This is a genomic window from Azospirillum humicireducens (assembly GCF_001639105.2).
Classification (GTDB): Bacteria; Pseudomonadota; Alphaproteobacteria; order Azospirillales; family Azospirillaceae; genus Azospirillum; species Azospirillum humicireducens.
In genome coordinates this window covers 268,408-326,078 of sequence record NZ_CP028902.1, presented here as the reverse complement: position 1 = coordinate 326,078, position 57,671 = coordinate 268,408, and the positions used below count along the sequence as shown (strand labels likewise).

General features: G+C 65.5%; 47 protein-coding genes and 3 pseudogenes (2 of these 50 only partly in view). 20 read left to right on the top strand and 30 right to left on the bottom strand.

The window, feature by feature from the left end; genetic code table 11:
* From A6A40_RS16030 to A6A40_RS16005, 6 genes are all read left to right on the top strand, one after another.
* Positions 1-952, top strand: the 3' portion of a protein-coding gene (locus tag A6A40_RS16030; protein WP_108547259.1) for an ABC transporter substrate-binding protein. Its footprint begins 245 nt before the window's first position; 952 of the gene's 1,197 nt are visible here — the last part of the coding sequence; its start codon lies beyond the left edge, outside the window; it ends in the stop codon at positions 950-952.
* Between the two features lie 33 nt (positions 953-985).
* Complete coding sequence (locus A6A40_RS16025; RefSeq protein WP_108546917.1) at positions 986-1,918, top strand: branched-chain amino acid ABC transporter permease; 933 nt, start codon at positions 986-988, stop codon at positions 1,916-1,918.
* Complete coding sequence (locus tag A6A40_RS16020; protein WP_108546916.1) at positions 1,915-2,892, top strand: branched-chain amino acid ABC transporter permease; 978 nt, start codon at positions 1,915-1,917, stop codon at positions 2,890-2,892. The genes A6A40_RS16025 and A6A40_RS16020 overlap by 4 nt, the downstream gene beginning before the upstream one ends.
* Positions 2,885-3,640: an ABC transporter ATP-binding protein gene (locus tag A6A40_RS16015; RefSeq protein WP_108546915.1), complete on the top strand. Its 756-nt coding sequence runs from the start codon at positions 2,885-2,887 to the stop codon at positions 3,638-3,640. Before A6A40_RS16020 ends, A6A40_RS16015 begins: the two co-directional genes overlap by 8 nt.
* Positions 3,640-4,341: an ABC transporter ATP-binding protein gene (locus A6A40_RS16010; RefSeq protein WP_108546914.1), complete on the top strand. Its 702-nt coding sequence runs from the start codon at positions 3,640-3,642 to the stop codon at positions 4,339-4,341. The genes A6A40_RS16015 and A6A40_RS16010 overlap by 1 nt, the downstream gene beginning before the upstream one ends.
* A gap of 199 nt (positions 4,342-4,540) precedes the next feature.
* On the top strand, positions 4,541-5,485 hold the full coding sequence (locus A6A40_RS16005; protein ID WP_236783835.1) for an alpha/beta hydrolase: 945 nt from the start codon (positions 4,541-4,543) through the stop codon (positions 5,483-5,485).
* Between the two features lie 13 nt (positions 5,486-5,498).
* On the opposite strand, the gene A6A40_RS16000 is transcribed toward A6A40_RS16005, so the two are convergent.
* From A6A40_RS16000 to A6A40_RS15985, 4 genes are all read right to left on the bottom strand, one after another.
* The gene (locus A6A40_RS16000) at positions 5,499-6,509 is read right to left on the bottom strand and encodes an AraC family transcriptional regulator (RefSeq protein ID WP_108546913.1); all 1,011 of its coding nucleotides are present in this window, start codon (positions 6,507-6,509) and stop codon (positions 5,499-5,501) included.
* Between the two features lie 549 nt (positions 6,510-7,058).
* On the bottom strand, positions 7,059-8,480 hold the full coding sequence (locus A6A40_RS15995; RefSeq protein WP_108546912.1) for an alginate export family protein: 1,422 nt from the start codon (positions 8,478-8,480) through the stop codon (positions 7,059-7,061).
* A gap of 240 nt (positions 8,481-8,720) precedes the next feature.
* Positions 8,721-9,848, bottom strand: coding sequence for an MFS transporter (locus tag A6A40_RS15990; protein ID WP_108546911.1), 1,128 nt, complete (start codon positions 9,846-9,848; stop codon positions 8,721-8,723).
* A gap of 289 nt (positions 9,849-10,137) precedes the next feature.
* Positions 10,138-11,625, bottom strand: coding sequence for a carboxylesterase/lipase family protein (locus A6A40_RS15985; protein WP_108546910.1), 1,488 nt, complete (start codon positions 11,623-11,625; stop codon positions 10,138-10,140).
* A 105-nt stretch (positions 11,626-11,730) separates the two neighbouring features.
* On the opposite strand from A6A40_RS15985, the gene A6A40_RS15980 reads away from it, so the two are divergent.
* On the top strand, positions 11,731-12,657 hold the full coding sequence (locus A6A40_RS15980) for a LysR substrate-binding domain-containing protein (protein ID WP_108546909.1): 927 nt from the start codon (positions 11,731-11,733) through the stop codon (positions 12,655-12,657).
* 271 nt (positions 12,658-12,928) lie between these two features.
* Here the strand turns inward: A6A40_RS15980 and A6A40_RS15975 are convergent.
* The 4 genes and pseudogenes from A6A40_RS15975 to A6A40_RS15960 form a co-directional block, all read right to left on the bottom strand.
* A pseudogene (locus tag A6A40_RS15975) lies at positions 12,929-13,291 on the bottom strand (transposase); the annotation flags it as partial.
* A gap of 198 nt (positions 13,292-13,489) precedes the next feature.
* Positions 13,490-16,558 (bottom strand): efflux RND transporter permease subunit, encoded by a 3,069-nt coding sequence (locus A6A40_RS15970; RefSeq protein WP_108546908.1) that lies wholly within the window; start codon positions 16,556-16,558, stop codon positions 13,490-13,492.
* Positions 16,559-16,560: 2 nt separating this feature from the next.
* On the bottom strand, positions 16,561-17,757 hold the full coding sequence (locus A6A40_RS15965; protein WP_236783834.1) for an efflux RND transporter periplasmic adaptor subunit: 1,197 nt from the start codon (positions 17,755-17,757) through the stop codon (positions 16,561-16,563).
* A complete protein-coding gene (locus A6A40_RS15960; protein WP_236783833.1) occupies positions 17,754-19,187 on the bottom strand; it encodes an efflux transporter outer membrane subunit in 1,434 nt (477 codons plus the stop codon). The genes A6A40_RS15965 and A6A40_RS15960 overlap by 4 nt, the downstream gene beginning before the upstream one ends.
* A 191-nt stretch (positions 19,188-19,378) precedes the next feature.
* Between A6A40_RS15960 and A6A40_RS15955 the strand changes: the two genes are divergently transcribed.
* Both A6A40_RS15955 and A6A40_RS15950 read left to right on the top strand, forming a co-directional pair.
* The gene (locus A6A40_RS15955) at positions 19,379-20,077 is read left to right on the top strand and encodes a response regulator transcription factor (RefSeq protein WP_108546906.1); all 699 of its coding nucleotides are present in this window, start codon (positions 19,379-19,381) and stop codon (positions 20,075-20,077) included.
* Positions 20,078-20,079: 2 nt separating this feature from the next.
* Positions 20,080-21,420, top strand: coding sequence for an ATP-binding protein (locus tag A6A40_RS15950; RefSeq protein ID WP_236783832.1), 1,341 nt, complete (start codon positions 20,080-20,082; stop codon positions 21,418-21,420).
* A 428-nt stretch (positions 21,421-21,848) separates the two neighbouring features.
* On the opposite strand, the pseudogene A6A40_RS15945 reads toward A6A40_RS15950, so the two are convergent.
* The 8 genes and pseudogenes from A6A40_RS15945 to A6A40_RS15915 all read right to left on the bottom strand — a co-directional run.
* A pseudogene (locus tag A6A40_RS15945) lies at positions 21,849-21,968 on the bottom strand (transposase); the annotation flags it as partial.
* Between the two features lie 201 nt (positions 21,969-22,169).
* Positions 22,170-22,304 (bottom strand): response regulator, encoded by a 135-nt coding sequence (locus tag A6A40_RS32430; protein ID WP_418208615.1) that lies wholly within the window; start codon positions 22,302-22,304, stop codon positions 22,170-22,172.
* A complete protein-coding gene (locus A6A40_RS15930; RefSeq protein WP_108546905.1) occupies positions 22,301-25,456 on the bottom strand; it encodes a chemotaxis protein CheB in 3,156 nt (1,051 codons plus the stop codon). Before A6A40_RS15930 ends, A6A40_RS32430 begins: the two co-directional genes overlap by 4 nt.
* A 186-nt stretch (positions 25,457-25,642) precedes the next feature.
* Positions 25,643-25,840: a hypothetical protein gene (locus tag A6A40_RS30405; RefSeq protein ID WP_146191569.1), complete on the bottom strand. Its 198-nt coding sequence runs from the start codon at positions 25,838-25,840 to the stop codon at positions 25,643-25,645.
* Between the two features lie 88 nt (positions 25,841-25,928).
* On the bottom strand, positions 25,929-26,213 hold the full coding sequence (locus tag A6A40_RS15925; RefSeq protein WP_108546904.1) for a hypothetical protein: 285 nt from the start codon (positions 26,211-26,213) through the stop codon (positions 25,929-25,931).
* A gap of 49 nt (positions 26,214-26,262) precedes the next feature.
* Positions 26,263-26,418: a hypothetical protein gene (locus A6A40_RS30710; protein WP_158279295.1), complete on the bottom strand. Its 156-nt coding sequence runs from the start codon at positions 26,416-26,418 to the stop codon at positions 26,263-26,265.
* A gap of 342 nt (positions 26,419-26,760) precedes the next feature.
* A complete protein-coding gene (locus A6A40_RS15920; protein WP_236783831.1) occupies positions 26,761-27,318 on the bottom strand; it encodes an exopolysaccharide biosynthesis protein in 558 nt (185 codons plus the stop codon).
* Positions 27,319-27,403: 85 nt separating this feature from the next.
* On the bottom strand, positions 27,404-28,498 hold the full coding sequence (locus tag A6A40_RS15915; RefSeq protein WP_236783830.1) for a sensor histidine kinase: 1,095 nt from the start codon (positions 28,496-28,498) through the stop codon (positions 27,404-27,406).
* Positions 28,499-28,945: 447 nt separating this feature from the next.
* Between A6A40_RS15915 and A6A40_RS15910 the strand changes: the two genes are divergently transcribed.
* From A6A40_RS15910 to A6A40_RS15875, 8 genes are all read left to right on the top strand, one after another.
* Entirely contained in the window at positions 28,946-29,506 is a 561-nt protein-coding gene (locus tag A6A40_RS15910; RefSeq protein ID WP_108546901.1) for a hypothetical protein, read from the top strand.
* Positions 29,507-29,557: 51 nt separating this feature from the next.
* Positions 29,558-29,956: a YsnF/AvaK domain-containing protein gene (locus tag A6A40_RS15905; protein WP_108546900.1), complete on the top strand. Its 399-nt coding sequence runs from the start codon at positions 29,558-29,560 to the stop codon at positions 29,954-29,956.
* A 118-nt stretch (positions 29,957-30,074) separates the two neighbouring features.
* Positions 30,075-30,740: a YsnF/AvaK domain-containing protein gene (locus A6A40_RS15900; RefSeq protein WP_236783829.1), complete on the top strand. Its 666-nt coding sequence runs from the start codon at positions 30,075-30,077 to the stop codon at positions 30,738-30,740.
* Positions 30,741-31,103: 363 nt separating this feature from the next.
* Complete coding sequence (locus A6A40_RS31385) at positions 31,104-31,427, top strand: hypothetical protein (RefSeq protein ID WP_236783828.1); 324 nt, start codon at positions 31,104-31,106, stop codon at positions 31,425-31,427.
* Positions 31,424-31,675 carry a hypothetical protein gene (locus tag A6A40_RS15890; protein ID WP_108546897.1) on the top strand — a complete coding sequence of 84 codons (252 nt, stop codon included), beginning with the start codon at positions 31,424-31,426 and terminating at the stop codon, positions 31,673-31,675. Before A6A40_RS31385 ends, A6A40_RS15890 begins: the two co-directional genes overlap by 4 nt.
* Positions 31,672-32,028 (top strand): hypothetical protein, encoded by a 357-nt coding sequence (locus tag A6A40_RS15885; RefSeq protein WP_108546896.1) that lies wholly within the window; start codon positions 31,672-31,674, stop codon positions 32,026-32,028. Before A6A40_RS15890 ends, A6A40_RS15885 begins: the two co-directional genes overlap by 4 nt.
* 228 nt (positions 32,029-32,256) lie before the next feature.
* Positions 32,257-32,430, top strand: coding sequence for a response regulator transcription factor (locus tag A6A40_RS32305; protein WP_335645188.1), 174 nt, complete (start codon positions 32,257-32,259; stop codon positions 32,428-32,430).
* Positions 32,431-33,017: 587 nt separating this feature from the next.
* Positions 33,018-37,652: a chemotaxis protein CheB gene (locus A6A40_RS15875; RefSeq protein ID WP_108546895.1), complete on the top strand. Its 4,635-nt coding sequence runs from the start codon at positions 33,018-33,020 to the stop codon at positions 37,650-37,652.
* Between the two features lie 39 nt (positions 37,653-37,691).
* Here A6A40_RS15875 and A6A40_RS15870 read toward each other — a convergent pair whose 3' ends face one another.
* The 13 genes and pseudogenes from A6A40_RS15870 to creD form a co-directional block, all read right to left on the bottom strand.
* Positions 37,692-38,501: a transglutaminase-like domain-containing protein gene (locus A6A40_RS15870; protein ID WP_108546894.1), complete on the bottom strand. Its 810-nt coding sequence runs from the start codon at positions 38,499-38,501 to the stop codon at positions 37,692-37,694.
* A gap of 193 nt (positions 38,502-38,694) precedes the next feature.
* A pseudogene (locus A6A40_RS15865) lies at positions 38,695-38,871 on the bottom strand (IS3 family transposase); the annotation flags it as partial.
* 238 nt (positions 38,872-39,109) lie between these two features.
* Positions 39,110-40,654 carry a hypothetical protein gene (locus A6A40_RS15860; RefSeq protein ID WP_236783827.1) on the bottom strand — a complete coding sequence of 515 codons (1,545 nt, stop codon included), beginning with the start codon at positions 40,652-40,654 and terminating at the stop codon, positions 39,110-39,112.
* A 300-nt stretch (positions 40,655-40,954) separates the two neighbouring features.
* Positions 40,955-42,052, bottom strand: a complete 1,098-nt coding sequence (locus A6A40_RS15855) for a protein-glutamate methylesterase/protein-glutamine glutaminase (RefSeq protein WP_108546892.1) — start codon at positions 42,050-42,052, stop codon at positions 40,955-40,957.
* Positions 42,053-42,055: 3 nt separating this feature from the next.
* Positions 42,056-42,949: a CheR family methyltransferase gene (locus A6A40_RS15850; protein ID WP_236783826.1), complete on the bottom strand. Its 894-nt coding sequence runs from the start codon at positions 42,947-42,949 to the stop codon at positions 42,056-42,058.
* The gene (locus tag A6A40_RS15845) at positions 42,946-43,443 is read right to left on the bottom strand and encodes a chemotaxis protein CheW (RefSeq protein ID WP_108546891.1); all 498 of its coding nucleotides are present in this window, start codon (positions 43,441-43,443) and stop codon (positions 42,946-42,948) included. The genes A6A40_RS15850 and A6A40_RS15845 overlap by 4 nt, the downstream gene beginning before the upstream one ends.
* 100 nt (positions 43,444-43,543) lie before the next feature.
* The gene (locus A6A40_RS15840) at positions 43,544-45,757 is read right to left on the bottom strand and encodes a methyl-accepting chemotaxis protein (RefSeq protein WP_108546890.1); all 2,214 of its coding nucleotides are present in this window, start codon (positions 45,755-45,757) and stop codon (positions 43,544-43,546) included.
* Between the two features lie 92 nt (positions 45,758-45,849).
* Positions 45,850-46,302 carry a chemotaxis protein CheW gene (locus A6A40_RS15835; RefSeq protein WP_108546889.1) on the bottom strand — a complete coding sequence of 151 codons (453 nt, stop codon included), beginning with the start codon at positions 46,300-46,302 and terminating at the stop codon, positions 45,850-45,852.
* 51 nt (positions 46,303-46,353) lie between these two features.
* Entirely contained in the window at positions 46,354-48,366 is a 2,013-nt protein-coding gene (locus tag A6A40_RS15830; RefSeq protein ID WP_108546888.1) for a chemotaxis protein CheA, read from the bottom strand.
* Positions 48,363-48,731: a response regulator gene (locus A6A40_RS15825; protein ID WP_108546887.1), complete on the bottom strand. Its 369-nt coding sequence runs from the start codon at positions 48,729-48,731 to the stop codon at positions 48,363-48,365. Before A6A40_RS15825 ends, A6A40_RS15830 begins: the two co-directional genes overlap by 4 nt.
* A 4-nt stretch (positions 48,732-48,735) precedes the next feature.
* Positions 48,736-49,059 carry an STAS domain-containing protein gene (locus A6A40_RS15820; RefSeq protein ID WP_108546886.1) on the bottom strand — a complete coding sequence of 108 codons (324 nt, stop codon included), beginning with the start codon at positions 49,057-49,059 and terminating at the stop codon, positions 48,736-48,738.
* A 321-nt stretch (positions 49,060-49,380) separates the two neighbouring features.
* The gene (locus A6A40_RS15815; protein ID WP_211112037.1) at positions 49,381-50,799 is read right to left on the bottom strand and encodes a glycoside hydrolase family 3 N-terminal domain-containing protein; all 1,419 of its coding nucleotides are present in this window, start codon (positions 50,797-50,799) and stop codon (positions 49,381-49,383) included.
* Positions 50,796-52,100 (bottom strand): cell envelope integrity protein CreD, encoded by a 1,305-nt coding sequence (gene creD / locus A6A40_RS15810; protein ID WP_236783825.1) that lies wholly within the window; start codon positions 52,098-52,100, stop codon positions 50,796-50,798. Before creD ends, A6A40_RS15815 begins: the two co-directional genes overlap by 4 nt.
* Positions 52,101-52,309: 209 nt before the next feature.
* On the opposite strand from creD, the gene A6A40_RS15805 reads away from it, so the two are divergent.
* From A6A40_RS15805 to A6A40_RS15795, 3 genes are all read left to right on the top strand, one after another.
* Complete coding sequence (locus tag A6A40_RS15805) at positions 52,310-52,993, top strand: response regulator transcription factor (protein ID WP_108546883.1); 684 nt, start codon at positions 52,310-52,312, stop codon at positions 52,991-52,993.
* Positions 52,990-54,615, top strand: a complete 1,626-nt coding sequence (locus tag A6A40_RS15800; protein ID WP_108546882.1) for a sensor histidine kinase — start codon at positions 52,990-52,992, stop codon at positions 54,613-54,615. The genes A6A40_RS15805 and A6A40_RS15800 overlap by 4 nt, the downstream gene beginning before the upstream one ends.
* Positions 54,616-54,908: 293 nt before the next feature.
* Complete coding sequence (locus A6A40_RS15795; protein WP_236783824.1) at positions 54,909-57,098, top strand: putative bifunctional diguanylate cyclase/phosphodiesterase; 2,190 nt, start codon at positions 54,909-54,911, stop codon at positions 57,096-57,098.
* A 26-nt stretch (positions 57,099-57,124) separates the two neighbouring features.
* Here A6A40_RS15795 and A6A40_RS15790 read toward each other — a convergent pair whose 3' ends face one another.
* Positions 57,125-57,671, bottom strand: partial view of a sensor histidine kinase gene (locus A6A40_RS15790; RefSeq protein ID WP_236783823.1) — the final stretch only. Its footprint extends 1,043 nt past the window's final position; 547 of the gene's 1,590 nt are visible here — the last part of the coding sequence; its start codon lies beyond the right edge, outside the window — the gene reads right to left on this strand; it ends in the stop codon at positions 57,125-57,127.

Sequence of the window (57,671 nt, the reverse complement as noted above, 5' to 3'; positions counted from 1 at the left end):
CGAGTTGAAGCCCGACGTGGCGGTGTCCAAGGTCCGCGCCGCGCTGGAGCGCGACAAGGTCGATTTCGTCGTCGGCGTCGTGTTCAGCAACATGCTGCAGGCCATCGTCCGCCCGGTGACGGAGAGCAACACCTTCCTGATCACCGCCAACGCCGGCCCTTCCACCCTCGCCGGCAAGGGATGCAGCCCCTTCCTGTTCAGCAGCGCCTATCAGAACGACCAGCCGCATGCGACGATGGGGCAGGCGGCGCAGGATATGGGCTACAAGCGCGTGTTCATCCTGGTGCCGAACTATCAGGCCGGCAAGGACGCGGTGGCTGGATTCCGCAGCCGCTACAAGGGCGAGGTGGTGGACGAGATCTATGTGCCGCTGAGCCAGCTCGACTTCTCGACCGAAGTCACCAAGATCGCCGCCGCCAAGCCGGACGCCGTCTTCACCTTCATGCCCGGCGCGCTCGGCGTCAATCTGGTGCGGCAGTACCGGCAGGCCGGTCTGGCCAACATCCCCTTCCTGTCCACCTTCACCGTCGATGAATCGACCCTGCCGGCGCAGGGCGACGCGGCGCTCGACTTCTACACCGCCGCCACCTGGGCGCCCAACTTCGACAACCCGCAGAGCCGCCGCTTCGTGCAGGAGTTCGAGGCCGCCTACGGCTATGTCCCGTCCAACTTCGCCGCCCACGCCTATGACGCCGCCCATATGCTGGACGCGGCGATCCGCCGGGCCAACGGCGACGTCGCCAACAAGGCGGCTCTGCGCACGGCGCTGGAGGCCGGCGATTTCCCGTCGGTGCGCGGCGCGCTGCGCCTGGGTCCCAACCATTTCCCGATCCAGGATTTCTGGCTGTGCAAGGTGGCCAAGCGCCCCGACGGCAAGTTCCAGACGGAAACCGTGCGCAAGGTGCTGACCGCCGACGCCGACAGCTATGCCGCCTCCTGCAAGATGGGCTGACGGGCGGGACGGGCTGACGGAGGGGCTTTCGCGATGTCCATGCTTCTGGTGCAGGCGTTGAACGGCCTGCAATTCGGGGTGCTGTTGTTCCTGGTGGCAGCCGGACTCAGTCTGGTGTTCGGCGTCATGGATCTGATCAATCTGGCCCATGGCGTCCAGTACATGCTGGGCGCCTATGTCGCCGCCACGCTGGGGGTGTGGACCGGCAGCTTCTGGCTGGGGGCGCTGCTGTCGCTGCCGGTGGCGCTGCTGGTCGGGCTGGCTTTGGAATGGCTGGTGTTCCGCCATCTCTACCGCCGCGACCATCTGAGCCAGGTGCTCGCCACCTTCGGGGTGATCCTGACGGTGGATGAGGCGACGCGGGCACTGTGGGGCAGCGCCCCGCAGACCGTGCTGGAGCCGTCGGGGCTGACCGGCGGCCCGATGGGCGGGGTGGAGATCGTCGCCGGGCTGATCTATCCGACCTACCGGCTGGTCATCATCGGCATCGGCATCGTGGTTCCGCTGCTGTTGTGGTTCCTGGTGGAGCGGACGCGGGCCGGCATGCTGGTGCGGGCGGGGGCGACCCATCCCGCCATGGTGTCGGCGCTTGGGGTGGACATCCGCCGCCTGTTCACCGTCGTGTTCGCCTTCGGCGCGATGCTGGCGGGCTTCGCCGGGGCGCTGGCCAGTCCGATCTTTCCGGTGGCGCCGGGCATGGGCGACACAGTGCTGATCCTGTGCTTCGTCGTGATTGTCATCGGCGGCGTCGGTTCGATCCGCGGTGCTTTCATCGCCGCCCTGCTGGTCGGGCTGCTCGACAGCGTCGGGCGGGCGATGCTGCCGGACCTGCTGCGGCTGGTTCTCGACCCGTCGTCGGCCCGGCAGACCGGGGCGGCGCTGGCCTCCATGCTGGTCTACATCGTCATGGCCGCCATCCTGTTCTTCCGGCCGGCCGGGCTGTTTCCGGGAGGGCGCGCGGCATGACGGCACCACTTCGCAAACACGCGCTGGCGCTGGTCACGCTGCTGGCGCTGGCGGCGGCCCCCTTCCTGGGCTTCGGCGACGGCTTCGCGCTCGGCCTGCTGGCCCGCGCGATGATCCTGGGCATGGCGGCGGTCAGCCTGTCGCTGCTGGTCGGCGGCGCCGGGCTGGTCAGCCTGGGCCACGCCGCGACGATGGGGATCGGCGCCTACGCGGTGGTCGCCTTCGATGCCGCCGGGGTCAGCGAGGGGCTGATCGTCTTTCCCGCCGCCATCGCCGCTGCCGCCGCCTACGCGCTCGTGACGGGAGCGGTGTCGCTGCGCACCAGCGGCGTGCATTTCATCATGATCACGCTGGCGTTCGGCCAGATGGCCTTCTTCACCACCTCCTCCTTCTCCAGCCTGGGCGGCGATGACGGTTATACGCTGTATGCCCGCACCGAATGGCTGGGGATGCGGATCATGGACAACCGGCTGGCCTTCCATTTCCTCTGCCTGGGCCTGCTGGCCCTGGTGTGGGTGGGGGGAACCCTGCTGCTGGGCAGCCGGTTCGGCCGGGTGCTGCGGGCGGCACGGGAGAATCCACAGCGGGCGCTGGCGGTGGGGTTCCAGCCCTACCCCTACCGTCTGGTCGCCTATGTGATGGCGGGGGCGGTCGGCGGTCTGGCCGGCGCCCTGCTGGCCAACGCGTCGGAGTTCGTGTCGCCCGCCCTGCTGTCCTGGACACGGTCCGGCGAGCTGCTGTTCATGGTCATCCTGGGCGGCGTCGGCCAGATCGGCGGGGCGATCCTGGGGGCGCTGGCCATCGTGCTGCTGGAGGAATCGCTGTCGCACCTGCTGGTCTATTGGCGGCTGGTGTTCGGGCCGCTGCTGGTGCTGTCGGTGCTGTTCCTGCCGGACGGGCTGATCGGCGCTCCGCCACGCCTGCGTGCCGCCTTCCGGTTCGCCTCGCCCAAACGGAGGAATGCCGATGCCTGATCCGTTGCTGGAGCTGCGCGGCCTGAGCAAGAATTTCGGCGCGCTAACCGTGACCTCCGACGTGTCGCTGACCGTCCTGCCGGGCGAGATCCATGCGGTCATCGGCCCGAACGGTGCGGGCAAGACCACCCTCATCCACCAGATCAGCGGCACCCTGCGCCCGGACCGCGGGACGATCCGCTTCGCCGGGCGGGATGTGACCGCCCTGCCGTTCGAGCGCCGCGCCCGGCTGGGGCTGGCCCGCAGCTTCCAGATCACCAGCGTCGTGCCGGGATTCACCGCGCTGGAGAATGTGGCGCTGGCGGTGCAGGCGCGCAGCGGTTCCTCCTTCCGCTTCCTGCGCCCGGTCGCCGGCGAAGCCGCGCTGAACGAGGAGGCTCGGGCGGCGCTGGACACCGTCGGGCTGGGGCGGGTCGCCGACCGCAGCGCCGCCGCCCTGTCGCATGGCGAGAAGCGCCAGCTCGAACTCGCCATCGCCATCGCGATGAACCCTCGCCTGCTGCTGCTCGACGAGCCGCTGGCCGGGGCCGGGCCGGAGGAGACCGAACGGCTGATCGGCATCCTGCGCGACCTGCGCAGCCGCTACGGCATCCTGCTGGTCGAGCACGACATGCAGGCGGTGTTCGCCCTGGCCGACCGCATTTCCGTCCTGGTCTATGGCCGGATCATCGTCACCGGCACGGTGGACGAGATCCGCGGCCATCCGGAAGTCCGCACGGCCTATCTTGGAGAGGACGCGTTGGCGTGATGCTGAAGATCGACAATCTCACGGCGGGCTACGGCCAGAGCCAGGTGCTGTTCGACGTGTCGCTCTCCATCGAGGCCGGGCAGGTGCTGGCGCTGATGGGCCGCAACGGCATGGGCAAGACAACGACCATCTCCGCCGTCATGGGGCTGGTTCCGCGCTGGGGCGGCGGGATCAGCTTCGACGGACAGGGCATCGACCGCATGCCGCCGCACCGGGTGGCGCGGCTCGGCGTCGGGCTGGTGCCGGAAGGCCGCCAGATCTTCCCGACCCTGACGGTCGAGGAGAACCTCGTCGCCACCGCCGCAACCCGCGACGGTGAGCCGGCGCGCTGGACGCTCCAAGCGGTGTGGGAGCTGTTCCCCCGCCTGCGCGAACGCCGCCGCAACCTGGGCAACCGCCTGTCCGGCGGCGAGCAGCAGATGCTGGCGATCGGCCGGGCGTTGATGACCAACCCGCGCCTGCTGATCCTGGACGAGGCCACCGAAGGACTCGCCCCGGTAATCCGCGCCGAGATCTGGGCGGTGCTGGAAACGCTGAAGCGCGAGGGCCAGTCCATCCTTCTGGTGGACAAGAACCTGTCGGCGGTGCTGCGCCTCGCCGACGCCTGCGCGGTGATCGAGAAGGGCCGCACGGTGTGGAGCGGCACCAGCGCGGAGTTGGGCCGCGCAACAGACATTCACGAAACCTACCTGCACATCTGATACCTGCGGCTTTCGATCCTGACCTGTCGGGATCGAGAGCTTCATCGGCACGGGCCGCCCAAGGGCCGGCCAAGGGCGGTTGCGGGGTCCTCCCCAGACGGGTGCCTGCGGAGGCAAGCGGCCGGATGGCCACGCCCGCCGCCCGAGAGAATGAGACGCTCCTACTTCCCTTCCCGCGACTTCGCACAGAGGATTCAACATGAACAGACGCGGCTTTCTGAGAGCCGGCGCCACGACGCTGGCTGTCGGCGCCCTGCCGGTCACGGCCTGGGCCGCCGACGCCCCCACCGTCTTTCTCGATTACACGCAGGAGCAGCTGGACGCCGCCTATACCCAGACCGTCTGGGCGCCCAATGCCAAGGAGGTGATCGACGGCTACGAGACCGGCAGCGCCGCCGTCCGGCGCGCGCATCCGCCGGAAACCTTCAGCTATGGCGACCGCCCGTCTGAAACGCTGGACGTCTTCGCCCCGGCGAACGCCGACCGGCTGCCAGTGATGGTGTTCATCCATGGCGGCGCCTGGCGTGCCCTGTCCAAGCTGTCGGTTTCGGCCCCGGCGATGACCTTCGTCGGCAACGGCGCGATCTATGTCGCCATCGATTTCGACAATCTGCCGATCAACACCCTGCCCGGCATGGCCGATCAATGCCGCCGCGCATTGCTTTGGGTGTGGCGCAACGCGGCACGGTTCGGCGGCGACCCGGACCGCATCCATGTCGCCGGCCATTCCTCTGGCGGGCATCTGGCCGCCGTGATGCTGACGACGGACTGGGCGGCGTTCGGCGCCCCGCCGACGCTGTTGAAGGGCGGGATGGTGCTGAGCGGCATGTGCGACCTTTACCCGGTCCTGCTGTCGGTCCGCAGCTCCTACGTCAAGGTGAGCGGGCGCGAACGCGACGATCTCAGCCCGATCAGGGCGATGGACCGCGTCGCCTGCCCGGTCGTCGTCGCCTGGGGCGAGAAGGAAAGCCCCGAATTCAAACGCCAGTCGATCCAGTTCGCCGACGCACTGGATGCGTCCGGCCACCTCGCCGGGCGCTTCCTTCTGGAGGGCCGTAACCATTTCGAGGTGCCGAATCTGCTGAACGACCCGAACTCTTCCCTGTCGAAGGCGGCGCTCCGGCTGATGTCCGGCAAGGGCTGACGGGCGCCCGCCGTCAGGCACAGCCCCGGCGCAGGGTGTCGGACGGCCGCTCGCCGAAACGCTCGGCATAGTCCTGGGCGAAGCGGCTCAGATGGGTGAAGCCGGCATTCAGCGCGATCACCGTCACGCTGGCGTCCTCGCCTCCTCCGCTGCGCAGCTGCGCATGGACATCGTCCAGGCGCAGGTTGCGCAGATAGCGCAGCGGACTGACGCCTTCGAAGCGCTTGAAGGCGTCGTGCAGCGTGCGTTCCGGCACGCCGGCCGCTTGGGCGATGTCGGCCAGCGTGATCGCGGCGGTGGAATTTTCCCGCAGATAGGCGATGGCGCGATGAACCGAGACCGGCCGCGGTCCTTGCGGCCGGTCGTCGGTCTCCGCACAGTCCTGACCGGCAAGCAGCAATCGCAGGAACAGCTGTTCATATTCGGCAGCGACCACCGGATCGTTGCGGATCAGCCGCACGGTGGCCGGGTCGCCGATCACGCCGCGCAGCGCCACCAGCAGCGGCGTCAGCCGGGGGCTGCGCAGATCCAGCCTTGCCGCCAGCCGCACCGGCCGCGGCCCGTTGAAGGCAGCCAGACGGGTGCGCGCGATCTTGAGCACCAGCTGCTCGCAATCGGGCGAAAATTGCCCAGCGATTGGGCTTCCCGGTGAACAGAGCACGCCGTTGAAACGGTCCACGGTGAAGGTATCGCGCTCAATGCGGATTTCGGCACCCCCGCTGACGCAGAGAATGGCAAGATAGTAATCATCCAGCGGCGGCACCGCGATGGATGCTTGGCCGAACTTGATCGTGCCGATCCCCATGCCCTTCATCGCCATGAAATCCATGTGCGAGGTCTGGTGGCCCTGCGGTCGGCCACAGGCCATCAGGCTGTGCGGCTGCATCACCTTGGAAATCCGTTCGCGGGCGTCGTCCAGATCCGACGTTTCGAAGATGCGGCACAGCCGAAGCGCAGAGGCATTGAAGGACGGCGCATTGAAGGACGATGGGGCGGCAGGCATGTCGGCGGCAATCATGTCCATGGCGGCGCATCCTTCTGGCTTTGGACAATCTTCGTAACGATACGGACCCCAAGCAAATCCCATACCGGCTGTCCCCCTATCGGATGCCGGCGTCTTAAACGAGGACGCCCCCGCCAGGACAGGCGGGGGTCGTTCCTCGACCGGATGGAAGTCGAAGGCGAAATCGTCGTCGATCGGCGGATCGACCTTGATGTCGATCTGCATCGTCGGCTTGCGAGAACCGGGGGCGCTGACGAAGACGTGGATGTGGGCGGAACGGGTGCCGGGTGGCCGTGTCCTGCAACGCGGTTTCGGTCCGCTCGATTCCCGTCACGCGAACATCCCCAAATCGGTGCGCCCAGATGGGTGGGCTCGTGCAGTTTGAGAGTTTTTATTGCTGATTATCGTTTGAAACGATGGTCGGGATCCAAAACCGATTGAGTCCTGTTTCCATACCCAGGAGGTATGCGCAGGGCGGTGGGGGGGCCGGTCTCGCATCGGTCGACCCAACGATCTACGGCGGAGAGTCCGCCCGCCGGGCCGACCGAAGGCGATCGGGGATGGCGGCGGCTAGAAATGGAGCAGCAGCCCGGCACGGGTGTAGTCGAAATTCTTTCCGCCTGCCTCCTTCAGGGCATCTCCCGCCTTGAAATGCGTATAGGCGGCATTGACCGTGACAAAGTGGTTCACGTTCCAAAGTGCCGCGAACTCGGCCGTCGCCCCGACATAGCTGCTGGAGGACGCCGACCCTCTGGCCACCAGCACGGTGGGCACCGTATAGACGCCGTCTCCCTTGGATTGGCGCCACATCGCATTGACACCGGCCGAGATCGACAGCCCGTCCAGCGGCCTGACCGTGACCTTCGGATAGACGCTGATCAGGTTCATCGGAACGAAGCTGTTCGATTCCGAAAGCAGCGGGGACAGTGAGAACATCGGGTTGAAGGTGTTGAGCGTCCGCTTCGCCGGATCCCGGTCGCCCGATGCCGCGATTGCCGTGACCGACAGCCGCGGAGCCATGGGTGTACCGGAGAAGCTGTAGCCGCCGGACAGCATCGATCCCCAGGCGCTGATGGTTCCGCTGCCGAAGGAGCCGAACTGATAGGCGAAGTCGCCACTGTAATCCCAGGGACCTGACCGGCCCCACAGGCGGGTACCCACGGTGCGCCGCTCCTCGTCGGCGGTTCCCTGGTTGAAGCGGTTGCCCTTGCGGTCGTATCCGAAGAAATAACCGTCGACATTCAGGCCGGGCAGCACCGATTTGACCGTCGTATACAGGCCGTAATGGTCTAGATCGAGATTTGGCGCATCCTCGAACGCGTAGGTGGATTGGCGGAGCGGATGGCCATAGAAAGCCCTGCCTTCGACATTGCCGTATTTGAACAGGACATGGGCGGCGTCGAAGGCGTTGCGGATGTTGGCGCCCTCTGCCAGGCTCTGGAACAGGCCCGATCCCAGGAAGAACTCCTGCCGCCCAATGCGCGCCGTCACCGTTCCGCCGCCGACCGCAACCGGCAGGTCGATGAACCCCTGCTGAAGATCGAGGTTGCTTTCGTCGTTCGGGGTAAAGGGCCCCTTCTTGCCCGCGATCTCCTCACGGCCAAACTCGATATAGGCCCGCGGCCCGAAGCCGCTCTTGATGTCGACGTGGAACAGGGCGCGGGTCGCCAGCCATTCGTTGCGGCCGAGATTGCGCATCCCGAAGTTCGGCGGTGTGTAGTTCTCGTATTGGGTGCGGAGATCGCCACCGAAACTGATATAGCCGCTGTCGGAAATCGGTATGTATTTGAGCTTGTCGATGAACAGTTCGCGGTTCTTCGGATCGGCGTACCAGGACAGGTCGTCTTCATAGCGAATGAACTGGATCGGGGCCGGGCCCTTCGGGGCGGCGGCGGGATCCGCGGCAAAGGCTGCCTTGCCACAGAAGAGAAGGCTGGAAGACAACAGAAGCAATGTGAAAAACTTGGAACGGCTCTCGTTCTTTCTGGTCATGTCTCTGATTTCCCTGTTCAGGATAGGAAGATTTTTCTTTGACGAATGAATTTTTCATTCGCTGGGCTCCGGGTATTTTTTGAGGACCCCCGGTACTTCCCGGACAAAAGGCAAGGTGGAGCCGTGCGCCGCCCGGCTTGCGCCATTGCGTCGATCACGAAAAATCGCGACTGCGATGGAGGTTTCGGAGGCGGTATCCTGCCCGCCGCCCCTTTGATGGGACAGCGGCGGCGGACAGGATCAGGCCCTCCGGCGCTCCCGTCCCGCCAGCACGACCAGGACAAGGAAGGCGCAGAAGACGGGCACCGTGGCGGCCAGGATGATCTGCTGCGGGGCCAGTTGAAGGGAAAGCGCCGCTCCGCCGACCGCCGGACCGAGGATCGAGCCGATCCGTCCGACCGCCGCCGCCCAGCCGATTCCGGCCGCCCGCAGACGGTCGGGATAGAAGGCGACCGCCAGGGCGCTCTGGCCGACGCAACACGGGATCGAGCCGGCACCGATGCCGAAGACGAGCGGCATCATCAGATCGAGCGGTGCGTGCAACAGCCCGAAGGCAGCCATGCTGACGAGACCGACGATCGTCGCAACCATCAGCGTAAGCGGTGCACCGAGCCGGGAGATCAGCAGGGTCAATGCGATGTTGCCGACCAACCCACCCATCGAGAAGACTGCGGTGCTGGTGGGCGCCAGTTCGCTGGGCATCCCCATGCCGCTCAGCAGCGACGGGATCCAGTACAGCAGGGCGTAGGCGTCGATGAAGACGAGGAAGGAGAACAGCCACAGCAGGATGGTCCGGGCGGCCAATCCGTGGCGGAACAGTTCGCGGACCAGCTTGCCGCCCTCGCCTTTGGGGGTGGATTCGGCATTCCTGAGGACCAGCAGAATGGCGGGCACCAGCAACAGGGGAAGGAGCCCGCCGACGATGAAGATCGCGGTCCATCCGAAATGCGCCATCAACGGAGCGCCGAGAACGCCCCCGACGACACCGCCGGCCGATAGGCCGGTGGCCACCAGGATGGCCGCCGTGCCGCGGTGACGCTCCGGCATGACGCCGGCCGCCGTGGCAACCGCCACCGGCAGCGCCCCGCCCAGTCCGATGGAAGTGACGAAGCGTAGCAGGCTCATCGTGAATACGTCGGTGGCGGTGATGGTGGCCAGCGTGCCCAGCGAGAACAGCAGCACGCTTGTCGCCGCCACCACCCGCTGTCCCCAGCGCGCGACCAGCGCACCGCAGGCGATATAGCCGAGAACGGCCCCGGCGCTGGTGGCAAGGAACACCGGCGCCATCTGGGCCGGTGCGATTCCCCATTCACGGGCCAGAACGGGAGCAGTAAAGGTGATCGCGTTGATGTCGAAACCATCGAACATCGCAATCAGGAAACAGGTGATTACAATAGTATATAGGCTTCTCGTCCTGCCGGACGAAATTGCGTCATTCCCTTCCGCAAATTGGCTGGAAGTCATCTCGTAAGCCTCCTGTTCTGTTCGGAACCCCGTCGATCCGACAAGGACACGCGAGGCCCTTTGATTTTGTTTGGTACTGCTTCTTTGTGCTTGGTTTTTTATCGTGCAAAGGGCGGGGAGGCCGCTCAAACCTCCCGGCAGCCGGGGCATTCGTTCGGGACGGGGAGCGGATGGAACCGCTCCCGGCGATGTGCTAACCGATCAGCCCGGCGGCGTAGATCCGCCGGTCGACATGCAGAACCGCGCGGCCCCGATCATGCGACGGCCAGGCCGGCGTGTCCGGGCCGTTGGGATCCCCCTGCGCCGCGAAGCGCAGAAGAGCACCCTGGAACAGCCGGCAGAGGTCCTCCAGTTCCGCCCGGTTCGCACCGTGCAGCATCGGGGCGGCCTCCTGCCAGACGGCAAGATTCCCGAACAGGAAGGGCAGGTCCAGGCAATGGCAGGCGCCGAGCGCCGCATTGGGCGATTGCCAGTCGAAGCGGTAGACGAAGGTGCGGGCGCCCGTCGGGGCGCAATGGCGAAGTTGGGCTTCGGCGAAATCCATGTTCGGTTGGATGAAGGTATCGTCGCTGCGCAAGTCGCTGAGCAGCGTCTGCGGCGTCGTCGGCACGCGTCCCGTCCGCGCCGCCGACACCACCGCGCCCGCCCGGTCGCCATACAGGCCGGCGATCGCCGCCAGCAGTTGCTCCTCGGTCAGGCCGGCCAGCATCGGGTTGCCGGCATGGAAGGCGGCGTATTCCTCACGGGTCACGCCAACGACGGTGCTGCACCATCCGGCGCTGCCATCCCGGAGCGACGCCAGGGGATCGCGGGGAATCAGCACGCCGTCATAGGCAGGCATGAAGGGCGGTGTGATGTCGCCCGGAGTCGTCGGCGGGCGCCGCAGCAGCTTGCCCTGGGCCTCGATCAGGGTATCGATGGGAATGTCGCGCAACGCCGCGGTCTGGCCCGGCTCCAGCCCGAGCAGTTCGAGCAGGCCCTGGACGATGGGCTTGCACTCCTCCGGTGTCCGCAGCTTGATTCCGGTCGGCGCGCTCATCAGGATCGCCTGGTTGAACAGTGAACGTCCAACAGGCAAGCCCAGCAGGCTGGCGATGCTGTAGGCGCCCGCCGACTGGCCGGCGACGGTGATGCGGTCCGGGTCGCCGCCGAACGCGCCGATCGCCTGCCGGATCCAGCGAAGGGCGGTGATCTGGTCATGCAGCCCCAGATTCGGCGCGGCCAGCCCTTCGATGGGCAGGAACCCCAGCGTGCCGAGACGGTAGGTTATGGTGACGACGACCAGGCCGCTGCGCTCGGCGATGAGCTGACCGTCGTAGCATGGCAGCGATCCACCGCCGGTCATGAAGCCGCCGCCATGGATGAAGACCAGGACCGGTGCCTTGTCGTCGAGCGACCGCGGCGTCCAAATGTCGAGATGCAAGCAGTCTTCGTTCTGGGCCGCCGGGTAGGCGCCCATGACGTCGTCGAGACGGGACGGCAGCTGCGGCGGAATCGGGCCGGGCGCTGTGGCCGGGCGGATGCCCGTCCAACTGATCGGCTCGCCCGGCAATGCGAAGCGGCGGGCGCCCACAGGCGGCGCCGCATAGGGAACGCGCTTGAACGACGAAACGCCGCCGATTCGCTTGCCGGTCAGCCGGCCAAAGGGAGTCGTAGCCACGACATCTTCGATCGCGGTCATCTCGTTTCACCTGACGATGTTTGGATGATTTGAAAAGTATATCGTTTTGTTTACAGTTTGCTCGAGCTAATATTTGAGAACTAACGTCCCAAAAATGGAACGGACATGCACGGTCTGGACGACATGTATCTGTTCAAATGCGTGGTCGAAGCCGGCGGGCTTTCCCCGGCGGGAAGGCGCCTGGGCATGCCGAAATCGACGCTTGCCCGCCGCATCGGCGAGTTGGAGGAGCGGCTCGGCCTGAAATTGTTCCACCGTGGGACGCGGCAGTTCACGCTGACCAATTTCGGCGTCGAATGCTTCGATCACTGCAAGACCATCGCGTCGGAAGCGGACAAGCTGTTGGTTATGGCGGAACGGGCACGCCACAGCCCGACCGGTTTCCTGCATGTGGTCTGTCCACCCGTCCTCGGCTCCGTTCTGGTCGAAACGCTGGCGGCCGAGTTCCTGGCGACCGCGCCCGGCGTCCGTCTGCATCTGGAGGAATCCTTCGGGATCTTCGATCCGCGTGGGGTGCAGGCGGATCTGGTGATCTTTCCCTCCTTCACGCCTCTGCCCGATGCCGCCCTGGTCGCCCGGAAGATCCTGACCTCGCCGTATGTTCTGGTCGCCCATCGGGAGTTTGTTGCCGAAAACGGTCATCCCGGCGACCCTGCCGATCTGAAGAGCATGAGTTGTCTTGGACTTGGCAGCCGCTCGTCGGACTGGGTCTGGACATTGACGCGCGGCGACCGGACAACGGCGGTCCGCTTCGAACCGCGCTTCAGCACGACGCTTCCGACAGCGCTGCTGCAGGCCGTGCACCGGCGGCTCGGCATTGCCTCCCTGCCGGAGGCACTGTGCCTGAAGGACATCGGGACGGGCGATCTCGTCCGGGTCCTGGGGGACTGGTTTCCGCAGCCCGTGACCATCTATGCGATCTATCCGAACAATCGCACTCTGACGGTTGCGGCGCGTCAGTTCATCGATCTCCTCATGCTCCGTTCCCCCGATATTCTTTCTCCTTCCCCCTTGTCTGGCGCGAAGTCGTGAGGTGATGTGGTGGACGGCCCTTCCGGTGCAAGAGTGAAATCCGTAGTGACGGCCGATAGGATGCATCTATGTGTCCGGCCTGTTTTCGCAGCCGTGGCTGCTGGCCTTGATGAATTCCGCGGATCGAAGCCCAAATCACCTCAACGCGCTCGAAGGCGCTTGGTCCCCGTGAGTTTGATCGATCCCCGGCCCAGCCGGTTCGTCATCACGTCTCACCACCCTGGCACATCCACCCGCCGAGCAATCTCTCGCTTTGCCGGGTGAACAACGACTACGCGGCGACCGGCGCCTCGTAGGTTTTTCCGCGTGTCATCACCGCCCAGGCGATGCGGGCAGTTTTGTTGGCCAAGGCTACGGCGGCCAGCTTCGCCGGCTTGCGCTCCAACAGCTTCGTCGCCCAGCTTCGGCTAGCGTTGTCTTTGCGGGCCAACCGAATGACCGCTGTGGCGCCGACGACGAGCAGGCGCCGGAGGTAACCGTCGCCCTGCTTGCTGATGCCAACCTGCCGCTCCTTGCCGCCGCTGCTGTGCGCTTTCGGCGTCAGGCCAAGCCACGCGGCGAACTGGCGGCCGGATCGGAACAAGGTTCCGTCCGGCACAGCCGCCGCGATCGCACTGGCGGTGATCGGACTGAGATGGTCCCCGTTTCCCGGACAGCTTGGCGGCTGGAATAAGCTTGGTTCAGATTCGTATCACGCCGCCAATCTGATCTGGTCCCTTGTGCCCTCGTAGGCTGAACCGCCCCAGGTTTGCTGGAGGCCCAATTTTCTGAGTATCTGTTTGTAGAGTTCATGCGCTGACTTCCAAGGACTCGAGCCGCTGCAAACAAGTTCTCAGGTCGTCGTTGTTGCCCCCTGCGGCGCGAACCAGCTGGCCATCCACCGCGAGAAGTCGTCGACCAGAAGGAACAGGGCGGGGATGACCAGCAGGCTGAGCATGGTCGAGGTCAGCAGCCCGCCGATCACCACCACGGCCATCGGTTGGCGGAAGCTGGGGTCGGCGCCCAGCCCCAGCGCGATCGGCATCATGCCGGCGCCCATCGCGATGGTGGTCATCAGGATCGGGCGGGCCCGCTTGTGGCAGGCGTCGATCAGCGCATCCACCCGCCCCAGCCCGTGATCCCGCCGCGCCATCACCGCGTACTCCACCAGCAGGATCGAGTTCTTGGTGACGATGCCCATCAGCATCAGCAGCCCGATGACGGTCGGCATGGAGAAGCTCATCCCCGCCACCAGCAGCGCGAACAAGGCACCGCCCACCGACAGGGGCAGGGCAGCCAGGATGGTCGCCGGTTGGAGGAACTCGTGGAACAGCAGCACCAGCACCGAATAGATGCAGAATACGCCGACCGCCATCGCGGTGCCGAAGCCGCCGAACAGCTCGTTCATCCGCTCCAGTTCCCCCTGTTCGACGAGGTGGACCGAGGCAGGAAGCGCCTTCATCGACGGCAGTGCCTTGGCCTCCCGCATCACCTCGCCCAAGGCGCGGCCGGCCAACTCCACCGACAGGGTAACGTTGCGCGAGCGGTCGATGCGGTCAATCTGCGACGGACCGCTGCCGAAGCCGATTTCCGCAATCGAGGCGAGCGCCACCGTTCCGTTGGCGCCCTTCACCCGCAGCTGGTCCAGCGCCGACAGGTCGGTGCGCACCGCCGGGTCGAGCCGCACGCGAACGGCGATCTGGCGCTGGGGCAGGTTGAGCTTGGAGATGGAGGACGAATAGTCGCCGTAAGTCGCCATCCGCACCGCATCCGCCATGTCCTGCGACGTGACGCCCAGCGCCGCCGCACGGGCGAAGTCCGGCCGGATTTGAATCTCCGGCCGTTGGAGCGCCGCCCCGGAGGTGACGTTGCCGATGCCGGTCAGCCGGCGCAGATCGGCCTCCACCGCGTCGGCGGCCTGCTGCAAGGCGGTCGGGTCGTCGCTGGCCAGCGTGATCTGCAACTGCTCGCCGTTGTTGCCGCGCCCGACCTCGACCCGCGCGCCGGGAAGGCGCCGCAACAGGGTGCGCATCTCCGCCTCCACTGCCGCCTGACTACGGTGGCGTTCCGACCGTGGCGCCAGTTCCACCGTCAAGGATGCGGTGCGTGGGCTGGTCGTCGTGGTGGCGTCCATGCCGCCGCCCATTGTCGCCGTCCCGACCGCAGTGAACACCCCCGTCACCTCCGGCACGCCGCGCAGCAGCGCCTCCGCCTGCAAGGCGAGATTGGTGGTGTCGTCCAGCGCGGCGTCGGGCGGCAGGGTCAGTGTCACCTGGCTCTGCGCGTCGTCCTGCGCCGGCAGGAAGCCGGTGGGCAGCAGCGGGATGATCGTCAGCGACAGGGTGAAGAAGGCGACCGCCGCGAAGGCCGTCCACCAGGGATGGCGAAGGCAGGCCCGCACGGTGGCGAGATAGGTCAGCATCAGCCGGCCGTCGCGCTCTTCCGTGGGCTGCGCCTTCATGAACTGTGCTGCCATCATCGGGGTCAGCAGACGCGCCACCAGCAGCGACGCCAGCACCGCCACCGCCGCCGTCAAGCCGAACTGGCGGAAGATGCGACCCGGAATCCCGCTCATGAAGGCGGTCGGCAGGAACACCGCCACCAGGGTGAAGGTGGTGGCGATCACCGCCAGCCCGATCTCGTCGGCCGCCTCCATCGCGGCGTCGCGGGCGGATTTGCCCTGGCGCAGGTGGCGGGCGATGTTCTCCACCTCGACGATGGCGTCGTCGACCAGGATGCCGACCACCAGGGCCAGCGCCAGCAGCGAGACCGTGTTCAGGCTGAAGCCCAGCAGATGCATGGCGGCGAAGGCCGGCAGGATCGACAGCGGCAGGGCCACCGCCGCGATCAGCGTCGCCCGCCAGTCGCGCAGGAACCACCAGACCACCACCACCGCCAGCAAGGCGCCTTCCAGCAGCAGATGCATCGAGCCGCGGTAATTCTCCAGGATCGGGGTGACCGTGGTGCTGGCCTCGGTGATCGTCACCTCCGGGTGGGCGGCCGCGAAGCTGGATACCGCCTTGCGCGCCGCCTCGGCCACGCCGGCGTCGGAGAAGCCCTTGCTGCGGGTGACCTGGAAGGCGATCACCGGCTTGCCATCGAGGAAGGCGCGGGTGCTGCGGTCGGCATGGGCGTCGCTCACCCGCGCCACCTGATCGAGCCGGACATGTCGGCCGTCCGACAGCGGGACGGCGATGGCGGCCACCTCCTCCACCGTGCCGACGGCACCCAGCGTGCGCAACGACTGCCGTTTGCCGCCGATCTCGCCCTGGCCGCCGGAATTGTCGGCCTGCACCGATTTCAGCGCGGTCGACACGTCGGACGGGGTCACCCCCAGCCCGGCCATCAGCGCCGGATCGAGGTCGACATGGACCTCGCGGTCGATGCCGCCGATCCGGTTCACGCCGGCCACGCCCTTGGCCGACAGCACCGCCTTGGTCACGTCGTTGTCTATGAACCAGGACAGGTCCGTCTCGTCGAGCCGGTCGGAACGGACGCTGTAGGTCAGCAGCGCGCGGGTTTCCGCCGTCACCTTCGACACGCTGGGCGTGGTCATGCTCGCCGGCAGGTCGGCCTTGGCGCCGTCCACCGCGTTGCGCACCTCGTTCAGCGCCTCCTCGCCGTTCTTGTCGATGTCGAAGGTGACGCTGATGGACACGGCGCCGTCGGTGATGGTGGTGGTGATGTGCTCGATCCGGCTCAGCGAGGCCAGCTTGTCCTCGATCTTGCGGGCGACCTGCGTCTCCAACTGCGCCGGGGCGGCGCCTTCCAGCGATGCGCTGATGGTGACGGTGGGCAGATCCATGTCGGGGAACTGCTGGATGCCGAGCCGGTCGAAGCCGATCAGGCCGAGCAGGGTCAGCAACATGAACAGCAGCAGCGACGGAACCGGGTTGCGGATCGACCAGGTGGACAGATTCATGATCAACGCCCTCCGGTCACGGCTGCGGGCAGGGTGGCGACATCCGTCGGTCCGTGACCGACAGCGGCGGACGGCGGAGGCCCGACGGTGACCGTCGCGCCGTCGGACAGGAAGGCGCCGCCCGTCTCCACCACCTGCGCATCGGCGGACAGGCCGGACAGGATCTCCACCCGGTCGCCCTGCCGCCGTCCGGTGGCGACGATCCGCCGGGTTACCCGGCCGTTCTCGCCGATGGTGAAGACCTGCGACCGCCCGTCGCGCAGAACCACGGCGGATTGCGGCAGGGTCAGCGCCGGGCTGTTGCCCAACTCGATGCTGCCGCTGGCATAGCCGCCGGCCAGCGCGCCGCTTCCGGCCGGCAGTGACACATAGACGATGCCGCGACCGGTGCCGCTGTTGAGCGCCGGGGCCGCCTGCCGCACCGTTCCCTCCACCGTCTGCCCATCGGGCAGGGTCACCCGTGCGGTCTGGCCGGACCGGACCTGCGGCACCTGACGGGCGTCCAACTCCGCCTGCCATTCCACCCGGCTTTGCCGTTGCAGCCGGAACAGCTCGGTCCCTGCCGACACCACCGTGCCAAGCGTGGCGGAGCGGGAGGTCACCACCCCGTCATCCACCGCCCGGATGCTGGTCCGCGCCAGCGTGATCCGGCTGCTGTCCAGGTCGGCCTCGGCCGATGCCAGGCTGGCCCTCGCGGTCTCTTCGGTGATCAGGTATTCGGTCACCTGCTGGTCCGACAGCGCGCCGCTGCCCTTGACCAGACGGGCGCGCTTGGCGTTGGCCTGTGCCTGCGCCAGCGATGCCCTGGCCTGCGCCACCAGCGCCTCCTGCTTGCGGACATCGGCCTGCACGCTGTCCTGAGCCAGCCGCGCCAGTTCCTGTCCACGGGTGACCTGGGTTCCGACATCGGCGAACAGCTGGGTGATGCGCAGGTTTCCGGTCTCGGCGCCGATCACCGCTTCCTGCCACGCCGCCAAGGCGCCACTGGCCGGCAGGGTCTGCGCCCAGTCCTCACGGTGAGGAACTGTCGCTGTGACGGTCAGCACGCTGTTGCGCGTGGTGGATACGGCGGGCCGGGTGACGGTGCCGTCCTGCGGTCCGGTCTCTGTTTCGCCTAGGGCCGCGGCAAGGCCGGCAGCGGCGGCCAGCCCAAGTCCGGCCGCAAATCCGATGATCTGCTTGCGGGTGAGGAGGCTCACGATGCGTCTCCGCTCTTCCGGGTGTCCGGTGTGGTGGCTTGGGCGGCGGTTTGCGCGAGTGCCCTGGCGGGCGTTCCCGCCTGCCAGCCGCCGCCCAGCGCCTTGTAGAGGGCGATCCAGTATTCGATCTGGTCGCGCTGTACGGTGATCAGGGAAATCTCGGCGTTCAGCGCGTTGCGCAGGGCTTCCTCGCGGTCAAGCAGGCTGGCCCCGCCGGCCCGCCAGTTGCGGTCGATCGCCTCGAAATAGGTGCGATAGCCCTCTGCGGCGTTGCGGGCGTCGCTGGTACGCCGGGTGGCGGCATCCAGCCGGACCAGCGCCTGCTCCACCTCGCGGATGGCGGTGCGCACCCCGCTGCGATAGGCGGCCAGCTGGTACTCATAGGCGGCCTGCGCGCTGTCCACCGCCGCGGCCCGCTTGCCGGCATCGAACAGCGGTGCGGTCAGCGACGACCCCAGCAGCCACGTCGTCATCAGGCTGCCCAACGCCGTGCCGGACCGCGCGATCTCGCCGCTGAAGGACAGGCTGGGATAGCGGTCGGCTTCCGCCACGCCGATTTCCGCGCTGGCCGCCGCCAGTTCCCGCTCCAGCGAGGCGAGGTCTGGCCGTTGCGCCAGCACCGCCGCCGGCACGCTGTCGACCGCGAAACCCTCCGGAGCGGGCAAGGGCGGGGGTGCGTCCGCCGGCTCCCGCATCCGCTGGCGCAGGTCGGCTTCCTCCAACCCGGTCAGCGAAACCAGCGCTTTCACCAGCACGTCGCATTCGGCCTGCTGTTCGACGGCGCTGGCGCGCAGGCTGGCGGCGCTCGCCTCGGCCAGCGACCCGTTGACCGGCGAGGTGAAGCCGGCCCGCATGCTGGTGGCGGTGGCCCGCGCAGTGTCGGCCTGCGACGCCGCCTCGTCGGCATAGGCGCGGGCCAGCAGCCGGCAGGCACGGTATTGCACATAATCGTCGGCGACCTCGGCGGCCAGCGAGACGCGGGCGTCGTGCCAGTCGTCGGTGCGCGCCTCCAGCCGCGCCTCGGCGGCTTCCTGGGTGCGGCGCAGCTTGCCGAACAGGTCGAGTTCCCACGAGGCGTCGAGCGTCCCGGACAGCGTGTTCGCGGTGGCGACCCCGCCCAGCGCCGACTGCTTCGCCCGCTGGGCCGTGCCGCCGGCCGTCACGGTGGGAAGCCGGTCGGCACGGTCCTGCGCCACCGTGGCGCGCGCCTTGGCGATGGACGCCCAGGCCTCGGCCAGCGACGGGCTGCCCGCCTCCGCCGCCTGGAGCAGGCCGGTCAGCGCCGGATCATGGAAGCGGTCCCACCATCCAACCAGGGATGCGGTGCCCACCCGGGCCGGCAGCGGCGCCGACCATGCGGTCGCCGCCGCTGCCGGTGCGCGGTAATCGGGTCCGACCGCGCAGGCTCCCAGCACCAGGGCCGCGGTCATTGCCGCGGCGTTTCGAAACAGACTGCGCATGCCACACAAAGATCCATCAGCATATCGGTTGGCCCGATATAGCGTGGCGCTGTGTCAAGCAGGGTTAAGTGAGCGTAAAGTTAGGTAAAGGTTGGCGGGTATCGCTTTCCCGGGAGTTCATTGCCGTTGACAGCCCCGCATTCCTGGATCGACTGTGTGGCATGATCAAGGTCTTGCTTGTCGACGACGATGTCGACCTGACGGCGATGCTCGTCGAATATCTGGCGCAGGAGAACTTCGAGGGCCACGCCGTCCACAACGGCGAGGATGGTGTTGCCGCGGCGCTGGGCGGCGGCTATGCCATCGTCGTGCTGGACGTGATGATGCCACGCCTCAGCGGGATCGAGACGCTGCGCCGCATCCGCCAATCCAGCCGCGTTCCCGTGCTGATGCTGACGGCGCGTGGCGACAACATCGACCGCATCACCGGTCTCGACCTCGGCGCCGACGACTATGTTCCGAAGCCTTGCTCACCGGGCGAACTGGTGGCGCGCCTGCGCGCCATCCTGCGCCGCACCGAACCGCAGCCGACACCGGCTGCGTCGGCGTCGGCTGCCGCCACCGTCAAGGCCGGGCCGCTGCTGCTGTGCCCCGGCAGCCGCACGGCGACGCTGGAGGGCCGGACGCTCGATCTGACCGGCACCGAATTCAACCTGCTGGAGGTTTTGGCTCGCGGCGCCGGCCATCTGATCAGCAAGCAGGAGCTGTCGCAGCGGGCGTTCGGCCGGCCGCTCAGCCCGTTCGACCGGCGCATCGACGTCCATGTCAGCAGCATCCGGCAGAAGCTGGGCACCCGCGGCGACGGCCGGTCCTGGATCCAGACGGTGCGCGGCATGGGCTATCAACTGGTGACCGACTGACCATGCCCAATCCCGTCTCGCGCCTGTTCCGCCCTGGCAGGGGGGGCCTGTTCTGGAAGCTGTTTCTATCGCTGTGGCTGGCGATGGTGCTGTCCTTCGTCGTCGGCGTCTTCTACCTGCATCTGGCCGGCTATCGCGATGCGATGGACAATCTGGACTCGGTGCGGACTGGGGTTCTGCTGTCGACAGCGGAAGGCCTGCTCAAGCGGTCGGGCACGGACGCCGCGGTGGCCGCCATCGCCGATTGGAACGCCGATCCGGCCTCCCCCCCGGTGGCGCTGCTCACCGATGACGGCCGCCGTCTGGTCGGTTCCCCCGCCGCGCTGACCGGCTACCGCCGCAGCGTGCAGGCCGATGACGGCCGTCGTTTCATGCTCGTCACCGCCCTGGACTCGGTCTGGACGCTCAAACCCCAGCCGTCCATCCTGATTCCGCTGGTGTCGGGCGGCTTGGTGGCGTTGCTGTTCAGCAGCCTGCTCGCCTGGTATCTGTCGCGTCCGCTGCGCACGCTGAGCTGGGCCCTGCATGCCGTGTCGCGCGGCGACTTCGCCACCCGCGTCCGTCACCGCATGGGCGGACGGCGCGACGAGATCGCCGCACTCGGCAGCGATTTCGATCGCATGGCCGACCGTCTCCAGCAGTTGGTGGAGGGTCGCCAGCGCCTGCTCCACGACATCTCGCATGAGCTGCGCTCGCCGCTCACCCGCATGCAGGCGGCCATCGGCCTGCTGCGCCAGAATCCGGGCAAGACCGCCGCAATGGTCGAGCGCATCGACCGCGAGGCGGACCGGCTCGACACCATGGTGGGAGAGCTGCTGACCCTGGCGCGGCTGGAGGTCGGCTCCGAAGTGATTTCCCGCGAACGCGTCGATCTGATCGAGTTGTTGGCCGCCATCGTCGACGATGCCGCCTTCGAGGCGGAAGCCTGCGGCCGTGGCGTGCGGCTGGCGGCCGACGGTCCGTTCGTCTGCACCGTTGCGGCCGAGGTGCTGTGCCGGGCTTTCGAGAACATCATCCGCAACGCAGTCAAATTCACCGCCGAAGGCACGGTTGTCGAGGTCACGGCCGCCACCGGCCGGGGAGGGCTTCGGGTTACCGTGGTCGATTATGGTCCCGGCGTGCCAGAGGATATGCGCGACAAGATATTCGAGCCTTTCCTGCGCCTGGATGCCACGGCCCCGGCGACGGCGGGCTTCGGTCTCGGCCTCGCCATCGCCCGCCGCGCCGTCGAATCGCACGGCGGAACGGTCTTGGCCACCGGCGCCCCGCAAGGGGGGTTGGCCATCGAGATCACGCTGCCGGCTGTTGATCAGCTCAGAAGCAGGACGCCCTGTCAGAGTTGAGTCCGAACCTGTTTGTGGATATCACGCGCTGACCTATTGGGGAACTGGCCGCTTCAAGCACCTGGCGAGCGAACGGCGGTTCAGTCCACGCAACGTGCGCAAGAACCGCCGAACCAGGGCAAGATCACCCTTCCCGTTTTGCGGCATCTGCGATGCAGTGGGGCGCGATGCGCATTTCCCCGGTAGGCGCCGATCGATTCCTCGACGCACCATCGCGTTCGAGATCCGCAACGATGAGAGCCGCGGCGGATTTAAGTTCCGTTGCGAAGCGCGCCGCGCCTTCCTCCAGCGTCAAGGCGGACGCGATCATCAACTCGGCCCCAGCCCCTGCAGCTGGTGGGAGACGATGAAAGGAGGCACCGATCCAAGCTGAGGGCGTCGGCTTGATCCTGGTGCGGCTGAACGAGAAGTCGGGAACGGTTCCCAGTGCCGTCACGGTCCTGGATGTCGGCAATATGCACAGCGGCGTTCAGGAGCAGGCCGAGCGTGTCGACGAGGATATGGGACTTGATACCCTTGATCCTCTCGCCTGCGTTATAGCCGACCGGGTTCCGGATCGCATGACGATCTGGCTGTTCCGCGAGGCCCTGGTGACGGCGGGGGCGATGGAGGGGCTGTTCGCCCGCTTCGACGCGGAGCTGAAGGAACGCGGCTGCTTCGCGCTGGGCGGCCAGATCGTCGATGCCTCCATCGTGGAAGCGCCCAGGCAGCGGCTGAGCAAGGAGGAGAACCGGCAAATTGATGTCCGCTCAGGCCATGGCAGTGCACAACATGCGAACGATGGTGGCTCCCGCATCCTGTAGGATTTCCTCCGACACCATGGCGATCAGCAACTCGTCCTCGACGATCATGATCCGGCAGCCTTCCAGATGCTGTCCGGTCATCGGGCATTCTCAAGGGAGGCAGGGCTTTCGTCGTCGCTCCTCGTCTGGGCGACCGGTACGGTGAACGTCGCCTGGAGGCCGGTCGGATCGTAATCCACCACGACATCGCCACGCAGTTCGTAGCGGATTTTCTGGGTGATCAGTTTGGAGCCGAAGCCATGATGGGTGGGAGGCGACACCGGGGGACCGTCCGTCTCGCGCCAATGGACGAGCAGCACCGCATCGGCATCCCTCTGCCCGAACTCCCAGGTCAAGGCGACGCGCCCTTCCGCCACGGACAACGCGCCGTATTTCAGCGCGTTGGTCACCAACTCGTGGATCACCATGCCGAGCGCCAACGCAGCCTTGGGCCGGAGTTGAACGGCAGGCCCATCAACGGCAAAGCGTCCTTCGCTGGTGGCATAAGGCTTCACCTCGTTGAGCACGACGTCGCTGAGGGGAATGTTCCCCCAACGGTCACGGGTCAGCAGATCGTAGGTGCTGGCAACCGCCTGCAGGCGCCCGAGAAACGCCGTGCATTCCGGTGCCTCGGCAATCGCCTTCAGAGTCTGCTGGGCCAGGGCGGTGACGACGGCGAGCATGTTCTTGACGCGGTGGTCGAGTTCACCGATGAGTTGGCGCTGCTGCTCCTCGGCCTCCTTGAGCGACGTCACGTCCACGAAGGTCAACAACAGGCCTTCCAGATCGTTGCGGGCTTTCCGGTAAGGCAGGATGCGCATCATGTAGTGCCTGGTCCCGTCCCTGGACCGAACCGCCTTTTCCACGGTCGCCGGGTCGGTAAGCGCATGTCTCAGATCCGAATCCAGATCGACCTGATCGAGATGGCTGACGATATCGGTCAGCGGACGACCGCGGTCGGTCGCGATCAGATTGAAAATCTGGGTGATCGCCGGCGTGAAACTCCGGATCAGCAGGGACCGGTCCAGGAAGATGATCCCGATCTGGGTGCTGTCGAACAGATTCTGTAGATCGCTGTTGGATTGATCCAGCTCCTCGACCTTGCCGTTGAGTTCGATATTGACAGCGTGAAGCTCCTCATTGACGGATTGCGTTTCCTCCTTGGCCGTTTCCAGCTCCTCATTGGTTGCTTGCAGCTCCTCGTTGACCGAGATGAGTTCCTCGTTGGCGGACTTGAGTTCCTCCAATGAGGTTTCATACTCTTCGATCGTGCTCTGGAGACGCTCCTTGGTATCGCGAAGTTCCCGTTCCAGCTGCTCCACCGCAACGGGATCCTGACTCCAGTGACGTTCCTTGCCGTAGATCTCCTCCGCAGGACTTGGACCTCCGACATCGGAAAACAGGACCAGGAAGAAGGCTTCCCCGTCGCGGTCGAACGGCTCGATCGTCAGATCGAGCACTTGGACACGATCGTCCACCTCCACCGCCAGGTGTTTGCGGGTTACCGGCTTGTGGGTCTGCACAGCCTCGTGCAGGGCGCCGCGAAGATCGAGCCGCAGTCCCTTGCGGGCCATCGCCAGAAGCTGGCGGTTCGGGGCGCCGGGAGGCGCCTGAAGGTACTTGCCGGTGTTGGCGGAATAATAGACCACCTCACCGTTCTGGTTGACGACGACATGGGCCGGAGCGAAGCGCTCCAGCACGCGCGCCTCCACATGTCCACGCAGATTGGCGGCATTGGACTGGATCGTGCGGGGGGTCTCGGCCGATCCGCGAGGCGTGCGGCCGCCATGCTCCGCCATGGCGAAGGGAATGGTCACGGAAACCGCATCCTGCCGGCGGAACAGGCGATGCTTTTTGTCGATGGGCACGAACAGCGTCTGATGCTGCCCGATCGTCTCGGCCACGCCGAGGAAAAGATAGCCGCTGGGGCGCAATGCATAGTGGAACATCGGGATCACCCGGTCCTGAAGTCCCATCCCCAGGTAAATGAGCAGATTGCGGCACGAAATCAGGTCGATGCGTGAAAAGGGCGGGTCACGGACGACGCTGTGCGCCGAGAAGATGCACAGGTCGCGCACCTCCTTGCGAACGAGATAGCTGGTGCCGTCTTCAGTGAAATGGCGTTTGAGCCGGTCCGCCCGCACATCCCGCACCAGATTGGCGGGATAGCGCCCGGTGCGTGCCACTTCCAGGGCATGCTCGTCGATGTCGGTGGCGAAGACCTGGATCTTCGGCACGCTGTGGAGGGTTGCCGCATATTCGGACAGCAGCATGGCGATGGAGTATACCTCCTCGCCGGTGGCGCAGCCCGGCACCCAGACGCGCACCGCATCGCCGGCGCTTTTCCCGGCGAACAGATGCGGGATGACGAGGTCCTCCAGCGCCTGGAAGGTCTCGCCGTCGCGGAAGAAGGTGGTGACGCCGATCAGCAGATCGCGAAACAGTGCCGCGGCTTCCGTACGGTCCTCACGCAGGTGTTCGACATAGCTGTCGATGTCCGTCAGCCGCAGGGCCTGCATCCTGCGTTGGACACGGCGGAGGAACGTGTTGTGCTTGTAGCCCTGGAAATCGTGTCCGATCTGATTGCGCAGAATGGTGGTGATGCTTCTGCGTGCCGCTTCCAGCCGCGCATCCTCTTGAACATCCTTCTCACCCATCAGATCGCCCAGCGACGTGGCGGTTCGCGCGAAGTCCACCAGCGTCGCCGCCATCGTTTCGACCGGCGCGACAAGGTCGACGACGCCGGTGGCGATGGCGCTGCTCGGCATGCCGTCATGGCGGGGAATTCCGTCATGCCCCTGGGCGATGGTGAAGCCGCCCCGTTCCTTGATCGCCTTGATGCCCAGGGTGCCGTCGCTGCCGCCGCCCGACAGGATGACACCCACCGCTCTTTCACCGCAGTCGCTGGCGAGTGAACTGAGGAAGAGGTCGATCGGGTTGCGCTCGCGGTGAGAGGCGCTGTCCGGCCGGACATGCAGCCGACCGTTGTCGATGGTCAGCAGGGTTCCTGGCTGCAGGGTGTAGATGCGGTTTGGCTCGACCAAATCCCCATCGCAGGCCTGATGCGCCGGCGTGGGCGTGCATCGGCCGATGATGTCGGCCAGCAGGCTTTCGTGTTCCGGCGACAGATGCGTCACGACCACGAAGGCCATGCCGCTGTCGGCAGGAACGGCGCCGAACAGCCCCTCCAAGGCCTCCACCCCGCCAGCGGATGCGCCGATCCCGACGATCGGGAAGGATGCCTTGTCGCTCATGCTGCTGCCCTTCCACAGATCCTGACGATGCGGATCGATGTCGTTTGAGGATGCCGGGGATGGCGCCCTTGTCGGCGATGAGCTTTTCTACATTTCAACTGGAGCACCCCCTCGGGACGATGGCCGGCCGTCCCTGGTGGCGTTCTTCCTCACAGTCGATGCCAAACTTTGACGTGGACGGTCAACTCACTCTTTAGCACCCTCTTTCGGTTGCGCACCACCGTCATCGTCCCAGTTGCGCAGCGGGGTGCCGCCCTCCCGCTGGCGTAGACGCTCATCGCCGATCCTTACGGTCATCGGTGGCAGGGACGCGGTTTGAATGAACATTTTCCCGTTCAGGAAATGGACTTCCGCCGAACGATGTTTCAGTTGCACGGTTTGCATGACGCGATCTCCTCTGCGGTACAGTTCGGTGCGGAGCGGCTATCCGCGATGGGCGGAGCATTGCTCCACCCGGTCCTCGCAACGCTGTTCATCCGGGCGGGAGAGTTCCGTTTCCCGCCGATTCCAGGAGCCGGCCCAGCTCATCGGGGTCGATGAGCACCGTCTGCTCCATCGCCATTCCGCGATTGGACTGCGGAAGACGGATCCAGGTCGCGCTGCGCCGATACACAGGGAAGGAGAGCGAGCCGATCAACTCCTCGTCGGTCTCCACGACGTAGCTTCCCGCCGGTTGCACACCGTCGACGCCGCTCAAGGCAAAAGGATGGGCGAACGTCACGGTCCTGCTGGTGGTGCGGGTGAATGCGGTGCTCATCGAAGGGTGCTCCCATTCTTGTCCGGCGGATGTCCTTGAAAGCCGCTGCCTATCCGCCCGAACTGGAGAACAGCAACCCGGCAAGAAAGCCGACCGAGACGCCAAGTGTCAGATAAGCCATGTTCTTCCATTTCGGTGCGGACAAAGCCCAGGCGGCACGCTCTGAAACCATCCACTCCGACAACGTCCCGTGCGTGAGCGACATGACGATCTCCTCCCGGATATTTGTTTCGAAATATGGGGCTGCCAAATTTTATTGCAATGGTGATGGCCAAATAATAATATTGACGCTTATTTTATTCCTGCTGCTGCCTGCCTCCGCCGGACAGGATCCTCTACCTCAATGATTCTTGAGCGTCCCTTCTGCTGCCTTCTCTCGATTTGGCGCGATTGAGCAACGGCTTGCATGCCAAAGCACGCAGCAAGAACCTGCCATACGCCGCTTTGTCGGATGGGATGCCGGTCCAACAGCATTGGTGATCATGTCCGGACGGATGATCTTCCATCCCGCAGATCCATAGACGGCCCTAACCGATATGAGCGACGGCTAAAAAAACATGGACCGGACCGCCTCGACCGACTGCCAGACGGTGATCGTCGTGGCGATGAGAACGGCGGCGGCCATCGCCAACGACACTGCCAACAACACCCCGTCCTCTTCCAGATAGGCCAAGGCGATCAGCATGATCGTCACCGCCGGGACGACATTGCTCAGCGGAATGGGAACGAAGAAGACGCCTGCCAGCACAAGGACGACCAATCCGACCACGCGCGTCGTCGTCTCGAACGGCATCTTCCAGCGTGGGCGTATGACCGTCTCCATGCGCCTCAACACCGGCACGGTGCGATCGACCATCCGGACCAGCCGCTGTGTCGAGAAACGCCGCGACATGATCGTCCTGGGAAAGGCCGGGGTTTCCCGCGCGAGGATCATCTGGAGGGCGGGAATGGTCAGCAGCAGCCCGACGACCGGCGATGTTCCCGGAGTCAGCCCGATCAGCGCCAGCAACAGCAGAACGACGCCGAAGGAACGCTTTTGCAACCTGTCCAGCAGCCAGCCGAATGTGACCCCTTCGGCCGGAGCTTCGGCGAGCAGACCGCGCAAAACCTCGGATGTCGGGATATGCGGGGGCAAGGACGAGGTCATGGCCGCATCGCTCCGGCCGTTTCGGTGGGGCGACACCTGTCTGTCATGCCGGGATCGACACCATTATGGTCGTGCCGGCGCCGGACCCCACGGTCAGGCCGCCTTTGACCTGCTCGGTCAGCAACTCCATCAGGGTGAGGCCGAGCGACCCCGTGCGTCGTTCGTCGGCCATGCCGATGCCATCGTCACTGATGCTCATGCGCAGGACTTCGTACGAGATTTCCCGGAACGAGACGGCGATGCGGCCGGATCGCCCGTCCGGGAAGGCGTATTTCAGCGCATTGATCATCGCCTCGTTGGCGATGAGGGCCAGCGGGATGGCCTGATCCGGTTTCAGGAACACCTCGTCGGCGTCGACATCCAGCACCACCCGCAAACTCTGTGCAGGCTCGAAGGACACTAGAAGGTTGCGGCACAGCATCCGCAGATATCCCCCGAATTCGATCTCCTGCAGGCCCTGCGTCCGGTAGAGCGTCTCGTGGATCTCGGCCATGCGGTCCAGCCTTTCCACGGCGCTGTGCAGTGCTTCCTGCACGGCCGGTTCCCGGCCATGTGTGAGGTCCAACTGGATGCGCAGGAAGGACGAGGCCATCTGGAGGGTGTTTTTGACGCGGTGGTTCACCTCCTTCATCAGGTTGTCCTTGTCGCGCAGCAGCACGTCCTTGTCGGCAAGGGTGTTGCGCAGCACATGCTCCACCTCGGTGCGGCGTTCCACTTCGGCGGCAAGTTGGCGATTGAGTTCATCCAGCCGCCCGGTGCGCACCGAAACACGGTGATCGAGTTCTTCGTTGAGCTGGCGCAATCCGTCTTCCGCCGCCTTGCGCTCGGTGATGTCGACAAAGGACACGAAATGGTAGCGGATACGGTCTTCCTCGAATACGGGTGCGACATGCTGGAGCAGCCATAGCGGCTTTCCATCCCTCCGATAGAGCCGGACCTGGCGCACGATGGCCTCACCGGCGCGTAGGGCAAGGTCGATGGCGCGCGCCACCTCCGGGTCGGTGCCGGAGCCGGACAGCAGATGATAGCTCTTGCCCAGAATCTCTTCGCGCGCATGACCGCTGAGCCTGGTGAATGCGGCGTTGGCGAAGACGATCGGGATATCCGGCAGGGTGGGATCGGCGATCAGCATGGGCATCAGGGTCGTTTCCGCAGCCACCACGAAGGGGCCTCCGCGCGCTGTCTCCGTCCTGACCATTCTCTCTGCGTCCTGTTGGTCGCGGGGATTATCGGGCATGCAGCGCTCCCTCGTCGGATCCTTTGTTCGAAAAGGATACAGCTGCTGAAAGCAGCCTTCCCAGGCGAAGAAGTGGCAGAGCCCGTTCGCCATATTGGCGCAGATTGAGAAAATATACCGATTGATCCATGGCGAAAATCTCCTGGCCTTCTTGCGTATATGAAATATAGTTCCGCGAACATCAAAAGAACATACCCTTTATATTTGGCAATTTATAGTCCTTGTGTTCAGATTATATTTTTAGAGCCATTGATATTTTGCGGTGCGGCATAATATAGAATGAAGCCAGCGAGGCAGAGCACAGTGCTCCCTTTCAGCTTTCGCACCCCAAACAGTCATGGAGACGTCATGGACGACGGCACTCATCCCACCCCCACCAATCGCCCGACCAATCGCCCAATCATTCGCAGTGCCAGCGACGAAGCCGCGGCTGGTAACGACGCGCCGAACGGCGCCGGCATCCGCAGCGCCAGCGAGGAGCACACGGCGAAACCTACCCGCGAGCTTGGCCAGCAGCCGAGGCCCTGGCCGCCGAGGCTGTCCGGCGCGTCAGGCAACCAGGGCTTTCCGGAAACCGTCCGGACCGCCGGCCAGAAATTTGACCGTGCTCTCAAAGACAGTCTCGACGAGGGTGGCGGTCGGGCCACGGCACTCGGCGGCGCCCTGATGGCAGGCTATGGAACGGCCATTTCAGAAGCGGTCTCCTACATGGGCCAAGCCGTGGAACGACAGAACGAGCTGTTGGGCAGCATGCTCCAGGCCCGCGGCCCGCAGGACATCATAACCGCGGGACAACGCTACCTGCTCGGCGGATGGCTGGCCTTCTTCGAGGTCAATGTCCGCGTCGCCCAGGCCGCGTCCCGGCTGTCGCAAGACTCCGCGCACAGCCCACCCCGGCCTGGCGCCTGAGGCCGCCCCCGCTCTTCAAAGCCGCATGACAGCACTTCGGGAGGATCTCCGTTGACCGGTTCGGAAAAGGAGACGCAGACGCTTCTCACCATCGAAGAGCAGGTGGGCGTCCGCAAACGCCGACAGGTCACCGGGACCGTCCGCGCCAGCACCTTCAGCCATGAGCGGGAACAGGCGCTCGAAGCCGACCTGTCGATGGAAACACTGGAAGTCGAGCGGGTTCCCATCGGACGGTTCGTCGATGGCCCGATTCCCGACCGCCAGGACGGCGACACCACCGTCATCTCGGTGATCGAGGAGGTGGCGACGGTGGAGGTTCGCCTGAAGCTGGTGGAGGAGGTCCGGATCACCCGCCGCACCGCGAGCCGCAAGATGACCGACCACGTCACGCTGCGCCGTCAGGAAGTGGTCATCGAACAGGAGCCGTCCTTGGACACCCCCGTGACCTGAGCGGCCTGACTTACCTCAAGACACTGAAATACTTTAAATCCCACTGGAGACTATCATGAGCACGATCATCGTTGGACTTTACAAGGAAAGCGGTTCCGCCAAGAAGGCCTTCCAGGCCTTGGTCGCGGCGGGCTGCCAGGAAGCGGACATCGAGACCTTCGGCGGCGCCGATAGCGCCGACAAGGCCGCCCAGGGCCTGCTGGGGCACGGTTTCGACAAGGAACTGGCCGAGCAGTACGGTGCAGCCATCCGCCAGGGCCACATCCTGGTTGCGGCCGACATCGCCGACCAGGATGCCGACGCGGCGGAAGCCATCCTCGATGAAAACGGGTCCGTTGACCTGCCCGAGCCCCCTGCGGTGCGGAAGCCGGCCCAGAAGGCGGGCAATGGCGCCACCGTCGAGCAGGAAACCCTCCAGTCGGTGAAGGAGGAGGTCGAGATCGGCAAGCGCCGGGTCGCCAAAGGCGGATTGAAAGCCGTGTCGGAGATCACGGAAACCCCAATTCAGGAGACCGTAACGCTGCGCGACGAGGCGGTGGACGTGGAACATCGCAAGGTCGATCGGCCTCTCCGCCCCGACGAGGAGAAGGCTGCGTTCGGCGAGAAGACCGTCGAGCTGACGGCGACCTCCGAAACGCCGGAAATCACCAAGGAAGCCCGCGTGGTCGGGGAGGTCGTGTTGTCCAAGACCGCTTCCGAACGGGAAAAGACCGTGGAAACCGTCGCCCGCCGCAGCGATGTCAAGGTGGAGCCCGTCGGAAACAAGCCCGGCAACAAGCGCTGATCTGAAGCGTGCACAACAGACGGGGCGGCCGTTCGGCCGCCTCCCGCCGCAGCGGATATAACCTGCGGCGGTGCGATTGAAGGTCACTCGACGTGACATCCAGATTCATTTCCCGTTTGCCAGGAGATTTCTATCAATAGAAACACAAAGCCGATTTCAAGACGTTGAATGTATGCTGATGTATTTCGGCGATATCCCATTGTGGAAATCTCCGCGAACCCCCATTTTAATTATTCAAAAGCCACCCCAGGCCTGCCCATTTTTGCCGAGGATCGCAAATCCAAGGTGTTTCCTGGCGTGACTCGATCCGGATGGCATGGCTGCCGCCATTGCCGACAAACCGGTCCACATCGGAGACACTTTATGAATTCCCGGACAAGGCTGGCCTTCTTCATTCTTAAAACCCACGCCGGATGGATCGTCCGTGCGGACGGCTTCGTCTATCCGCCCTGCGCCGACCAGATCGATGCGCTCACCAAAGCAATTCGGGAAGCGCAAGCGGCGGAACGCCTCGGCTTCGCCAGCGTCGTGCTGGCGCAATCGGCGGCGGGGGAACCCTGCCATGTCCGCTGGTGCTGTGCCGGCAATGACGGAGCGGCACAGGCGGTTATGGAGCCTCCATATCCGATAATTCCGGCCATGGCTGATATCCTGACGCCGACATCCGTATCGGAGGAACGCCCATGACCCCCCTTCTCCAGTCCATCGAGGGGCGATGCCCCCGTGGCGCCGATGCGTTGCGTGAACAGCTGCGCTGGATGAATGCCGAGCGCCGCTGGCATCCGACTGTCCATGGCGCATCGCCGGACCAGTTTCCCCCCGCCTTTACACCACCGAGCCACGTCAGCCTGCCGCAGGGTGCCACGCTGACCCGCCTTACCAGAGCCTGTGCCGCGGGTGGTACGGCCGCCATCGAGGAACGGATGATCTCATGAGCCTATCAGCCCATTATACCGTGTCGTGCCGTACAGACGGGTGGTTCGTCGGGCTTGAGGGGGAACGCTACGGCCCCTTCCCCAACGGACAGGTGGGTGCCCTGATCGCCGCTGTACAGGCCGCCAACCACGCCGGCAAGGACGGCCACGATGCCCGCGTGCTGTTGCGTATGGCGGATGGCCGGACCGACGCCGTCTGGACATTCGGCGTGGACAGCTACCCCTCGCCCTGGGTGGAGGAGTTGCATCGGATTGCACAACTGCCGCGGCGCGAACGCGCACCGATCCCGTCCTTTCTTTCAACCGATCTGCAAGCCATGATTCCGGAATCTGCAGTTGCTGGCCGGGCGTGACCAGCGGGTCAGGATTCTTCTCGTTTGTTCAGGCAATCAGGCCGGTGTGGACGGATTCTTGATGAAGGACAGGTCCATGGAGGCGCTGGCGCAATCCTTACGGCTTGTCATGATCGGCGAAACGGTCCTCCCCAGCGCCTTGGCCGCACTGCTGATCGGCGGTCGTTTGGGTGGTGCCGCCGATCTGGCGGTGTCGCACAAAAAAATATTTCCAAGCGCGAGGCGCAGGTGCTGCGCTGCCTGCAGAATGGCAGCTCCAACAAAATGATCGCCAACCACCTCCGGATCACCGAGGCGACCGTCAAGATCCACCTCAAGAGTTTGCTGCGCAAGATCGACGTCTCGAACCGCACGCAGGCCGCCCTCTGGGGGCTCAACAACGGCTTTGCGGATGCAGAGTGATCTGGCTTTCTCCGACGGCATGTTGGGATTGCCGCCGTGCCGGCCATGGACGGAAGCGTGAAGCCGGCGATGAGAGACCCACCGCAAGGGACTTGACGTCCTCCGGCCCATTGCGAAGCGGTTGGCCGCAACCGGACAGACCAACCGGTTATCCCATTGGTCCAGGCATAGGTAATGCCAACCTGTTGTCATGGTAGGCGTGGCTGAGCCTCATATTCGCCGCATCGCGCCGATATGGAATCAATATTCTTCCATTCTGGTTAGCGTTTCTGTGCAGAATAACGCATATATATTTACGGAATGCCATATGGCGTGAAAACAACAAAGTAAAAAAATTATTGATTGACAGGCTACAACTTGCGAGCTAACTTTGTGGCATATTGCATTATGGGCATAAAACTACCGTATAATTGTGGGTATGGTTGTTTTGACTTTTGTCTGTTTGAGGTCATGCGGTGATTTCATAAGTACTCTAATTGTTTAGTGTCTGCATGCCAGCTCCATGCTTTCCTGCCATGAGATCCGGCGGGCCGAGGCTTGGCTAATAATTCCGCTGGCTGGGATCATCGTATTGACGGGAGGCGATCATGATGTCAGCGGATGAAGGCACGGATCGTCATTGTCAGGACATTCCCCGCATGGATCAGAATGAACGGCGGCGCATGCGGCCCGGCCCTTTGGCGATCGTCGGTATCGGTGCCTCGGCTGGCGGCCTCAAAGCGATCACGGCCCTGCTTAGAGCGGTACCGGCTGACTGCGGCTTGGCCTTTGTGGTGATTCAGCACCGGATTCCGAACAATGAACGATTGCTTGCCGACCTGTTGAAGAATGTGACGGTGCTGCCGGTCCATACTGCTCATGACGGGATTCCGCTGGAGGCCGATCACATCTACATCGCTCCGGCAGGTCGGTTGCCGACGATGGAGGCCGGCCAACTGCGCATCCGTGAATCGCGGCAGTCTGTCGACGCGACCCTGCCAATCGACATCTTCTTCCGCACACTGGCAACCGACCAGCAGGAGAAGGCGATCTGCGTCGTGTTGTCCGGTACCGGCGCCGACGGCACCAATGGACTGCGTTCGATCAAGGAATGCGGTGGGCTGGTGGTCGTGCAGGATCCGACGACCGCCGAATTCGACGGCATGCCGGGCAGCGCCATCGCCACCGGCATGGCCGATTATATCCTGCCGCCGGAGCGCATGCCTGGTGCCATCGTCGAATTCGTCCACCAACCCTATATCGGCCCGGCAACGGTTCAGAAGGCCGATGCGCCGGACGGCGCACTGGACGGCATTCTCGATCTGCTGAGCGCGCACACCAAGCGCGATCACAAGGCTTACAAGCCGCGGTCGCTGATCCGCCGCATCGAACGGCGCATGGGGATTCACCATATCGCCGAGATGACGGAATACCGGGCCCTTCTGGGCACCCACCCGGCCGAAATCGAACTGCTGTCCCGCGATATCCTGATCAGCGTGACGCGCTTTTTCCGCGATGGCCCGGCGTTCGACATCCTGGCCGGAGAGTACGTCGTCCCGCTGGTGCGGAACCAGCCGGCGGGCAAGCCGATCCGCGTCTGGGTCCCGGCCTGCGCCACCGGGGAAGAGGCTTACTCCATCGCTATCCTGTTGATGGAGGCCTGCGCACGGAGCGGCGTATCCCCCGGCTTCCGTGTCTTCGCAACCGACGTGGACAATCGGGCGCTGACTGTCGCCCGCACCGGTCTGTATCCCGAAACCATAACGGTCGACGTGTCGGTCGAACGGCTCGCCCGCTTCTTCACCAAGGTCGAGGACGGCTACAAGGTCGCCAAGCCATTGCGCGATGTGGTTTCCTTCGCCCAGCACGATCTGCTCAGCGATCCGCCTTTTTCCAAGCTCGACCTGATCAGTTGCCGCAACATGCTGATCTATATCGAGCCGGACGTGCAGAAGGCCATCTTCGCCCTGTTCCATTTCGCCTTGTTGGACAATGGCGGCCTGTTCCTCGGTACGGCGGAGAACCTTGACACGCTCTCCAACCTGTTCGCACCTCTTTCAAAAAAATGGCGCCTTTACCGGAAGATCGGTGCGACGCGCAGCAGTGCGATGGCGGTCCCGCCGACGGGCGGGCGGTCTGCGGTCCCGGTGCCGACACTGCCCACCCCCTTGCGCGGCACCGGCCCGGCGGACATCATCCGACAGGCCCTGCTGCTTGAATACGCGCCGGCGGCAGTTCTGATCGACGGGCTGCATCGCATCCAGTATCTCTTCGGTCCGACCGGCGATTTCCTCGACCTGCCGACGGGAGAACCGCCCTGGGATCTGACGGCGATGGCACGCGGGGAATTGCGCCTGCAGCTCCGCCGCGCCGTCGCACAGGCGCTCGCCTCGCATGGCCGGGTTCAAATCTCCGGAATCCGGCACAAGCGTCACGGCATTGTGGTGCCGGTGACCGTTCTGGTTATCCCGGTGCGTTTCCCACGGGCCGGCAGTGACCTGCTTCTGGTGACATTCACGGCGGACCACGCTGCACCAAGCACACCGGTCGCCGAGTCCGCGCCGCCGCCGATCGAAATTGACGGTGTCGAACAGCTCGAAAGCGAGCTGCGCATGACCCGTGAGGAGTTGAACGACACCGTCGAAGAACTCAGTGCCACCAGCGAGGCGCTGCGGGTCGCCAACGAGGAGATCCTGTCGATCGGCGAGGAGTACCAGTCGACCACGGAGGAGCTGGAGACATCCAAGGAAGAGCTTCAATCCCTCAACGAGGAACTCAGCACGCTGAACTCCCAGCTGCATGAAAAGGTCGACGAGCTGGAAGCGACCACCAACGATCTGGGCAATCTGCTGAGCAGCACCGACATCGCCACGGTCTTCCTGTCGTCAGACCTGCGGATCAAACGTTTCACGCCGTCGGCGACCCGGCTTTTCGCTCTGCTGCCGCAGGATACCGGGCGCCTGATCACCGACATCGCCCGGCATTTTTCAGATCCTTGCCTGCTGCCCGACATCCGGTCGGTGCTGTCATCCCTGATGCCGGCGGAACGCGAAGTGTCGACGGATGACGACGCGACCTTCCTGCGCCGCATCCAGCCCTACCGGACCCAGCAAGGCCGGGGGGAGGGGGTCGTGATCACCTTCAGCGACGTGACGCCGCTGAAGCGCACCAGCCTGGCCATGGCTCTGCAGGCCCGCCAGTACAAGCTGATCGCCGATCTCGGACGCAAGGACCTCGTCGGAGCGGACGGGTCGGATACACTGGCGGAAGCAGCCCGCCTGATTGCCGAAGGGCTGGGAGCGGACGGCGTCGCCATCCTCGGTCCCGGCGAGGATCCATCGGGCCAGCGCACCGGGGACGCTGACGATCTGGTCCTGCTCGGCAGTGCCGGCCTCTCCGTTCCAAAGGAGCCTGCCGTCCGGATCCCCAGCGACATGTCGACACTGGTCGGACGGGTGTTCCGGTCCCGCCAGCCGTCTATTGTGGAGGATTTCGCCACCGATCAACGTGTCCGCTCCTCCATGGCGCTATCGGGCAGCCACTTCGTCAGCGGTCTGTCGGTTCCCTTCGGCGGCGCGGCACGCGGACCATCCATTCTCACGGTTCTGAGCCGCAAGGCCGGACGGTTCAGCGATGCCGACCTGGAATTCGTCCAGGCCATCGCCAGCGTGCTGGGGCTGGTCATCGAACGGGCGGGAGTGCTGCGCACGGCGCGGGCTGAGCGCGATTTCGCCCAGGCCATCGTCGACACGGTCCGCGAACCGCTTCTGGTGCTGGACGAGATGCTGAGGGTGGTCGGCGCGAGTGCGGCCTTCCACCGATCCTTCGCCACCACGCCGGACGGCGTGCTCGGCCTCCAACTGGCCGAGACGGCCGGCGGTCTGCTGGCCGATCCCGAACTGCGCCTGGCACTGGAACGGATCATACCCGATGGCACGGTCGTCGATGCGCTGGAACTGACCATCGGTCGGGGTGTCGGCGACGAAGGCGCCGAGGGACGCCGAACCCTGCTGCTGAACGCCCGCCGGCTCAATCAGGCGGGCCGGCTGATCCTGTTGGCGATGGAAGACGTCACAGAGCAGGTGCGCGTGCGCGAAGCCCTCGCGGCCGCCAAGGCTGCCGCCGAACTGGCAAGCGCCAGCAAAACCCGATTTCTTGCCGCTGCCAGCCACGACCTGCGTCAGCCTGTCCAGGCCCTGCTGATGTTCCATCATCTGGTGGCGATGCAGCCGCAGGGCGAGGCGGCGGCAAAACTGCTGGTCAGCATGGGCAACGCGCTGGGCGCCATGACCGCCATGCTCGACGACATCCTGGATGTGTCGCGCCTTGACGCCGGCATCATCCAGGTGACGCTCCGGTCGTGTCCGGTCCAGACGATGATCGATTCGCTGTGCACCGAGCTATCGCCGTTGGCCGAGGCTGCCGAGCTGACATTGCACAGCGTTCGGACGAGCCTGTCGGTGCGGAGCGATCCCAAGCTGCTGGAGCGCATCCTGCGGAACTTCATCGCCAACGCGATCAAATACACCGACCGGGGTCGGATCCTGGTGGGGTGCCGTCGCGCCGGGCTGAACCTGCGCATTCAGGTCTGGGACACCGGGCGCGGCATTCCGCCGAACCAGCTGGCATCGATCTTCGAGGAGTTCCATCAGGTCGACAATCCGGAGCGTGACCGGCGGCAGGGGCTGGGGCTGGGGCTTTCCATCGTGGAACGCCTTGCCGCGCTGCTCCATCACCCGATACGGGTCAAATCGGCGCCAGGGCAGGGATCGATGTTCGAGATCCTGGTTCCGTTGGCCAGTCCGGACGATTCCCTTCCGAAGGACGAGGAGATGGCCGTATCCGAGGGCGGCAACGGCGAGCGGGTGGTGGTGATCGACGACGACCCGACCGTTCTCGACGGTGTCGCCGCCTTCCTCCATGAATTGGGCTACGATGTGGTGGCGGCATCCGATGGCGACACGGCGGTAGAGCGGTTGGGGAACGGGGTGCCGGATTTGGTCATCGCCGATTTCCGGCTGAAGGGCACGGAAACCGGATCGGAGACAATCCGCCGGCTGGAGCGGCACTTCGCCGCCCGGCTGCCCGGAATTCTTCTGACCGGCGACACCTCGCCCGCGCGCATCCGGGAAGCGAGCGCCAGCGGTTTCCTGTTGCTGCACAAGCCACTGAGCCCGGAGCCTCTGCTGACTGCCATACGGCACGCCCTGACGGACCGGTCCCTGAAGCCGGGAACCGCCTGATACTCTACCCGGTTCCTCTGCAAAGGCTGGTCAAGCAATTCAGGGTCCGACCTCATCCGTCCAGATTTTGAACTCTGTCAGCAGATTGGGGCCGAAGGTGTGGGTAAGCGGCACGTCGGCTGCATCGCGACCCCGTGCAATCAGGATTCGTCCGATGCGGGGAGTGTTGTTCCGTGGGTCGAAGACATGCCAACGGCCACCGAGATACACCTCCATCCAAGCCGCAAAATCCATCGGCGCATAGGGTGGTGGCTCGCCGATGTCGCTGATGTAGCCAGTGCAGTAGCGCGCGGGAATGTTCATGGCGCGGCAAAAGGCGATGGCGAGATGGGCGTAGTCGCGGCAGACCCCGTGCTTTTCGGCATAAGTCTGTGCCGCGGTCCGTGTCGGCCGCGAATGCTCGTAGCCGAAGGTCACATGACCATGGACGAAGTCGCAGATCGCCTGGACCCGTGCCCAACCCGGCGCAACGCCCGCGAACAGCCGCCACGCCTCGTCGGACAGGACATCGGTCTCGCAATAGCGGCTGCCAAGCAGAAACAGCAGGGTATCGGTGGGCAGTTCGTCCACAGGGTGCTGTGCGGCGCCGGGCTGAACCAAGTCGGGGAGCCCACTATCTCGGATGATGCTGTCGGCGCTGATGGTGACAGAGCCGGCGGGTGCGACCAGACGGCTGCACCAATTGCCGAAACTGTCACGGTAACCCTGGATCGGCGCCGGTACGCTGACGACGATGTGATCTGGCTGCTCCAGGTCTCCAACACGTGAGTAATGCACGTTCAGCATCACGATCATTGGCGTGGGAGCAGGAAAGCTGAAGGTCAGCTTGTAACCTAGCCGTATGCGCATGAAGACCTTCCATTGAAAAAGCGCGTTTGGTTCGCAGTGACGAAAGCGTGGTAGCTATCATTTAAAAACGCTTTCATTATCAGATAAGCACGGTAAAATATGGATATACTAGCAATTATGAGCGACTCTCATCCATCCAGTGTGGAAGGGGCACTGAACCGCGCCGGGTTTGCCGGATGCCGGTTTGGTTGGGTCACGCCGCTATGGCGGCGTCCTCAGCTAGGGCATAGTAGCCTGTTTCGGCTTCGGCGGGAGGGATATTGCCGATGGGTTCGAGCAGGCGCCGGTGATTGAACCAGTCCACCCATTCGAGCATGGCGAACTCGGCGGCGTCCCCGATGCGCCAGGGTGCGCGGCGCCTGATCACCTCGGTGTTGATCTTGGCCTTGTTCAGTAGGCACAGGTTCATACGGATTGTCGCGCGGCCTGCTCGGGTGTTCTGTAGCCGATGGCCGAGTGTGCGCGCTGTTGATTGTAGCAGGTGATGTTGGTCAGCCAGACCCGATCGCGGGCTCGCCCACCTGGAAGGCTTGGCCCAGCAGATCGGGAGCGACCGGCAGGTCATGGCAGCTGTCGGCCTCCCGGATCGGACCGCGATCACTCCGCATTCAGAAAAAGAAGTCGTCGACAGTTCCGTTCTGTTCCTGGCTCTCCTGCAGGCAAATGCCGCCGAAGAGTTGGGAATGCGTTTTCCGCTCCCGTTCCGCGGTGTAGAGTTTGGCAAATAGGCGATTCAGATCGTCGGCGATGTGGGGAGCATGAATTTCCCCCATCCTGGAGGCCGCCTCGACCCGCTCGACGAAGCGTTGGGCGGATTCTTCCAGCCGCCGCTCGATGGCAAGCCGGTCGATGGTCCCGGTCAGAAGTTTGGACACATCCAGGCAGTTTCCGGTCAGGACCGACAGGGAGTGCATCTGATCGGCATGCAACCGTTTCAGGCAATCCATCGAATTCGACATCTCTTCAGCCAGTTCCCTGGCCACCCGATGATTGGCGCCTGACCTCTGGTCCAACAGGGTCGCGCGCCGGTTGGCGGCCTGGATCGCCGAGGTGATTGCCTTCGACACGTCCTCGGTCCGCCGGCTGCACGCGCGCAGTTCCTGCGCCACAACGCCGAGTCCCCGCCCCTCCGGTCCAAGGCGCGTGCATTTCAGCGTCGTGTTCAGCCCCATCAACCGCATGTCGGTGTCGATGGACCGAATGGCGAGGACATCCCGGCCCATTGCGTCGAAACCATGGGAAACCTCGACCACCCGCTCCCGCAGGACATCGTCGGACCGGCAATAGCGATGCAGAAGGTCCAGGGCGCGGTCGACGTCGTTTGCGACGCCGGCCAGAACGGAGTCACCGATGTCCTCACCGGCATCGGGCAAGGCGAGACTCGAACCGAACAGGTCCATCGCCTCCCGGGCGATGGCGTCGGCATCCCGGACAAGCGCTTCCAAATTCGCCTTCAGGGAGGCCACCTGGCCGCCGAAATCGCCGTTCGCATCCCCATATTGGCGAATCTGCAAGGCACAGATCGCCGCCGACAGGTCGATCCGGTGACGGTCGTCCAACTCAGCGAGCCATTGCAGATCCGGCGGCAGCGCGGCCGCCTGAGGCGACTCCGCCAGCAGTTCGAGCACGTCCAGCGCCGTACCGATGTGGGAAAGCCGCTGACAGGTGAGGTCGCCGACCTGGAGATCGCTGATGCAGCCGGCGATCCGCTGGCTGACCTCGCCGACACGGCCGGCAAAGCGCCGCGCGGCCTGCTGTGCAGTGCTGCGGCAGGCCGTCAGCTTGTCGAGGCTGCCCTGCAGCCGTCGTCCGACATCGTCCAGACGCGTCCGGTTGTCGCGCTGGAAGATGGCGGCACCGTCCTTTGCCGCCGAAATGGCATTCTGCAAAGCCGCCAGATGGCCGATCGCCTGTGTCGTCGCTTCCTCGGCCAGTCGGTGGAGCCGGTCGATCTCGCGGTTGAAGACGCTGAAATCATCGGCGCCGGAGCGGATCTGGACCGATTGGATCTTTGCGTTGATCGCCAGGCCGGTGATCTCGCCGATGATCTGCGACAGGTTGCCGAGCAGGGCCGCCATCTCGGCGCCCGACCCATCCAGCCCGGTCAGGTCATCCAGCGTTTGCCGGAGGTTGGCCGCCAGCCCGTCGGTCACCTCGCGGACCTGTCCCAGCCGGCGGGACGCGGCGACGCCGTCTTCATTGTCGATCAGCACGGACAGGGCACGGAACCGGTCGCCGATGACTGCCATAAGGTCCAGCGTCCGCGACAAGGTCTCGCCGACCACCAGGAACGCGGCTTCGATCGGTGCCGATGCATCGTGCAGGTCGGCCTTCAGCGACCGGACCAGCCCGACGCCAAGGCCGGTGACGTCCCGGAAGGCCGTCCTGTCAAGGATGCTGTCCATACCGAAGCCTCTATTCAGTCAGTTGTGTCTGGCGGAGAGCACGCAGCGTCACGATCGGTCGTGGCGCAGGATTTCACGGGCGATCGAGGAAAGCCCCACCACCTTTCCAACGCCGCCGCGGGCAATCGCCTCCTTCGGCATTCCGAATACAACACAGCTCTCTTCGTCCTGGGCCAGCGTGAAGGCGCCGGCTTCTTGCATCTCGCGCATTCCGGTGGCGCCATCGTCCCCCATGCCGGTCATGATGACTCCGATGGCATTGGCCCCGGCACAGTGCGCGGTCGAGCGGAACAGCACATCGACCGACGGTCGGTGGCGGGAGACCAGCGGCCCGTCCTTCACCGCCACCAGATAGCGGGCGCCGCTGCGTTGCAGCAGCATATGGCGGTTGCCCGGCGCGATCAGAACCTGTCCGCGCAGCACCGTGTCGCCGTCGCGTGCCTCGCGCACCGTGACCTCGCACAGGCTGTCGAGGCGGCGGGCGAAGGCGGCGGTGAAGCTCTCCGGCATATGCTGGACGACGACGATGCCGGGACTGTCGGCGGGCAGGGCCTCCAGCACCTCGCGCAGGGCTTCCGTGCCGCCGGTCGAAGCACCGATGCAGACGACATGCTCGGTGGTCCGGGCCATCGCTCCTTTGCCGGGCGCCGGCATCATGACGTCGGCGCTCAATTTCGGCTCGGGGCTTCGGGGACGGCCCTCTGCCTGCGCTGCAGCAGCGACGCGGGCGCGCGGGCGCGGGCGGGCGCGGGCCGCCGCCTTGACCGTGTCGCAGATGCGGACCTGGGCGTCGAGCAGGCTCTGGCGGGTGTCGATGCGCGGCTTCAGGACGACGTCGACGGCGCCGGCTTCGAGCGCCTGCATCAGGGTCTCGCTGCCGTCCTCCACCAGCGAGGAGCACATCACCACCGGAATGGGATGCTGGCTCATCAGCTTGCGCAGGAAGGTGATGCCGTCCATCCGCGGCATCTCGACGTCCAGGGTGATGACGTCCGGCGCTTCCTCCGCGATCCGGCGGACGGCGGCATAGGGGTCGGCGGCGGTTCCCATCACCTCGATCTGCGGATCGGACGACAGGATATCGGTCAGGGTCTGGCGGACGGTCGCGGAGTCGTCGACGATCAGCACGCGGATCCTCTGGCTCATCGCTCAGCTCCGGATGAAGATGGCGGATCCGGCCTGCTTCAGCGGCAGATCCATGTTGGTGATGGTCTCGCTGTGGCCGACGAACAGGCAGCCGCCGGGGCGCAGATGGCCGCACAGCTTCTCCAGCACCTTTTTCTGCGTCGTCTTGTCGAAATAGATCAGGATGTTGCGGAAGAAGATCACATCCATGTCCGTCGGGACCGGATAGGCCGGCTCCATCACGTTGAGGCGGCCGAAGCGGACGGACTGGCGGACCCGCGGCACCAGCCTGACCGTGGGATCATCCGGGTCGCGCGACCGCATCAGATAGCGGGAGGCGAAGGGTTCGGGCACCATTCTGGCCATTTCGGCGGGATAAACCCCCAGCCGGGCCGCCGCCAGCGCCTCCGTGCAGATGTCGGTCGCGATGATCTCATGGCGGATCGGCATGCCCGCACGCTCCTGCTCCAACAGCAGCATGGCCACCGTGTAGGGTTCCGCCCCGGTCGAGCAGGCGGCGCTCCATATCTTCAGCGGTCGGTCGCGGCCGGGATGATGGGGAAGGCGGGACAAGGCCGGAATGGCCGTGCCCATCAGGTAGCGGAAATGGTCGATCTCGCGGAAGAAGTCGGTCTTGTTGGTGGTGACCGCGTCGATCAGGTCGACCAGTTCGCTCTCCAGCCCGTCGCCGTCCAGCACATGGCGGCAATAGGCGTTCAGGTCCGGCAGGTCCAGCCTGCGCAACCGGCGCCGCAGCCGGCCTTCCACCATCGTCCGCTTGGTCGGCGGCATGCGGATGCCGGCGTGGGTTTCGATGATGGCGGCCAGCCGGCTGAAATCACGGTGCGACAGGCCATCACGGGATGACGGCGGTGCCGCTCCGTCGGCGAGCGGCGGGACGTCGGCATCGATCATCATGCGGCGTCCGCCATGGTCAGCAGGGCCACGTCGTCCTGTGCGAACAGACGGGCGATGTCGAAGACGATGACGAAGGTTCCGTTGGAGCGGCCGATTGCCTGGATGCAGTCGGACCGCCAGCGCCCCCCCACCTGGGGCGGCGTTTCCAGGTCCTGGCCATCGAGCGACGTGACTTCGAACACGCGGTCTGCAACCACACCGACGGTCAGCGAAGCCCCTTGCCCCTGCTGCGGCACGTCGAGCACGATGATCCGGGTGTTGGCGGTGGGCTGTACCGCCGGCAGGCCGAGCTTGACCCGCAGATCGACGGTGGGCACCCCCTGTCCCCGCACGTCGATCATGCCGACCAGGAAGGGCGGGGCATGCGGCAGGCGGGTGATCGGCTGGAGGTCGAGGATCTCGCGCACGATGCCGACCTCAATGGCGAACACTTCGCGATCGATGCCGATCGTCACATATTGCGCCGGTTCGCGGGGCGCGGTCGCGCTGGTCATCTGCGGTTTCCGGATCGGTGGACGGGGGGACTGAAAAGGCGGAACGCATGGGGCTTCCCGCAAGGGGCGGCGCCGACTGCGCCACCCCCTGCCGGTGCGATCACATCGCGGTGTAGCGGGCATCCATATCGTCGGGCCCGTTGCCGCCCTCGAGAGCGATCTTCACCCCGCGGTCCTTGCCGTTCGGCTTCGCCGCCGGCTTGTGGGACATGGTGATGACCGCGGCGGGGCGGCGGGCGGCGGCGGGCACCGGCCTTGCGGGAGCCGCCTGGGGTGCCGGGGTCCGGGCGATGCTGCGGGCGGAGGCCTTCTCCTCGACCGTGAAGTAGGAGATCGTGTCCTGCAGCTGGGTCGCCATCGAGGACAGCTCCTCCGATGTCGCCGCCATCTGTTCCGACGCGCTGGAGTTCTGCTGCGTCACCTTGTCGAGCTGCTGGATCGCCTGGTTGATCTGCTCGGCGCCGATGTCCTGCTCGCGGCAGGCGGCGCTGATCTCCTCGACCAGCTCGGCGGTCTTGCGGATGTCGGGCACCAGCCGGGACAGCATCTGTCCGGCCTCCTGGGCGATCTTGGTCGATTCCGCCGACAGGGAGCTGATTTCCGCCGCCGCCCCCTGGCTGCGCTCGGCCAGCTTGCGCACTTCGGACGCGACGACGGCGAAGCCGCGGCCATGCTCGCCGGCCCGCGCCGCCTCCACCGCGGCGTTCAGCGCCAAGAGGTCGGTCTGGCGGGCGATCTCCTGGACGATGCTGATCTTTTCGGCGATGGTCTGCATCGCCTGCACCGCCTTGTTGACCGCCTCGCCCGAGGCCTGGGCGTCCTTGGACGACTGGCGGGCGATCTTCTCGGTCTGGGTGGCGTTCTCGGCATTCTGCTTGATGTTGGCGGCCATCTCCTCCATCGAGGCCGAAGCCTGCTCGGCGGCCGACGCCTGTTCGGTGGAGCCCTGCGACAGTTCCTCGGAGCTGGCCGACAGCTCCTGGCTGCCCGCCGCCACATTGTCCGAGGCGGACAGCGCATCGGTCACGACGCCGCGCAGCTTCTCCAGCATGGTTTCCAGCGCCATGCCCAGCGTGTCCTTGTCGGACAGCGGACGGGCCTGGACGGTCAGGTTGCCGCGGGAAATCTCCTCGGCCACATCCGCGGTCGCCCGCAGGTTGGCGGTCATGCTGTTGAGCGCCGTCACCAGATCCTTGATCTCGTCGTCGCTCGACACTTCAACCTTCTGGCTGAGGTCGCCGACCGCCACGGCATCGGCCAGCCCGACCGCCTTGCCGAGGCCGCGGGCAATGGAAATCGCGATGTAGGCGCCGGCGGCGATGGCGATCAGCAGGGCAAGGGCAACGGCACCGATGGTGATCGCACGGATCTGGGCGTAGGTGGCCTCGGCCGTCTGCTTGTCCGCCGCCATGCCCTTTTCGGCGTCGGCGACCAGTTCGTTCGCCGCCTGGCCCAGCTTGGTGGCGGCGGTACGCACGTCGCCGATGGAAATCGCCAGCGCCTTGTTCTCGGTGTTCTTCAAGGACAGCGCGATCACCTCGTCGGTGAAGCGTTCATAGACATGATAGCGCTCGACGAAGACGTTGAAGGCCCGAAGATCCTCGTCTGACGTCAAACGGTTGCGGATGCGGTCCTGTTGCTGGGAGATATTCTTCAGCAGATCGGGCAGCGGTTTGAGTGCCGCCGCCGTCGCCGCGTCGTCGGAAATGAGCAGGGAGTTTCTGACGATGATGCGCGCGGTCCCCCAATCGGTCGTCATGCGCCGGATCAGATGAGCGATGGCGATCTGTTCCGCCGTCGCCTGCGTCCCGTTCTCGACACGGTCGAGTAGCGGGCGCAAGGCCTCCTGCGCCGCGATAACGGCATCGTTGCCGGCGCCTGTCAGCAGGTCGGCACCCTTGGCGTTCGACCGGATTCGACCGATCGAACGCACTTTGTCCTGAGCGGTACCGAACTCCACCATCAGCGCTTCGATCTGTGCCAGCTTGCGGAGGCCTTCAGCATCCGCGACGCGCCGATACTGTTCCAGAATCCCTTTGAACTCCTCACGGCGAGCCAGCATCGCCTTGTCGAAGCGGTCCATGTCCTCGTCGCTGCTGGACAGCAGAAAGTTCTTTTCCTCCCGCTGGATCAGATAAACCGTGCCCGGCATCTGGCGGGCGACATTGATCCGCTGTGACGAGACATTGACCAGCTGGTCGATCTTCTCGTTCAGGTCCGACAGGCCGTTGAGGGCGATGCCAGCGGTGGCGGCGGACAGCAGGATGACCGTGCCGAATGCCGCGATGATTTTCGCTTTGATTGAGATACGCATGGTCGTTCCTTGCTCCGCAGATCTGGATGGCGGTCCCTGTGGATGGGGCGGGGCCGGTCGGTCTGGTGTCCGGTGGCCGGATCTCGGTTTGGTCAGTGGGTCGTGAAGATCCGGACGATGTCCGGAATGACGATGAAGTCGTCGCCGCGCTTGCCGATTCCCTTGATCAGCTCAGGGTTCCAGCGCATGCCGATGTCCGGGGTGTCCTCGATCGACGCGCCGGCGATGCTGGTCACCTCATGGACCTTGTCGGCCAGCAGCCCGACCACCGTCGGCTCCTCGTCCAGTTCGATCTCGACGACGACGATGCGGGTGTCGATGGTCGGCGGCGTGCACTCCATGCCGAACCGGATCCGCAGGTCGGCGAGCGGCACCACCTTGCCGCGGACGTTGATCAGATGGCTGACCAGGGGCGGCGCGCCCGGAACCTCGGTCTGCGGCACGATGTCCAGGATTTCGTGGACCGAATTGGCGTCGATGGCGAAGATCTCGCCGCCCAGCCCCAGGGTCAATGCTTCGAAGGTCTCTGTCCCGGTGACGGCCATCCCAGCCTCCCTGTCGCGTCTTTCGGTGAAATCGTCCTGTGGCGCGCCGCCTTAAGAGGCTTCGCGCCGCTGCTCCTGGATCTGTCCGGCGGCGACGATCTGGGCGATGTCCAGGATCAGAGCCACCGAACCGTCGCCGAGGATGGTGGCGCCGGAGAAGTTGGCGACGTCGGCGTGGAGCTTCGACATCGACTTGATGACGGTCTGGTGGTCGCCCAGAACCTGATCCACCACCAGCCCGACCCGCTTGTCGCCGGAAGAGATGATGACGATCTTCTGATAGGGATCGGGGGGATGGCGGACGTTGAAGCTGTCGCGCAGCCGCAGGAACGGCACCAGCGCGCCGCGGATGTTCAGGAAATTGCGGCCGGCGTGGCGGCGCTCGACGTCCGGCGGCAGTTCCACGCATTCCTCGACGGCGAACAGCGGGATGACGTAGCGCCCCTGACCGACCCGGACCAGCAGGCCGTCGATGATCGCCAGCGTCAGCGGCAGGCCGAGGGTGATCTCGGTGCCGCCTCCGGCGGTGCTGGAGACCTCGATGGTCCCGCGCAGCCCGTCGACCGTGCGCTTGACGACGTCCATGCCGATGCCTCGCCCGGATACGCTGGTCAATGTCCGCGCGGTCGAGAAACCGGGATGGAAGATCAGCTGGAACAGCTCTGCGTCCGAAAGCTTGGCGCCGGGCGGGATCAGATCCTGCTCCTCGGCCTTGGCCCGGATGCGGTCGCGGTCCAGCCCGCGCCCGTCGTCGCGGATGGTCATCAGCACGCGGGTTCCCGCATGACGCGCCGACAGGTGGATGCGGCCCTGCCGCGGCTTGCCCGCCGCCAGCCGGTCGGCCGCCGGTTCCAGCCCGTGGTCCAGGCTGTTGCGGATGATGTGGACGAGCGGATCGTTCAGCCGCTCGATCATCGTCTTGTCCAGCTCGGTCTCCTCGCCGGACATGGTCAGGAGCACGTCCTTGCCGAGTTCCTGCGAAAGATCGCGGACAAGCCGGCGGAACCGGCCGAACAGCGTTTCCACCGGAACCATGCGGATGCCCATGGTGATGTCGCGCAACCCGTTGGACAACCGCTCGATCTCTTCGGTAACGGACTTGATCTGAAGATCGACACTGTCGGAAATGAGCTGCTTCAGGCGGGCGTGGGCGATCACCAGTTCGCCGACCTGATCCATCAGATCGTCGAGCCGTTCCGCCGGCACGCGGATCGAATTGGCTACCGGCTGGGCTTTCCCCTTTTCCGGACCCGCATCCGCCTTCGATTGGGGCGGCTGGGTGACGGGCTGGACAGGGTCCGGCGGCGTCGGCACCGACGGATCGGGGAGATCGCAAACCATCGTCGGCGCCGGCGCCGGCGTGGGAGAGGATGCAAGGACGGGTTCGATGGTCAGTTCGGTTTCGTCGATGACGAAGATGAACACGTCTTCGATGGTCGACCGCGGACTGGTGGTGGTAAGAAGCACGTCCCACGCGATGTGGCAACGGGTCGGCTCCAGCTCCTCCAGCGGGGGAACGTCATCGGTCACGGCGACGATTTCGGCATCCCCCAACCCGCGCAGCTCGTCGAGCAGCAGCAACGGGTTGGTTCCGCGCTCCAGCGCGTCGGGAGCGAGCTTGAAACGGACCCGCCAAGTCGCCCGATCGTCCGCATCGTCAGGCTCCTGACGATGCGGCGCCGGCATCGTTGCGCTGCCGCTCTGTTCGGCCAGCCGGGCCAGGATCCGTTCGCCGGCCGCTGTGTCGGCATTGGCTGGATCGTCGATCAGGATGCGGATGTGGTCCTTGGCGGCAAGCGCGATGCCGATCATTGCCGGCGTGGCGGTCAGTTCGCCCTTGCGCATCCGATCGAACGCGCTTTCCAGGTGGTGGGTGAAGCTCGCCGCGGCCTCGAACCCGAACATCGAGCCGGAGCCCTTGATCGTGTGCAAAGCACGGAACGCCGTGTCGAGCGGCTCGCGATCGTCGGGGTTCTGCTCCAGCTGAAGCAGCGCGGTTTCGAGATCGGCCAGCAGTTCCGCCGCCTCTTCGCGGAAGACCTGGCCTGGATCGGCGCTGCTCATGCGCCGACGATCTTGCGGACGACGCCCAGCAGCTGGTCCTGCTGGAACGGCTTTACGATCCAGGCGGTGGCGCCGGCCGCCTTGGCTTCGGCCTTCTTCCCGGCATCCGACTCCGTGGTCAGGAAGACGATCGGAACGCCGCGATAGGCCGGGAGGGTCCGCAATTCGCGGATCAGCGTCAAGCCGTCCATGTTCGGCATGTTCAGGTCGGTCAGCACCATGTTGAAGCTGCCGGACTTGGCCTTGCTCAAGGCGTCGCGCCCGTCGGCGGCCTCCATCACCTGATAGCCTGCGGAAGACAGGGTCAGTTTGACCATCTGTCGCATGCTTGCGGAATCATCGACGGCAAGGATCGATTTCGTCATGTCTTTATACCTTCCCAACCCAAAATTCCTGGTCCGGGCGCGGCGCCCCGGATTTCGCGACGAGGCCGCAGCGCTCCAGTGCGTCGGAGAGCGTCCGGGCAAGCGGCTGCCGCATCCGCAGGTCCACTCCGCGCCGTTCTGCCACAACCCGAGCCGAGATCAGGGCTTGCAGAAAGCAGACATCCACCTCTGTGACCGATCGACAGTCGACCTCGACGAGCGAGGCGGTTTGAAGTGCCTGATGCAAGTGGTTGCAGATGGCTTCGACGGATGTGATCGTCGCCGGCCCTTCGCAAACAACCGTGGACTGTGGGCTTGAGTCGGACATTCGTCGGCTCCAGGAGGCGCGGAAGTGTCTTCCTCCGCGATCTTCTCCGTGTACCACATGCGATGATGCCGAAAATATCTAGGACCAACCCCAATAAGATGTATTACGACCAGTTCATCAAGCAATCAGACATTTACTTGCCGCAGTCTGAATTCTGGATTTCCGCCATAAATCAACGGTCAGGGTAAACTGGACCTGTCCGGAGACGCCGGAGAGCGTGCGTCATGCTGACCGGCCGGACCGAACAGGCCTGGGGATTGCTGGGGTGATGAAGACTCCGGCGGGGCAGGTCCAGTTCCAGGACATTGCGCGCCTGAAGTCCTACGGCCGTCCGGACGCCTGCAGGCGGGACATGGTGGGACTCCAATGCGGGAATGGCCATGCGCCGATCTTCCGGCTCACGCCGCCAAGCCTGCCAATGGCATTGGTTTGCCCGGAATCCCGCAAGCGCCTGTCACTCGCCGCGAGGACCGCCTGATCGAGCCGGCCGCGTTTCCCGGCATCCACGGCACAGGCCATGGCCCGGTAGAATTGGCTGCCGTCGAGCGCGAACAGCAGGAGATCCACACCGGCGTTGAGCGCTTCGACCACCGCGCGGCACAGTCCGTACTGATAAACCGGGGTCATGACCATATCGTCGGTGACGATCAGGCCGTCGAAACCCCAGTCCCGGCGGATCACCCCGTCGACCAACCGCCCAGAGTGGGATGCCGGCCGGTCGGGATCGACGGTCTCCACAATGGCATGGCCGACCATCAGAAGGGTCTGCGGATCGGCGGCCAGCACATGGCGGAAAGGCCGCCAGTCCGTTGCCTCCAGCACCTCGCGCGGTTCGCCGATGACGGCGCGGAAATGATGGGTGTCGCGTTGTGCCCGACCCAGACCGGGGAAATGCTTGGCCGTGGGCCGGACGCCAGCGTCGGCGACACCCCCGGCGTAGGCCGTCGCGACCTCGGCCACCACCTCCGGATCGTCGGAGATCGCCCGCTGCGCGATGAGGCTGTGGAAATCCAACGGATCGGGCGGATGGTCGCGGCGCAGATCAAGGACCGGCGCGAGGTTGATGGTCACGCCGATTGACTGCAGGTCCTGCCCATGCGCCTGCCCGAGAGCGTACGCGGCGGCGCGGCGCTCATCGGACGGCAGCTCCGCCAGAGCCGAAGGAGCGGCCCGATGCGGCAGCCAGGGCGACAGCCGTGACACGATGCCGCCCTCCTGATCGGCTGCCACCGCCAGCGGAGGCAGCCCGGCCCGCCGCCGGATCTCCTGCAAATGACCGATCTCGTCGCGCAGCATTTCGGCAGAGCGTCCGGCCAGATTGTGACGGGACACGAAGATCCCGCCGATCAGCCCACGCGCCGCCAGCGCTTCGACCTCCTCGACCTGCCGGTAGCCGACGATGAAGTGCCGGCCGAGCTCGACCGCGGAGGGGTCCGCCAACGACAGGATTTGCGCCTTCCGGATCTGGAACACGGCTTCCGCACCGACGGCGCAGAAGGGCACCGCCAGCCAGAGCAGTGCGAGCATCGGCCGTCGGCCAACGCCCGTCCACCACAGGACGAGCAGGGCGCACAGCCCTGCCGCTGCGATCAGGGGCAGCGACCAGCCCTTGACCGGAGTCATGTAGGGGTCGTGGATGTTGGCTCCCGCAAAGGCCAACAGCAGTCCGCCACCCCACCACGCGGCTTCCCGGCAGACGCTTCCCCGCAGGACACGGACCGTCCAGGCTAAGGCACTCACGGCTCCTCTCCCTGCCAGTCCACGCGCTGGGTGACGGCCATGACCGCCGACAGGACCAGGAACAAGGCGATCGTCCCCACCAGCAGCGAGTAGTTTTCCAGGCCGAGCAGGAGGTGGAGAAAGCCGAACAGGCTCGCAAGCGCCGTTGCGAAGACCAGGGTCGGCCCTGTGCGCCGGGTGACGGCCGCGGTATAGGCCGTCGCCTGGACCAGGACGAGCGCTGCGCTGATCCAGTAGCCGGCGATATAGCCGAACGGTTCGGCAAAGGACACCAGCAGAAGGGAAAACAGCGTCATCGACAGGCCGAGCAGTCCATATTGGACGATGTGGATGCGCACGTCGGCAAGAAGCTCGAACAGCGCATAGACCGTGAAGGACAGCACGACGAAGAGGCTCGCATATTTCGAAGCGCGGTTGATCATCCGGTAGGTGGGAACCGCCTCCAGCAACTCGACGCCGACCGAAGGGAGATACCGGGCTTCGGCCGAGTCCAGCAGTGCCGCATCGGAGCGGAGCGGCGGCCTGGAATAGTCGGAGACGTTCCACCGTGCTTCGAAGGCGTCGGCGGTCACGGAGGGGTCCGACGGCAGCACGGTGCCGACGAAGCTCGGCGTCGGCCACGGCGCCTTGATGACCGCGGTGGCCTGCCGGCCGTCCAGGGTCTGATGGAAGGCCCCGGTGCCACGCAGCGTCACCGTCGCCTGGAACTTCATCTCCACGCTCGTAGCAGGAGCCGCCGCCATCGTCGGACGGGCGGCGAGCGCGGCGCCCCAGCAGTCTTCGGCTCGGGCGACCAACTCCTGGCAACCCCGCCAGGGGATGGTCTCCCCGTTCCAGACCACATGGTCCTCGGCCGTCATGCCGGCCAGCCCCGACACCTGGAGAAGGAAGACGCTGTCCTGCCAGGAGATGGAGCTGCCGCGCCCGACGAGCTTTTCGAGGCTGGGGGCTGGCGGGACCGCGAATGTGCCGGTCATCTCCAGGGCCGCGGTATAGACGGTCGCGGAGAACAGGCCGCGCCTCTTGCGCTCCGGCACCAGGGCCGCCTGCGTCGCCAGGGTCGCGGGCGCGATCTTCAGGTAGCCGCGGGTCTTGCCGTCGGCGGCAAGATAGGGAACCGCCAGGACCGGCGTCCGAACGGTCTGTTCGGGACTCCAACTCCGCATCATCTCCTCCTGCATCTCGGACTGCCGGTCCGTGCGTTCCCCGATGATCCCGGAGACCGGCAGGCCGGCGATGAGGGTCACCGCCAGGAGCAGGACGATCTGCAGGAACTTCGCGGATCGACGGTTTCGGCGCATGGGCGACGGACCCGACCCGGCCGTTGCAAGGCCGGATGGAGAAGCGGGGGGGATATCGGGCGACACGGTCATTCGGACACTCCAGGAGGGGAAGAAGAACAGGCCCCCAGCGTGGCGTCCCGGCTTGCCGAGGCGATGACGCCGCCGTGCAGCCGGCAAGGAATCTCCGTGCAGAACTTGTGCAGATTATCGGGTAGGGTTGCGGTGCCATGACCAAGATCCTGCTGATCGACGACGATCCCCACATCCGCGACATCGTCCGCTTCGCCTTGAAGCGGGAGGGCTTTGCCGTCATCGAGGCCGGGGACGGCGTCCGGGGGCTGGCGCTGGCCCTGGGGGAAGCGCCAGACCTGATCCTGCTGGACATCGGCATGCCCGAGATGGACGGCACCGAGGTGTGCCGCCGGCTCCGCCGTGAAAGCCGGGTCCCCATCATCTTCCTGTCCTCGCGCGATGACGAGATCGACCGGATTCTCGGCCTCGAACTGGGGGGCGACGATTACGTCACGAAGCCCTTCTCCCCGCGCGAACTGACGGCGCGGGTCAAGGCGGTGTTGCGCCGGATGGTCCCGCCGGAACCGGCGGTCCAGGAACCCGTCCTCCGCCACAACCGCCTGCGCCTGGACCCGGAGGGCGTGCGCGCCTTCTGGGACGAGACGGAGGTGGCGCTGACCGCCACGGAGTTCGGCCTTCTGCGCACCCTTGCCGACCGGCCGGGAAAGGTGTTCAGCCGCGACGCGCTGATGGATGGCGCCTATGCCACCGAACGCTATGTGGCCGACCGCACCGTGGACAGCCATATCCGCCGGGTCCGGGCCAAGTTTCAGGCGGTGGGCGGCGCCCCGGTGGAAACCGTGCATGGGCTGGGCTACAAGCTGTCGGACTGCCGATGAGCCCGCCGTCCAGACGGCGACCGTCCATCGGGACCGTGCTGCTGGTCATGACCTTTGCGGCGCTGGTCCTGCCGTTGAGCGGCCTTTGGATCCTGCGTCTCTACGAAAGTGCCCTGATCCGCCAGACGGAATCGGAACTGATTGCCCAGGCCGGCGTGGTCGCGGCCTTCTACCGCGATGCTTGGCGCCGGGCCGGCGGCCGGGCGGAGGCGTTCGGCCCCCCGGTCGATCCGGTCTGGACACGCCCGCCGGGTTTCGACCCGCCCTGGACGCCGCGTTTCGCCAGCCTCGACCTTGCCGAGGACCCGATCCTTCCCCCGGCCCCCGATCCCGTCCCGGCGATGGCGACCGACCCGGCGGCCGCCATTGCCGGATCGACCCTCGGCCCGATCCTGCGCGAGGCGCAGCGCATCACCCTGGCGGGCATGAGGGTCACCGATCACCAGGGGGTGGTCGTCGCCAGCACCGGCGAAGAGATGGGCCTGTCCCTGGCGCGGCAGGACGAGGTCCGCCGCGCCCTTGCCGGCGAGGCCGCCAGTGTCCTGCGCGAACGCACGGGCCACGAACGCCAGGGCTACTCCAGCGGCCGGAACGCCAGCAGCCAGAACGGCCCGGCCGTGCCGGACCGGAGCCGGTCGGTGCGGGTCTTCACCGCCCAGCCCGTGCTCGACGACGGGCGCGTCGTCGGCGTGGTGGTGGTATCGCGCACGCCGCGCAGCATCGCCGACACCCTCTACGGCAAGCGCTGGCACCTTGCCGGGCTGGCGGTGCTGCTGCTCGTGTCGGTCGGGGTGCTGGTGCGGCTGGGGACGGTCGCCATCGCCCGCCCGCTCCGGACGGTCACCGGCATGGCGAAACGCACGGCGGACGGCGAACGGGGCGTGATGGTCCCGCTGCCGCGCCCGGTGGTGCGCGAGGTCGCCGAACTGTCGGATGCGCTGACCCGGATGGCCAGGACGCTGGAGGAGCGGGCCGACTACATCCGCGATTTCGCCGCCCATGTCTCACACGAATTCAAGACGCCTCTGACCACCATCCGCGGCACCGTCGAACTGCTGCGGGACCACATGGACAGCATGCCTCCCGCAGACCGGGACCGCTTCCTCGCCAACATGGACGCCGAAGCCGGACGGCTGTCCCGCCTCGTCCGCCGTCTGCTCGAACTGGCCCGCGCCGACGTGATGACGGTAACGGACGACGCTGTGACCGATGCCGTGCCGGTCGCCGCCCGTCTGGCCGACCGCTATGGCGCGGAAACCTCCCTGCCGTCGTCATTGCCGGTCGCCATCGGTCAGGAGTCCCTGGAAAGCGTCCTGGCGAACCTCATCGAGAATGCCAGGCATCATGCCGGCGCGGATGCGCAGGTGACCGTCACCCTGCGGGCCGAGGGGGAACGGGCGATCCTGCGGGTCGCCGACGACGGGCCCGGCATCTCGCCGGCGAATGCCAACCTCGTCTTCGTCCCCTTCTTCACCACCGCGCGCGAGCGCAGCGGCACCGGCCTCGGCCTCACCATCGCACGCGGTCTGGTGGAGGCCCATGGCGGTAGCATCGCCCTGCTGCCTTCCGAATGCGGGGCCCTGTTCGAGGTCCGGCTGCGCCGGAGCCGGGCATCGTCGTGAGTTGGCAAGTCATCCAGCCGAGCTTGGCAATCCCAAAAGACCCTGCTGCTGTGGCAGATGGACGGCCTTGACGATGGGGCAAAAGACCTTCGCCCATCCGTTTCCCTGGCCGTCACATAATCTTCACTCATCCGTCATGACTGCACATCGTTCGAGATCATAATTTGGCGCCATTGGAACAGGTGGGATTCGGGCGGTCGCCGATGGAAACATCCTCTGACAACGACGTGCTCGACGTAATCGAGGATGAGGCACGGACCGATGGAGCGACACCTGGGAGGGTATGGCGTCTGTTGCTGGTCGATGATGACGATATCGTGCATGCATCGACCAGCTACTCGCTTCACGATCTGGAGATCCTCGGTCGCCGGCTGGAGCTGACCCATGCGAATTCCGCTGCGGAAGCCTATGCCATCCTGCGGGAGGACAGCGATTTCGCCGTCGTCCTGCTCGATGTCGTGATGGAAACGCCGGATGCCGGATTGAAACTCGTCCGCATCATCCGGGAGGAACTGAAGCTGACCGCATTGCGGATCATCCTCCGCACCGGCCAACCGGGCTACGCGCCGGAATTGGCGGTGATCCGCGATTACGACATCGACGATTACAGAACGAAGTCGGAGATGACGCGCAACCGTCTGCTGACCTCGCTTTTCACGGCGTTGCGCGCCTACAGCCACATCCACGCGCTGGAGGTGAGCCGCAAGGGATTGGAGCGGATCATCGCGGCCTCGGCAGGACTGTTCCGCCGCAGTTCCCTGCGCTCCTTCTGCGAGGGCATCCTGCTGCAGCTCGGCGGCCTTCTCGATGTCGAAGCGAGCGGTTTCGTCCTCGCCCGTGTGGCGCCATCGACGGCGGCCAGGGTCGACGATGGCGGGGAGCCGCTCATCCTGGCGGCGGCCGGCCCCTTCCTCCATCTGTCGGGCACGCGCCTCAGCCATATGGAAGACGAGCCGCTGCGCAGGCTGATCGCTTCGGCGCTGGAGGAAAAGCGGAGCGTTTATCTGGACGGCGTCACGGTGCTCTATATTCCCGGCCAATCCGGGGACGATCTTGCCATCTATGTCGCAACCGGCCGGGAGATCGGCCCGGACGTCCGGCGCCTGCTGGAGGTCTTCTGCTCCAATGTCGCGCTTGGCTTCGACAATGTCTCCCTCCTCGACGATGTCCGGTCGCTCGCCTACCACGACACGCTGACGGGGTTGCCCAACCGCACCCTGTTCCTGGAGGAGATCGGCAGCCGGATCGCGCAACAGTCCGCATCGAGCGGCGTGCTGACGGTCCTTCTCCTCGACCTCGACCATTTCCAGTCGGTGAATGACGGTCTCGGCCATGAGACGGGCGACCGGCTGCTGCTGGCGGTTGCAAACCGTCTGTGCTCGGTGTTCAGCGACCAGCACGCGGTCAGCCGGATCGCCAGCGACATGTTCGGGGTGCTGGTCTGGCTGAAACAGCCGCTCGATCACCGGGATCTGGTCCGGGCGATCGAACTCTGCTTCGTCGATCCCTTCACCATCAACGGGCACCCCATCGATATCCGCATCTCGGGCGGCTATGTCCTGGCCGACGACCGGGAGCCGGATGTCCATCGGTTGGTCCGCCGGGCGGGGATGGCGTTGAAGGGAGCCAAGCGCGGCGGGCGTGGCCGCATCCTGCGCTTCGACCCGGCGATGGAGGAGGAACTGAGCGGGCGGCTTTCCTTGGTCAGCCGCCTTGCCGAGGCGCAGGCCAACGGACAATTCTCCCTTGTCTACCAGCCGCAGATCGCCCTGTCGGACGGGATCGCCTTCGGCAGCGAGGCCCTGCTGCGCTGGCAGTTGCCGGAGGGAACCTGGGTCAGGCCCGACCGGTTCATCCCGGTTGCCGAAGACGCCGGCCACATCCTCAGTCTGGGCGAATGGGTCCTGCGGCAGGCCTGCCTGCATCAGGTCCAGTGGCGGGACGGCTCCGTCGGGCGGCTTCGCATGGCGGTCAACGTCTCGGTGCGGCAGTTGCGCGATGGCAGCTTCGTCCGCAGCGCCGACCGCATCCTCACCGCCTGCAACGCCGAGCCGCGCGACATCGAACTGGAGATCACCGAAAGCCACGCCATGGAGAACGACCAGGTTCTTGCGACCGTCCGGACGCTGCGCGGCATGGGCTTCAGCATCGCCATCGACGATTTCGGCACCGGCTACTCGTCGCTGTCGCGGCTGCAGCAGCTCCCCGCCTCCGTTCTCAAGATCGACCGCTCCTTCGTGACGGATCTCGGAACCCACCCGGAAAGCCGCAGCATTGCCGCGACCATCGTGAAGGTCGGCCAAGAACTGGGAATGACCGTCCTCGCCGAAGGGGTCGAGACGGCCGAGCAGGAGGAGATCCTGCGGTCGCTCGGCTGCGACGCCGCGCAGGGCTATCTCTACGCCAGGCCGATGCCGGCCCAGCAGTTCGAACGCTGGCTTCTGGACAGCGCGCCGGTCCGTCGGCCCGCAACGGTGTCCTGAACCCTGGGCCGGGACCACCGGTCAAGTCAGGACGGCATGGCCACCGTCTCTTCAGCGGCGTCATGCCCGGATTGTCGCGGAGCCACCAGCGGCATGACCATTGAGAAGCGGGTTCCCTGGCCGATCTGGCTCTCCACCGCCACCACCCCGCCGAGAACCCGCATGACGATCGCGTAGACGATGTGCAAACCGAGCCCGCTGCCGCCCGACCCGAGCTTGGTGGAGAAGAACGGGTCGAAGATGCGCGGCAGAACCGCCACCGGAATGCCTGCCCCGTCGTCGGCCACGGTCAAGGCCACATGCCGGCCATCCTCCTCCAGCACCGCGGCGATGGTGATGGTCCCCGCCACCGACGCGTCGGCAAAGCCATGGATCATGGCATTCGTCATCAGATTGGTCAGCACCTGGCCGAGGGCCCCTGGAAAGCTGTCCATGACCACCCCGGCGGGCAGCTTCAGATCGATGGACACCGGGGAATGCCTATAGGTCGGCCGCAGCATGGCGACGACCTCACCACAGACGACATCAAGTTCGAACCGGCGGCGCAGCTCGCCGGTCTGGTCGACGGCCACG

Coding starts and splice junctions, on each gene's coding strand:
- A6A40_RS16025 (WP_108546917.1), top strand. CDS start 986: ATGTCCATGCTTCTGGTGCAGGCGTTGAACGGCCTGCAATTCGGGGTG.
- A6A40_RS16020 (WP_108546916.1), top strand. CDS start 1,915: ATGACGGCACCACTTCGCAAACACGCGCTGGCGCTGGTCACGCTGCTG.
- A6A40_RS16015 (WP_108546915.1), top strand. CDS start 2,885: ATGCCTGATCCGTTGCTGGAGCTGCGCGGCCTGAGCAAGAATTTCGGC.
- A6A40_RS16010 (WP_108546914.1), top strand. CDS start 3,640: ATGCTGAAGATCGACAATCTCACGGCGGGCTACGGCCAGAGCCAGGTG.
- A6A40_RS16005 (WP_236783835.1), top strand. CDS start 4,541: ATGAACAGACGCGGCTTTCTGAGAGCCGGCGCCACGACGCTGGCTGTC.
- A6A40_RS16000 (WP_108546913.1), bottom strand. CDS start 6,509: ATGGACATGATTGCCGCCGACATGCCTGCCGCCCCATCGTCCTTCAAT.
- A6A40_RS15995 (WP_108546912.1), bottom strand. CDS start 8,480: ATGACCAGAAAGAACGAGAGCCGTTCCAAGTTTTTCACATTGCTTCTG.
- A6A40_RS15990 (WP_108546911.1), bottom strand. CDS start 9,848: ATGTTCGATGGTTTCGACATCAACGCGATCACCTTTACTGCTCCCGTT.
- A6A40_RS15985 (WP_108546910.1), bottom strand. CDS start 11,625: ATGACCGCGATCGAAGATGTCGTGGCTACGACTCCCTTTGGCCGGCTG.
- A6A40_RS15980 (WP_108546909.1), top strand. CDS start 11,731: ATGCACGGTCTGGACGACATGTATCTGTTCAAATGCGTGGTCGAAGCC.
- A6A40_RS15970 (WP_108546908.1), bottom strand. CDS start 16,558: ATGAATCTGTCCACCTGGTCGATCCGCAACCCGGTTCCGTCGCTGCTG.
- A6A40_RS15960 (WP_236783833.1), bottom strand. CDS start 19,187: ATGACCGCGGCCCTGGTGCTGGGAGCCTGCGCGGTCGGACCCGATTAC.
- A6A40_RS15955 (WP_108546906.1), top strand. CDS start 19,379: ATGATCAAGGTCTTGCTTGTCGACGACGATGTCGACCTGACGGCGATG.
- A6A40_RS15950 (WP_236783832.1), top strand. CDS start 20,080: ATGCCCAATCCCGTCTCGCGCCTGTTCCGCCCTGGCAGGGGGGGCCTG.
- A6A40_RS32430 (WP_418208615.1), bottom strand. CDS start 22,304: ATGACCGGACAGCATCTGGAAGGCTGCCGGATCATGATCGTCGAGGAC.
- A6A40_RS15930 (WP_108546905.1), bottom strand. CDS start 25,456: ATGAGCGACAAGGCATCCTTCCCGATCGTCGGGATCGGCGCATCCGCT.
- A6A40_RS30405 (WP_146191569.1), bottom strand. CDS start 25,840: ATGCAAACCGTGCAACTGAAACATCGTTCGGCGGAAGTCCATTTCCTG.
- A6A40_RS15925 (WP_108546904.1), bottom strand. CDS start 26,213: ATGAGCACCGCATTCACCCGCACCACCAGCAGGACCGTGACGTTCGCC.
- A6A40_RS30710 (WP_158279295.1), bottom strand. CDS start 26,418: ATGTCGCTCACGCACGGGACGTTGTCGGAGTGGATGGTTTCAGAGCGT.
- A6A40_RS15915 (WP_236783830.1), bottom strand. CDS start 28,498: ATGCCCATGCTGATCGCCGATCCCACCCTGCCGGATATCCCGATCGTC.
- A6A40_RS15910 (WP_108546901.1), top strand. CDS start 28,946: ATGGACGACGGCACTCATCCCACCCCCACCAATCGCCCGACCAATCGC.
- A6A40_RS31385 (WP_236783828.1), top strand. CDS start 31,104: ATGAATTCCCGGACAAGGCTGGCCTTCTTCATTCTTAAAACCCACGCC.
- A6A40_RS15890 (WP_108546897.1), top strand. CDS start 31,424: ATGACCCCCCTTCTCCAGTCCATCGAGGGGCGATGCCCCCGTGGCGCC.
- A6A40_RS15885 (WP_108546896.1), top strand. CDS start 31,672: ATGAGCCTATCAGCCCATTATACCGTGTCGTGCCGTACAGACGGGTGG.
- A6A40_RS15875 (WP_108546895.1), top strand. CDS start 33,018: ATGATGTCAGCGGATGAAGGCACGGATCGTCATTGTCAGGACATTCCC.
- A6A40_RS15870 (WP_108546894.1), bottom strand. CDS start 38,501: ATGCGCATACGGCTAGGTTACAAGCTGACCTTCAGCTTTCCTGCTCCC.
- A6A40_RS15855 (WP_108546892.1), bottom strand. CDS start 42,052: ATGAGCCAGAGGATCCGCGTGCTGATCGTCGACGACTCCGCGACCGTC.
- A6A40_RS15850 (WP_236783826.1), bottom strand. CDS start 42,949: ATGATGATCGATGCCGACGTCCCGCCGCTCGCCGACGGAGCGGCACCG.
- A6A40_RS15845 (WP_108546891.1), bottom strand. CDS start 43,443: ATGACCAGCGCGACCGCGCCCCGCGAACCGGCGCAATATGTGACGATC.
- A6A40_RS15840 (WP_108546890.1), bottom strand. CDS start 45,757: ATGCGTATCTCAATCAAAGCGAAAATCATCGCGGCATTCGGCACGGTC.
- A6A40_RS15835 (WP_108546889.1), bottom strand. CDS start 46,302: ATGGCCGTCACCGGGACAGAGACCTTCGAAGCATTGACCCTGGGGCTG.
- A6A40_RS15830 (WP_108546888.1), bottom strand. CDS start 48,366: ATGAGCAGCGCCGATCCAGGCCAGGTCTTCCGCGAAGAGGCGGCGGAA.
- A6A40_RS15825 (WP_108546887.1), bottom strand. CDS start 48,731: ATGACGAAATCGATCCTTGCCGTCGATGATTCCGCAAGCATGCGACAG.
- A6A40_RS15820 (WP_108546886.1), bottom strand. CDS start 49,059: ATGTCCGACTCAAGCCCACAGTCCACGGTTGTTTGCGAAGGGCCGGCG.
- creD (WP_236783825.1), bottom strand. CDS start 52,100: ATGCGCCGAAACCGTCGATCCGCGAAGTTCCTGCAGATCGTCCTGCTC.
- A6A40_RS15805 (WP_108546883.1), top strand. CDS start 52,310: ATGACCAAGATCCTGCTGATCGACGACGATCCCCACATCCGCGACATC.
- A6A40_RS15800 (WP_108546882.1), top strand. CDS start 52,990: ATGAGCCCGCCGTCCAGACGGCGACCGTCCATCGGGACCGTGCTGCTG.